Below are 57,671 nucleotides of genomic sequence, written 5' to 3'. Positions count from 1 at the left end.
TATAGATTTAGTGTATAAAAGTAGTAATAGTATATTTATTTACAATACAATCAGGTAAGTTTGATCATACTATTTATTTTTTTTTGTTAAATTATTTTCAAAATCGCTTTTAAACCTTTTGTAAAAAGACTTTAGACTGCAGTATCGATTTAATTTAGCAGCATTTTTTATCTTGTTGAATTGGAGGACACGGCACACTTCCAAAACTGCAATATACACAGCAATCACCTTGATTTGGTTTAAGAGTTTGTTTACAGTTTTCACATTCGTAGAAAAATTGGCATGCGTCAGTCGGCATTGTTTCTTCTTTGCTGTGGGAGCAAAGTGGGCAGGTTATTATTGATTGTAGAACGATTTTCATTTTAATTTTTTGTTAGTTACTGTATAGCCTGTTGAATTAATTGCTTTTTCAATTTCATTAATAGTAGTTTTAGAATTATCAAATTCTACAATTGCATTGCCATTAGTATAATTTACGGTTGAATTTATTATACCAATTAATTTATTCACTTCGTGATTCACGTGTTTTTCACAGCTGGCGCAAGTCATTCCGCTAATTGTAAACTCAACTTTTTGACTGCTGGATTTGTTAGAGACTAAGATTTTCTTTTCTGTATTTGGGTAAAAAATGTTTGAATAGTAAGGAAACGAAAGCATAAGGGCTGCAAATACGGTAATAATTCCTAAAAACATTTTTGAATTAACGAATTTTGATTTTTCTTGTGTATCGCAGTTACAGTCTATCTGCTTTTTAGTTTTTAGCTTTTGGTACCAAGAAAACCCAATAATTAAAACAGTAAGCCCGATGAAATAAGGTCTGATTGGTTCAAGCCATGAAAAAGTGGAAGCTAGCCCACTTGTTCCGGCAATGAGTGCTAATATGGGTGTAATGCAGCACAATGAAGCAGCTATTGCTGTGAAAAATCCAACGCCAATTATTTTATTCTCAGTTTTCATATTTTTTCTAAAATTTCATTTTCGACTAATATTTCGAAGAATGGTTTGAGCATTTTTTCATATTCCTCTGTCAATGAATAAAAAATGGTTTGCGCTTCTCGTTTAGTTTCGATAAGTTTTCTGTCTTTTAGTTTTCGTAAGTGTTGAGAGATTGCAGAAGTACCCATCCCAAGAATGTCACTTATATCGCAGACACACAGTCGTTTTTCTTCATAAAGTAAAAAGAGAATTCTTAATCTCACATTATTGCCTGCTAATTCGAGCCCATTTGATAAGTAGTCAAAGGATTCGTTGAGTTCCATTACTCTGTCTTTGCAGCGAATGATCTGTTTAATATCTGCCTGTTGTCGTATACAAGAATTATTTTCCATGGGGTAAAATAACTTATTTTATTATTTAAGCAATTGCTAAAATAAGGAATTTTTGAAAAATATTTTTTTACCTTTTTTTAGATTAGATAAGTTGTAATTTAAATTTAGATTCTGTAGAAAAGTTACGAATATTTTTTTTGATTTAATAATCAATTATTCAATCGAAATAAATCATTTTAAAATATCAAATCCGACTTTCTGTAAAATTTTGTTAATGTATTGAATTATAATATTTCTACCGGTTGAATTTAATGGGATTGTAAGTGGTTTGTATTTCGTTGTGTCAACCTTACTGGATTTACAAACCGCGTGTATTTATAAGTTAAAGTGGGTTAAATTTTGCAAAGAAGGCATAAAAAAAACGCTAAAACTGATGTTTTAACGTTTTTTTAAGAGTGACCGTTACTGAACAATTTACAAATCATTTTATTCAAGATTTAAAGAAATTGGCTTATTTTCAAGTGAATTTGTAAGATAATTATTTTGATTTTCGATTAGTTGGCGGTTTGCATGTATCGTAAGGTTTAACGTTAAAATATTTTAAACAAAGGTGATTTTAATTTATAAATAAGGATTAGTTCTGAATATACAACTCGGTATTTAAGTGAAGAATTTAGATCAGTTTTAGCAAAATTAAATAAATTCCGATTTCTATCTTTTGGCCTATCAATTTACAACCGCATCAGTTTGAATATTTATTTTGTTTGAAACCTTGTCTTTAACAATACTGGGTATCTCAATACTAAAATCACTCGCATTTACAGTAAAATTAGATAAAATATTAATTCCAGTTCCTGACTTGCGTATTCTTGCAGAAGTTTTTATATCCTTTGATTTTCCGTGAAGTTCCAATTCCCCTTTTATGATAAAAACTTTAAAATCTGTGGTTAAACCGTTAAGATCAAATCCTTCTATTTTTCCTTTAAATACTGCTTTTGGATATTGGTCACTTTCTATATAATTTTCATTAAAATGTTCTTCCATTAAAGCGACCTTAAACTGAAAACCTTTCATCAGGGCTAAACTTGCAATCTCTCCTGTTGCAGGATTTAAAACAAAAGTAACGTTCTTATTTACTGCCTTAACTTCTTCAAATGAAGGAACAGAAGCTTCAAAAGTAACTTTCCCTGATTTGCTAATCATTTTTTCTTGTGAAAAACTAATAGCGCAAACACATAACATTGCAATAAGTATGATTTTTTTCATTATTCTGTCTTTTATTTTTTTATAAAATCATTCTGTTTTGTTCGGCTTTTATTTTAAAACCGCAATTATTTGAATCTTGACTTTATTATCCAGTTTATATTTAATAAGCGACGGAATTGGAATACTAAAATCACTTGCATTTACTTCAAAATCAGAAATAAAAGTAATTCGGGAACCCGATCTTGTAATTTTTGCATCGGCATTTATATCCTTAGATTTTCCATGTACTTCTAATTTTCCTTTTATAGTGTAATCCCTATAATCTTCAGTTAGATTTTTAATGTCAAAATCTTCAATTTGTCCTCTAAAAATAGCTTTCGGATACTTATCGGTTTCCATGTAATTTTCATTAAAATGTTCTTCCATTAATGCCATTTCAAATTCGAATCCTTTCATTAAAGCCAAACTTGCTACTTCTCCTGTTACGGGATTTAAAACAAAAGTTACATTGCTGTTAGTTCCCGCAACCGGCTGAAAAGAAGGAACTGAAGCTTCCAGAGTTATTGTTGCAGATTTAGTTACTATTTTTTCTTGCGAAAAAACAATAAAAGAAGCCAATATCATTGGCATTATTATGATTTTCTTCATGTTGCTGTTATAGATTATTTTTCTAATAATCCATCTTGATTCCATTTATTTATAATGTCGATAGTAGCTTGAGGCAATCTTGGTCCACCTTGCGGCATTAAGGAGCTATCTCCATTTTCTAAAGAAATTCGTGTAAGCAATCCTCGGTTTAAAACTGCATTTTTCACCTGTTCATAAGTAACTAAAGACATTGGCGCGCCATTTTTAGGAACTGCCGCATGGCATACAACACAGTTATTATCAATAATAGATTTTACATTTTGGTTGTATGTTGCCAAACCATTAATTGGTGTAGAGTCAATTAAAGTACTTGGATCATCGTTGGCACAACTTACAAAAATTGATGCTAATGATGAGATGGCGAAAAGGGTTTTTAAATTCATAAGACTGGTTTTTAGTTATAAATAAATGCATGATTTTTTTAAGAATCATCAGGCATTTCAAAATCATATACGTTGAAAAGAATAATACAGATTTGGCAAGAGGCATATTTAATGTTTTAAATCCAATAGGTATTTTTTAACGTAGATAATTTGAAATACTAAAAACCAGTTATGAGAAAAAAAATACTAATTACAATTTCCATTTTTATAATAATCGGAATTTCGGCGCACCTCTACATCTACAAAGGGCATAGAGATATAGAATCAGAAACTGCCGATTATGTTGTAACCGTTAACGAACTAGAAAGAGAGTTTACTTCAAACGATAGTCTGGCTTACATCAAATATCAGGACAAAACAATTGAATTATCTGCACGAGTAACAAGTATTGATAAAGCCAGTAATGGGATTGTTATGAGCGAAAAAATATTTGTGACATTCAAAAACCGTTTGCCGCAAAATATTACATCCGGAAAATACCTCAAGATCAAAGGGCGTTTTTTAGGATATGACGAATTGCTCCAGGAATTTAAAATAGACCAATCTTCAGTTGTACACTAATAAAAATAACAATTTAAAACTAACCTCATGAAAAACTTTATTCTATTATTTTTTTTATTTCCACTGTTAACCTTCTCCCAAACTGATTTATTGTCTGGAGTAGAAACTCCTTCTGCAAAAGAAAAAGTGACTTCTGCATTCAAAGCCTTAAAAATCGTTAATCTTGAGTCTACAAAATTGGCCGCAAAAGGAGATTTGTATTTTGTTGTTGCACACCGATTTGGTTCTATTAAAGATGGTTTTGAAGGTTTCTACGGACTGGATAATGCCAATACACAAATAAAATTCATTTACGGTTTAACAAATGGACTCAACGTAAGTGCTGCCAGAAGCGAATTTGCTTATGACTTTGCAACAAAATATATGTTGTTCCCTCAAATAAAAGATGGTTTCCCAGTTACTATTGCCGGGTTTAATAGTTTGTCTATTAATAACACGTTAAAAGAAAGTCTGTATCCTAAACTTCAATTTAAAGACAGACTTACTTATGTAGCGCAGCTGCTGATTTCCAGAAAATTTTCTGAAAAGCTGTCTTTAGAAATTGTGCCGTCATTCTTTCATCAAAATTTTGTTGAAGATGTAGATCAAAGCAATACTCAATATGCTATAGGATTTGGAGGTAGATATAAATTCGCTAAGCGCTGGTCTTTAAATATGGATTATGCGGCGCATTTAAACAGAGCACCAAATTCACTTTATAAAAATCCGCTATCTATAGGTTTTGATTTAGAGACTGGCGGACACGTTTTCCAAATGCATTTTACCAGTTCACAAGCAATTGATGAAGCCGGATATCTTGGAAGAACTACTGGCGACTGGACAAAAGGAGATATATTTTTTGGATTTAATCTTGCCAGGGTTTTCTAGTATCTCCTTTATAATTAAATTATTAGGTAATTTCTGTATTTAAAACGATTCTAAATTAATCGATTTGCAATTATTTATAAAACCGCAACGATAAAGTAAACGTAGATAATTTTAAAACCATAAAAATTATGAAAACTAATAAAATAATCAAAAAAGGACTTTTTATACTGATCGGAATATTTGGGTTATTTATCGCCATTTTACTTTTTCACATTATAACAGCAAAACCACCCGTTTATGATACTCCAAATCTGCAAGTAAGCAGAATCGATTTTAAATCAGATATCGATTCTCTGCAAGCCAGACAAATCTGTGCCGACTTAAGAAGTATAAAAGGTCTGACATCTGACTCTATTATCGTTAAAAGAAATGTTGTGGTGTATTTCCACAATAATAAAATTACAAACTCTGAGAAAGTTTTCAATGAGTTGATGTCTAAAAGAAACTATGATGCTAAGCGTTATATTTTACCGGCAAATTTAGCAAACAAAGAAGTCTGCCCAATGGATCAAAACAGTTTGAGCTATAAATTATCTCAAAAAATAAACCGTTTTTTTAATTAACCCTTTAATACCTTAATTTATGAAAATTTATTCAAAACTTACACTTAGTGTATTACTTGCTGCATCTGCAGCTATGATTTCCTGCAGCAGTAATGATGACGAAACCCCGGAACCTCCTGTAAAGGCATCAATCTATGAACGCTTAGGTGGAACTAAAATGGTTTCTGATCCAGATAACTCCGGTCAAATGATTGAACAGGGACGTTTGAGTTTCCGTAAAGTGGTAAATTCAACTATTGGATTAATTGTTGCTGATATTCAATCTAATGCTTCGGGGAATTTACAAGCACATTTTGCTCCTTTATTAGCAGAAACTGGAACTACTCAGTCTACTAATATTGCTAAACTGTCCGATAATCTGACTGATTTCTTTTCTTATAATACTGGTGGTACAAATGCGGTAAATACATATTCCGGTTTGAACATGGTTGCTGCTCATGATCCTGCAAAAAATCCTCGTATGGGAACAAAATCCAGTAGTGCAGATTATACAAAATTTGAAGGATATGTTGGAGCTGCAGCCAATGCAAATGGTGTTGCTTCAAATACAGAACTTTACACAGATATTGTTGCTGTTTTAGAATCATTGAGAACTCCTATAGTTCAAAAATAATTTTCTTATCAAAACGCTGTCTGAAAAGGGCAGCGTTTTATATTTCAATATCATTTTAAAATATATAAATATTTTTGAAAAACTGTTATTGTTATAATATCAGGAAATTATATAAAATCGCCGGTTTGAATCAATTTGTTCCACAGCGATATAAAAAACACTTTTAGCGCTGTTGTATAAATTAGCAAGTAATAATTTTTGAACTTTTTAAGGAACCCCATAAATATGGAAAATTTTAATATGTCCAGATCCACCACTTTTTACGCATTAGGGTTAAGTTACAAGAAAGCAGATGCAGTTATAAGAGGAAAATTTAGTCTAGACACTAAAGCACAATCTGATTTATTATTACAAGCTAAAGCAGAAGGTATAGAATCTTTGATTGTTACTTCTACTTGTAATAGAACTGAAATTTATGGTTTTGCCCATCATCCTTATGAGTTAATCAAATTGCTTTGCGAAAACAGCAATGGTTCTGTAGAAGAATTTCAGGAAGTTGCTTATATATATAAAAATGAAGAAGCTGTTAACCACATGTTTCGGGTAGGAACAGGTTTAGACAGTCAGATTTTGGGAGATTTTGAAATTATCAGCCAAATTAAAATCGCTTTTAATAATAGTAAACAGGAAGGTTTGGTAAATACTTTTCTGGATCGTTTAGTAAATACTGTTATTCAAGCGAGTAAAAAAGTTAAAACGGAAACTAAAATTTCTTCTGGTGCAACATCCGTTTCTTTTGCATCAGTACAATATATAATCCGAAATGTAGCAGATATTGGAAATAAAAATATTTTGTTATTTGGAACAGGAAAAATAGGAAGAAATACTTGTGAAAACTTAGTAAAACATACTAAAAACAGTCATATTGCTCTTATAAACAGAACAAAAAATAAGGCCGAATTATTGGCTGGAAAACTGAATGTTATTGTAAAAGATTATGCCAATTTACAAGAAGAATTACAGCAGGCAGATGTGCTGGTTGTGGCGACTGGAGCGCAAAATCCAACTATTGACAAAACATCTCTAAATTTACAGAAACCTTTATTAATCTTAGACTTATCCATTCCAAGAAATGTAGATACGAATGTAGAAGAAATATCAGGAGTAACTTTAATACATCTGGATTATTTATCTCAAATTACTGATGATACGCTGGAAAGAAGAAAACAACATATTCCTGCTGCAGAAGCTATTATTGACGATATGAAATTAGAATTTAATACGTGGATAAATGGTCGTAAATGTGCACCAACTATTCATGCATTAAAATCCAAACTAAATGACATTGTATCGGCTGAATTTGCTTTTCAAAAAAAGAAAACAACCAATTTTGATGATGTTCAGATTGATTTAATCAGTTCCAGAATTATTCAAAAATTAACAAACCATTTTGCAAGTCATTTAAAAAATGAAAATACGTCAGTAGATCAAAGTATCGAATTTATTGAAAAAGTATTTCAAATAGGACATCTCGCAACTAAAAAGCCAGCATCACCAGTAGAAGAAAAATACAAAATCAATCTCTCATAAATACTTAATTAACTACAGTTTCGAACCTATACGATGTCTCTGAAACAAGCTATAAAAAAATAGAACCCGCCAGCGGCGCTGCATGCTTCGACGGGTCTGTCCATAAACATAATCTTCCAAAAAATGTTTACTTAATTTTGCATAGGAGTAATGAATTCCTTATTGGTTAAAGTTAGATTAATTAATTTAATGACAATTTACACGATTATTAATTAATTTTATAATTACCTTGTTTACTATAAATAATCTGAGATCATTAATCCATCTTATAAAAAAGAAGTAAACCATTTTTTTTGCTTCTGTGAATAAGGTTTTATGGATTATATTTTAAAATATGACGTAATGGCTGCTCTTTGAAGATAAAAAAGAGGCTCCCAAAAGCCTCTTTTAAATTAATGTTTACCATTTCCTTTTCCCTTGCCATTTCCATTATGGTTTCCATTATCATGGTGGCTTTTATCTTTATTGTTTCCTTTTCCTGGCTTTTGTCCTATTGTTTTTTGAGGTTTTCCTTTATACCCTTTTCCGTATTTTACTTTGTGAGATTTAAAGTTGTCGTAAGGTCTGTCTCCTCTGTAATCAGTCAGTACTACTTTGTATTCATTATAAAGATCATAGTTTCTATAGGCTGAAGGCAGTGATCTGGTTCTAACCCATTGTCCGTTATTTAAATAAACATAATTTGACGTGCTTACGTCATAATAAGTTTCAAGATCCGGCAGATAATAATAACGAACATCTGAATAACCGGCAGGTCCCCATGCAGGAGGTGTTCCTATATTCACATTTACTGATACCTGAGCCTGAGTGTAACTAAATGAAAGGAATAAAATTCCGATCAAAAAATATTTTAAAGTTTTCATGATTTTACTTTTTAAGTCATTAATTATATTTCGGTAAAAACAATAAACGTGCCGAAAAATTTATATGTTTTTAAGTATTTGATTATGTGTTATTTATATTTTATGTTAATGCTGATAATATCAGAAGTCATATTAGTAGTTCTGGTATAATGCCCATAACGAATCTCTAACGTATTCCAATGCTTGAGCCCGAAAATGCCATTAAGAGGCGTGAATTTCGTTCCCATCCCAAAGAAACTGCTGTCAAACTTAGATAAATCATAGTTGCTGGTATAATATTCATCAGCTGCAGTATGTTCGCCGTAAGGTTTAAAATATTTCGTTCCTGTCTGGGTATAATATCTGTAGAACGGACTCACTGAAAACGCCTGTGTTAACTTCATCGGAATTTCAAGATCAGCGGTATGAGCTTTTAAACTCCAGTCATCAGTATAATATCTGTAATATGCGCGAATAATTATATTATCCCCAAAAAAATAACTGGCCCTGATTCCAAGTGGAATTTTAAGTCTTGTATCCGGCATTTTTTCCTGATGAACAGATCCGTCTGCAAAATAAACCCTGTGAAAAGGAAGACTTAAATACCCATTTTGTCTGATAACATCACCTACAAGCATTACCTGCAGGTTTTTGTTTACAACCTGAGAATAACTTAAAGTTCCTGCAAAAGTATTTCTGTTAGCGCTGTCATAACCTTCACTTCCAGGTACACGAAGTTCCACGGGTTCAATTAATTTCAGCTGATCTATAAAGGTTTGAAATTTAGCGGTAAATTCTCCGTTTCTGTCCTTTGTTTTTTGTGAGAAGCTGATGTTTCCTCCAAAAGATTGATAATCAAACTCAGTTGATGATGAAACGCCAATCCCAAGTGTTCTTCCTTTTTCCTCATTTTCTCTCAGATAAGTTAATGAAGGGTAGAAGCGGTTGTCTGAAGATGAAGCAGATGAATTCGCACTCAAATCAATCATATCTGATGAAGCAGAAGTATAATGGTCAATGCCGGCTTCAATATCAAAGGTATGTTTGATCCCGTTTTCACCATATTTTACCAGTTTAACATCAATAGTGTTAGCGATATCAGTAAGATGCTCAGAACCAATTCCTCCTGTAACGGCAGAATTGTTTCCATCCTGTTTATAATAACTCGAAACCAGATTTACCTCTTCCAATTTTAATTTTTTGCTTTTATAACTGGTAGAATTAGTAGGAACATTTTGTGCTCTTAGCTGAAATAGTGCCAATAAAGCAAATCCTGTTATGAATATTCTTTTCATTTTTTGATCAAATCAAATTAGTTACAGCCGCAGCCGCCGCCGCTTTTTCCTGAATTTGCTCCGGAAGCTCCTTCACGGTAGGATTGAAAACTAAGTTCTGTCTTTTCGATTTTTCTATTAGAAAGTACCATTTCAGAATCGTTGATTTTCCCTTTCTGGTATTCCTTTACGGAAGTGCAGGAGGTGAGCATTATACCTGTAAAAGCAATACTGTAGAGGAGCACGAGATTTTTTTGCTTTGGCTTTTTCATTTCAGGTTAATGTTTTTAGAAGTGTAAATTTTATTGTTGTCGTCGATTATAATACAATACAGATCCGGTATCTGATCTATTAAAAACAAGCCGGCTTTAATACCCATAACTGCTATTGGGGTAGCCATTGCATCTGCAAATTCTGCATTTGATGCGATAATGGTCACGCTTTTTATTCCGGTTATTGGCAGTCCTGTTTTTGGGTCAATGGTATGCGAATATTTTTTCCCGTTAATGGTCACGAACTTTTCGTAGTTTCCAGAAGTTGCCACGGCTTTATTAGAGATTTCCATGTACGAAAATGCCGCATTTGGAGCATCGGGATCCGCCACGCCAATAGTCCATTTTTTACCATTAGGCTGTAATCCCCAGGCCGAAAGATCTCCGCTGGCATTAATAATGCCGCTCTGCACATTATGTTTTATAAGAATTTGTTTTGCCATTTCAGCAGCATATCCTTTTCCGATACCTCCAAAACCAATTCGCATTCCTTTTTCTTTTAAAAACACTGTTATATTTTCTCTGTCAAGGATTATGTTTCGGTAGTCAATAAGATGTACCATTTTGAGTGCCGTCTCAGGATCAGGAAGACTTGTCATTGCTTTGTCAAAATTCCATAGACTTTTATCGATACTTCCATAAGAAATATCAAAAGCGCCTTGTGTAATTTTCGAAATTCCGATAGATCTTTCGATAAGGTTAAAAACTTCCAGATCTACCTTAACAGGCTTAATACCTGCATTATCATTGATGAAATTGGTCTGACTATCTGCCTTGTAGGTCGTCAAAAGTTTCTCAATCCGTCTGATTTCTTCAATGGCAAGATCGATATTTTCATTACCCAGCTTTTCATTTTCAGCAACAACTGTTATAGTAAAGTTGTTCCCCATAAGTTTTAGGGATTGCGAATATTTTTGGGTCTTAATTATGTTATTTTCGGCTCTCACAGATCGCTTTTATTTCGGCAGTCCACTGTTCAGGAGTAATTTCTGGTTTTCCATGCCAGGTTTTAAGTACTTTTCCATCGGCATCCAAAAGAAGCGTTAGAGGAAAACTTCCTTCCTTGTTGTATATTTCGGCTAAATCTTCGTTTCGTTTGACCTGCTGGGGTGTTCCGATATTTTTCTTTTTCCTTGGAAAATCAGCATTCACCAATACTAAATTCTGGTTGGCCATGTCTGTGAATACCTGGCTTTCAAAATAGTCTTTGCGTGTCACAATACAAGGTCCGCACCAGTCTGAACCGGAGAAGTTCAATAGGATTAATTCATGTTTTTCCTTTGCCGTTTTTTTTGCATTATTAAAGTCAGGTTCCCAGTTGATGGGAAGTATGTTTAATAGAAGAAATAATGTAATTAGTTTCATTTTGCAGTCTGTTTTTAGGTATATACGAAATAACGCATTGTTGCGATTCTTATTTTTTTTAATTGCTTAAGATTCAATTAATTTTTACTCCGCTTCAGGACTGTTTCTTTTTAAAAATTGAATAGGAGAATTAAATTTAACAAAGGAACGTCTTCATGTATACCCATCAATACACAGCTGGCATATTTTAACTATAGTTTTAATTCTAAAAGGTTAATTCTAAATCTCAAATGGTTCAGACTTGACAAGGCCGATAGTTCCCGTTTGAAGGCACTTTCCTTTAATATTTTTGAGCTTGAGCAGTTTCAGGCCTTTATAGGGCAAAATCCACTTAACTTTTCAGGTCAGTCATTTGTGGAGCCCACTAAAATAGAAGAATTTTATTTTTTATAAACAGTAATGTTCCGAAGGGAATATTGTCATTTTATCCTGTTCTTTCAAAAATGCAGATACAGACACTCATCCCACAATTCATCAGGTTATGAAAATTGTCCTCACCGATGAAAATTATCAGCCTGCTCTCAATTACACATTGGATTTTGATGTGATTGGCAAGATTGAAATTTACAGGAATGCAAAATAAAAAAGATGTATTTATGAAGCTGTCTAATATTATTTTATCAGACAGATTGCTGTTATTGTAAAATTCCTCTAACGGGTGAAGTTGTAAATTTCAATTGCTACAGCGTATCGGTTTTTTGTTTTAAAGGAAGTGTCACCGTAAATTCGGCGCCGTTGTCCTTTTCTCCGGCTGCAGTTATTTTGCCATTATGCCTTTCGGCAATCTTTCTGCACAGGGCAAGGCCCAAGCCATTTCCCTCGTACTGATCTTTAGAATGCAGTCTTTCAAATGCCGTAAAAATCTTTTCTGCAAATTTAGGATCAATTTCAATACCATTATCCTTTATTTTTATCTGTACAAAATCCTGGCCGTCACTATTGATGATGTTGCTTGTTATGATAACTCTGGGAGGCTCGCCCGCTTTGGAAAATTTCAGGGCATTTTGGATCAGGTTATAGAAAAGCTGGTTAATTAAAATCGGCGCTCCCTGAATCTGCGGAAGATCAGAAGTAACTAAAATAGCACCTTTTTCTCTTATTATGAGCTCGAGGTCTATTTTTATGTCTTCAATAACCTCATTAAGAGTAATTGTTTCTATAAACTGTGAAGTTTTGTCAAGGGTGGAATAGGTCAAAATTCCCTCTATAATATTTTCCATTCTCTGGGCAGACTGGCTTACTTTATGAAGGTATTTTTTAGATTTCTCATTAACATTGTCTTCTATGTCATTTCGTAAAAGGGTATTGAAAAATTTAATTTTTCGCAGCGGCTCTCGAAGATCGTGGCTTACTACGCTGGCAAAATGCATCAGATCGCTATTAGAACGCGTGAGCTCATTTGTGCGGCTTGCGACCTGCTTTTTTAGTTCTTCCTGAAATTCCTTATGCTCATGTATATCCTGAACAATCCCAATGATGGTCTTTGCAGACCCGTCCTTGTCCTTGATAATCTTTCCATTGATTTTAGCCCAGCGGTAGGAGCCGTTATCATTTAAAATTCTTGCCTCATAACATATTTTTCCCGTTGCCTCAGCCTGCTGGTGTGCTTTTTCGCGCGCCGGGAGGTCCTCTTGATGAAGTTTTGAAATTAAATCGTCATTTGTTGTTTCGCTTCCAATGGAACAGATCGTATTGAAATTTGCTGAAGTCTTGATTTTTTTGGTCTCAAGGTCTATTTCATAACTTCCTATCCCGGAGCTTTCTATGGCTATGGTTAATTTTTCATTCGCTTTCAGGGTTTCTTCTTTTGCTTTGTGCAGATCCGTGATGTCAGCGCCGGTGTTAAGCACGCCATAGACTTTTCCATGCTCGTCAAAGAGCGGAATAAAACTATAATTAAAATAATGTTCGGTCATAATTCCCTGCATGACCAGATCTACTTTTCTGCCCACAGCATGAAAGGCTGTTCCGGTTTTGAGAACGCCAAGGGCCTCATCGAGAATCTGCTGGTTTTCAATTTCAGGAACAACACTGAGATAGGTTTTTCCAAGTACATCATTTCCTTTGCCCCATGTTTTGATCATGGCATCATTGGCCAGTGCAATTTCTAAATTATCTCCCACATACACTCCGACGGGAAGAGGGATGGCATCAATTATATTTTGTAGAAGCCCTGGATTACGGTACATAGCGTTAGATTTGATTGGTATAGTTTTAATGGCGAAGCTATTGGCTTTTAAATGTTTATGGTTACATGAATTCTGCATTTTGTATCATAATTCCAATAATACAGCTGATTGTTTCTATTGTTTCTGCTTCGATTTTTTGTTATTGGAAATGGCCCGCTGCTCGCTGCATCTAAAGCGTTTAATTGCGTCACTGCGTTTCCGCAGATGCTTTGTTTGACAGTTTTCTACCCTTTTGCGCCAAAGTTTATAGCTGCCGGGTTTGAGTTCCTTCTTCATTAAAATTTTTACATCAGCTTCCTGAAGCTCAAACTGATATGCAATGGCCTCAAAAGGGGTTCTGTCTTCCCATGCCATTTCAATGATTCGATCCAGGTCACGATCGGGAAATTGCCGTTTTACTTTTTTCATAATTGTATTTTTTTGAGGGATTCTCAATAGGGAATTAAGGAGAGCATAGCGAAGTTAAATAAAATAGTTTTTAATTTGTTTAATATTTATTAAAAATAGTTAAACAATTATTATCTTTAACATTAAGATTTCATCTTATATGAAATACCCCTTTGGTCTTTTTGATATTTAATAAATAATATCTTATTTTCTTGAAAATCATAGCAGAAACAATCAGAACGGTTCTTTAATTCTAAATCTTTAAAAAAATGAAAACTATTGTAATTGTTGGCGGCAGTAAAGGAATCGGTAATGGTGTTTTAGTGCAGCAGCTGGAAAATTATAAGGTAATCAATATCAGCAGGACAGCTCCCGATATTAACCATCCAAATTTAATTCATTTTTCAGTTGATGTGCTCCGTGATGCTTTGCCTGAATTTGAAAGTATAGATGCCCTGGTGTATTGTCCGGGGTCCATAAACCTCAAACCCATTCTGGGCTTAAGCCTGGATGATTTCAGAAAAGATTTTGAAATTAACGTGATGGGTGCCGTCAAAGTGATTCAGCATTATCTGCCTGCGTTAAAGAAAGGGGAAAACCCTTCTATTGTTTTATTCAGTACCGTTGCGGCAAAGCTCGGAATGCCTTTTCACTCCAGTATTGCGGCCTCTAAGGCAGCAGTAGAGGGTCTGGTTAAATCGCTCGGTGCCGAACTTGCCCCGTTAATTCGTATCAATGGTATTGCCCCGACTATTACAGAGACTTCTTTGTCGGGATCTATTTTAAGAAACGACCGTATGAAAGAAAATATGATCGAGCGCCACCCCTTGAAAAATTACCTCAAGCCCGCAGAGGTGGCCCGTATGGCAGGGTATCTTATTTCTGAAGATGCAGCATCAATTTCAGGCCAGATTTTCGCGATGGATTATGGTTTGGTAAGCTTTAAATTGTAAAACAGCTCAGAGATGAAAATTCTATTAACAGGTGCTACAGGTTATATCGGCAAGAGGCTGCTGCCCTTGCTGCTGGACCACGGAAATGAGGTGGTCTGCTGCGTCCGGGATAAAAACAGGTTTTATTTTCCTGAACAGTTTAAAAATAAAATACAGGTCATTGAAGCTGATTTTCTGGATCCGGAAAGTCTTAAAAATATCCCTGATGATATAGATGCAGCTTATTACCTGATCCATTCCATGTCCGGCGCTTCCAATTATGATGAATTGGAAAGCATTTCGGCACATTATTTCATTGAAAAAATAAACCAGACAAATGCAAAACAGATTATTTACCTCAGCGGAATTGTAAATGATAAATCACTATCCAAACATTTATCATCAAGAAAGGCGGTGGAAGATATTTTAAAGACCGCAGCAGTGCCGTTAACTGTACTTCGGGCGGGAATAATAGTAGGATCAGGAAGCGCATCTTTTGAAATAATACGCGATCTAGTGGATAAACTGCCCATTATGGTTACCCCTAAATGGCTCAATACAAAATGCCAGCCGATTGCCATCAGCGATGTTTTGGAATTTTTAATCCGCTCGCTGTTAAACCCGGCAGTTTATAATGAAAGTTTTGATATCGGGGGACCTGATATTTTGACCTACAAGGAAATGCTGCTGGAGTTTGCCAGAGTAAAAAATCTCCAAAGATACATTTACACCGTACCGGTGATGACCCCGAAATTATCGTCTTACTGGCTGTATTTTGTGACGTCAACTTCTTTTAAGCTGGCCTCGGCGCTGGTTAGCAGCATGAAAGTGGAAGTCATCTGCGGAGATAACAGAATTAATAATTTACTGGGAGTTACGCCGATCTCTTACCGGCAGGCTTTAGAAAGGGCTTTGAAAAAGATCAGTGATGATGATATTATTTCGAGCTGGAAAGATTCACAAGTAAGCGGGCAATTTAGAGGAAATGTTTCTCAATATTTAAAGGTTCCAAAAAGAGGCTGTTATATTGACAGAAGAAAAAGAACAATTATAAACAAGGAATATACCATCGCACGGATCTGGTCCATAGGTGGGGACACAGGATGGTATTATGCCGATTGGCTTTGGGATCTGCGCGGGTTCATCGATAAGATTTTTGGCGGTGTAGGCACAAGGAGGGGAAGGACACATAAAAAGGAAATACATGCAGGGGATGCGCTGGATTTCTGGAGGGTTGTATACGCGGATAAGAAGCAGGGCAAACTGGTTTTATATGCCGAGATGAAACTTCCCGGCGAAGCCTGGCTGGAATTTAAAATAATCAACAATACCTTATATCAGGCGGCCACTTTTAAGCCCCGCGGGCTTATGGGAAGACTATACTGGTATGCCGTGCTGCCGTTTCATGGATTTATATTTAACGGCATGCTTAAAAAACTAATTTAAGGGATTGTCGGATAACATGGGCTTAGCCTGTGGACTATTTTACAGCAGGGGGTATATTGTACCGGCATAATGCTGTTTTCAATATTCCGCAATTTAAAAGGGTTTGTAAAATGAGATCCTTTGACCATTAATTTTGTACGGCATAATTTCATTTGGGCATTTTTAGTACATTTGGAAATTATAAAACCGCTTCAATATGATAAGTGCTGAGAATCCGGATGCTGAAAGCCCAAAAGAAAAAGAGCCGATAAAAATTCTGCTGGCCGAGGATGATACCGAAGACCAGGAATTATTCATCGATGCCCTGGATGAAGCGCAGATTGCTTCTGAGGTAACGACCGTTGAAAATGGGCAGGAGCTCCTCGATACGCTCAGGGATGAATCCCAGAGCGATCCCGATATTATTTTTATAGATGTCAATATGCCCGTTAAAGGGGGCAAAAAGGCGCTGGAAGAAATAAAGAAAGACGATGATCTTCGTGGCATTCCCACCGTTATGCTCTCCACCTGGGATCATCCTGCCGATATTGAAGATGCCTTTGCTAAAGGGGCAGACCTTTATGTGCAGAAACCAAATTCTTTTAACGCTTTTGTGCTGCTGCTGAAAAAAGTCTTTCTTCTGCACTGGGCAAAAGCCTTATTGGGTCCGGTGAGAAATTTATTTTTTGTTTCAGAAAAGAATGTCGGAAAGGGGTAAAGGATTGCTTTTTAGTCTGCGTGTTTGATCTTGCGCGCTCATATAATTGATTTGGCTAATTTAGTTTCAGGCTGCGCAGGGAACTTTATAAAACTTCGGGCTGTCGAAAACCCGGTCTATAGTATCCAGGGTCAATTTTATATGATATTATTTTTTGGAGCTCTTTCCACTATACGTTCCACCCGAGCGCAGCGAACTGGCGAAGCAATCTTTTGCACCGAACACCAGCACAAAAGGATTTTCACTGCTATCGGGGCTAATAGGGAAAGGACGTATCTATTTTTTCGGAAATGATTTTAATACAAAACTTTGACTGTAAATAATATGCTGATGTAAGACCTTATACTTATAATTTCTAAAAGAGCATATGGCAGCATTATCTCTAACAACAAAGCAGTCCTAATTATTTATTAAACTTCCCTGATCTTGTCACGGTGGTTTTTACCCCACTCAATCATTTCGGAGATCATATTGTGCAGCGTATCGCAATACACAGAAGCTGTATACTCAACGGTCGGAGGGGAGTCATCATAGACCCTGCGCAAAATGAGCTTGTTTAGTTCCAGTTCTTTAAGTTCCTTTGACAGTACTTTGCTTGTGATGCCGTTCACACTCCTCTGTATGTCACGGAATCGGCTGTTACCCTGGTGCACAGCTGTCAATATGGGGAGTTTCCATTTCCCGCTTATCACGTATAGGGCATCCTGCAAATGCTTGATCTGCTGTGCATTTTCTGAATTATCTTTTTGTATATCTGGCATCCTTTAGGTAACTGGTATCTTTTGTAAACCAATTACGGCGTAAATTTACAAAAAAATTAAATTATAAAAATATGAAAGATAAATCATTAATACTGGTAGCTGGCGCGGCAGGTACTCAGGGAGGAGCAGTGATTGAAGCATTATTAGCTAAAAATATAGCGGTGAGGGCTATTGTACGAAATAAAAACAGTGAAGCTGCAAAAGCACTCGCTGCAAGGAATGTTGAATTAGCTGAAGCGACGTTCGATGATTTAGAAAGTCTGACTGAAGCCGCTAAAGGTGCAACAGGCGTATTCTCGATGCAGATGGGGTCCCATCCTGGAAATAAGGGAGAGGAAACTAGACATGCAAAAAATCTGGTTGCTGCAGCAAAAGCCGCTGGGATTCAGCAGATAGTTCACACCTCTGTTGCCCGCGCGGGAGATCATCAAAACTTTGCGGACTGGGATAAAAGCAGATGGGAGCCGCTTTACTGGGAAGAGAAAGCTGCAGCTATAAACGTTGTTAAAGATGCCGGATTTACCTTCTGGACAATCATAAAACCTCCGTTTATCATGGTAAACCTGCTTCCTCCTAAAAATGAGTGGATGTTTCCTACTATTTCTGAGGGTAAAATAATGAGTCCAACTGCGCCGGATACAAAAATAGACTGGGTGTCTCCTGAAGATATTGGTCGTTTTGCAGCTGAGGCATTTGCAGAGCCTGACAAATTCAACAAGAAAGAATTCGCTATAGTGGGAGATTCACTTACAATGGGAGAGGTTGCAGATGTGCTTTCAAGCGTTACCAGTAAGCAATTTGAGGCCATTAGTATAACAGATAAGCAAGCCGTCGAAAGCGGATTGTTTAAATGGGGAACCGAAGCTTTTATCTGGCAGAATGTGGAAGGGTATAAAGTTGACCCTCAAGAAGCAGCAGGTTTAGGAATTGAGCCTGAATCGCTAAAAACTTACTTGGAGAGGAATAAATCCCTTCTCCAGAGAGTATACAATAATCTAAAATAAATCCAATTATTAGGTGTAAAAATGTAGGTATAAAAGTTTTTTTGCATAGATTTTATTGCCCTGTGATTTGACAATTTTTAACTCATTTAGTTAAATTAAAAAATAATATTTTATTTTTTCAATGTATTGCAGTTTTATAACAGCATAGAAATATTTCTAAAAAGTATAAGTATGTGAGGGCAATTTCAATAAATCGTAAAATTTCAGTTAACTGATATTTAGCTTTCAAAAAACAGGCTCCTAATTGATTATTGTTATACTGAATTTTTAATTACCCTAATTAGAAATAATGATTTTCTGAGTGATATTTGCACCATCGGCCGCTTTGAATATTGCGATGTATATCCCGGCACTTAACCCTGAAGTTGAAAAGCTAAAGTTTTGTTGGGTGCCTAAATTATCTTCTGAAATAACAGTCCTTCCAAGAATATCATAAAGCTCAAATGATTTCATAATTTCATTATTTGGATTTGTGGCATTTAAAACATGGTTTTTATTGTCCTGATTAATAAAAAAATTACTTCTCACTGCATCATTTGTTCCTAGTGTTTCATTATTTATAAAACTTATTTTAAATCGTTCTGTATCTTTTCCGGGTGCAACTACAACTTGATATGGGGTGTTTCTAATATCATGGTAAGACCCATCAAGTGCATCGTATATATAAATTGGCTGTCTATCATCAAAACCGTCATTTTCAGAAATGTAAAATTTAAATTTTGTACTTACAGCTGCTTTTACAGAGAGTGGAATTTTTTTGAATAAATTGAAACTGAGTCCCTGAATTACGTAATCTCCGTCTTCAATCCAGAAAGAAATGTCCTGAGGATAATCTCCATCCATATTTTTTACATCGAAATTACTATCGACGCCGTCTGTTGCTTCATAAGCAAAAACTAATTTAAGCTCTCTTGTAAACTCATCGTTTATTATAGTATTGAGCTTAAAATAAGGAATTAGGGGAGGCGGGGGAGGCGGTCCATCATAATTGTCACCATTACCATTATAGATAGGTGTATTGGCACTAATATGTATTTGTGAAAAACATTGAAAAGAAAGCAAAACAGAGATTAATAGTAAAGTTTTTTTCATATTCTTTTGGTTTAAATTATAATACTATGGCGCGTTTTAAATTTAAAGTCTATTTCTTTTTAAAATGATAACTATCAAATCCGATACCTCCTGTAAATAGTAAAAAAAGCATTGAGTCAATAGGAGCTTTAACTGATTCATCAGGTAAACCTGGGGAAAGTAGATTTGTTGAATGAGGTATTATTGGAATAAGAAAAATGAAATAGAAAGTTAGTTTTTTCATTATTTTGATAACAGTTTATTACGCAAAAAAAAAAATTGACATTTTACAAAGCATTGATTTTAAAAGCTTTTATACAAATTAACTAGAATGCCTTTTAATCTAAAAGGGAGAAGTAATAACTGACAGCTATACGGTATAACCGTTTAATGAAGGAAAACTATAATGCTGAAAATTATAAAAGGAGGAACAAAAACCAGCATAGCTGAGTTTTAAAATTCTGCTAATTTGTTATGCTGAATTTCTGATTTAAATTTTAAGAATTAATATATCAATCTGTTATGGAAGTGGGGCACACTTAAAAACAACAGTTGTAGTAATTATTAAAATCACTGAGATAGTGCCAGCTTAGTGGTGAAGTATAAAATACTGATTTGGTTTGATTGAATTATTGGAAGTAATATTTAAAGTAATTATTCCTAAATAATTCGGTCAAGAAATTCTTTGGTAAGCGGTTTAACATGAAAAGAAACCACATTCTTATTATTGCTTGATCGTGCGATATCTTCATTATCTATTGTTGAGGATACGATGTAGGTTTTGCAATAATTTTTTAAAGTAGTTGATAATGTCTCATACGCTTCCATAAATTCAAATCCGGACATTAAAGGCATGTAGATGTCTACAAAAATGATTTGAGGTAATTTCGAAATATTATCCTGATTCTCCTGCAAATATTTCATTGCTTCTTGTGCCTCCGTATAATGCAGCACATTTTTTCCAAAATTATTCTTAGTGATCATACGCGAGATAATATATAAATCTACGAGATTATCATCAATAATCATTACTGTTTCAAATTTTGGGTCTAGTTCTTTTGACATGGTTTCAAATTTTTTAGTGTGATATTAAATTTGGTTCCAGTCCCTTTTTCTGACTGTACCTCTATAGAGCCCTGCACTATTTCTACGGCATCTTTTACGATATATAAACCAATACCAGAGCCATCTTTGCCCGAAAGACGAAAAAACATTTCAAATATTTTTTTATGAAACTCAGAATCAATTCCTATCCCGTTATCTTCTATTGAAAAATGGAGATTTTCATGATCTGAATATCCCAATATTTTTACAAATCTGTCAGCATTCTCTTTTTTATGGTATTTTATGGCATTGGAAATTAGATTTTTTAGAATGGTTGTAAATCGCAGCCTGTCTGTATAAAAAGGTTTTTGTTCTTGTATTTCAATTTCAAAACGAATTCCTTTTGCTTCTTTCATTCTTTGAAGCGAATCTACTATGTCAAGTATCATTTCTTTCAGCGAAATTTGTTCCACTTCAAGCCCTGTACGGTTATTTCGTGAATAACTTAAAATGTTTTTTATAAAGTCATCCAGACGATTGATACTGATCCGTATCAGTTCGGCATGTTTAAGCGTATCAATTTCCTTGCTTTCTGTTTCAATAAAAGAGATCAGACCAAGAATTGAAGTTAGGGGGGAACGCAGATCGTGTGATACACTGTATACAAATCGATCCAGTTCCGAATTGGTTTTGATGAGTTCCCGATTTCTTTTTTCCAGATTTGTTTCTGCTTTTTTACGATCAGAGATGTCATTAGAGAGAATCAATCTTGCTGCAGTTCCTTCATATACAATATTATGGGCAATAATTTCAACCGGAACAATAGTTCCATCTTTTTTTATATGATTCCATATTCCCCTGTTATAATTTGATTGATTAATATTTGAAGTATCACTCGATTTTATGAAATGGATTTTATCATCATTTGGACGTATGTCCAAAGCAATCATAGAAAGGAATTCTTCACGGCTGTATCCGTATTGCAGAATTGCCATTTTATTTACATCCAGAAATTTAAAAGACACTAAATCGATAATCCACATTGGCATGGGATTGTTGTCAAAAAGATACCGGTATTTTTTTTCACTTTTTCTCAGTTCTTTTTGTGCCAATTTCATTTCTGTAATATCAGAAAGTACAATAACGGCTCCTGTTATCTCACCATCAGTATTGTGAAACGGAACTGGATAAGGCAATACATTGCGTTTATCTCCATTAGGGCGTTCTATAATTATTTCCTTATTGTCCGTACAATTCCATGAATTATACCATACATCTTTTCCTAGTTCAGGCTCTTTGCCCCATAACGCAGCTGCAGCTTTATTATAAAGCACTATTCGTCCTTCAGCATCGCAAGAGTAGGTGGCAACTGGCAATTTATGGATTAGATCTTTATACATTTTTTCGCTTTCTTCAATTTTTTTTCGCGATAGAACCTGCTCTGTTACATCATTGCCAAAAATAAATATTCCGTCAATAGTATTATTAGCATCCCTTCGAGCCTGAAAAATAAAATTTAAGTAAACATCTTTTAGTTTTCCGTTGCTATAACGATCAAATGTTATGAGCATTTCATTAGCTGAAAAGCTTTCACCTGTTTGATATACATTATCTAGAATTTCAAAAATTCCCTGTGTTTCAAGTTCGGGTAAAACATCTTTGACGGCCTTCCCAATAATATCCTTCTTATCAATTAATTGCAGATAAAGTTCATTTGCTAATTCATAAACATGGTCGCGACCAGTTAAAATTCCCATATATGAAGGTGCCTGCGAATATATATTAAAGAATTGCAGTCTTTCTATTTCAATTGCTTTTTCTATATTTTTTTTCTCAGTAATATCTCTGCCTATGCAATAAGATAATTTTTTAACATCATCCCGTACAGCAGACCATTGCAAATAAATAATGCTTGTATTTTTGTGTATGAACTTTTTTTCAAACATAGGTAAGTGTGTCTCGCTTCTAAAATCAATATTTTCATTTATAGGAATATTAGCATCCTCATGAAATATAAAATCACGGCATTTTTTACCAATTAATTCTTCAGGCGTATAGCCTAAAATACGTTCTGAAGCTTTATTTACCCATACAAATCTTCCCTCTTCATCACAAGAGCAAATTAGATCCATGGAAAAATCTAAAATTTTAGCAAGTTCATGTAACGGTTCTTCAAAATAATAAGGAGTATTATTATTTTTCTTTTTTGCCGCATTGTTTTCTGGAATATTATGGGTATTCATTTGCTAATAATTATATTTAACTTATATTATTTTAATCTTTAAGTTTTATAAATTTATTAAAATCATCTTGTCGTCTTTTGGCAACTGGTAAAACTGATCCATTCGAAAGTTCGCAGAAATACCCATCTTTTTTTGAAATTTTAACAATATGACGTAGATTGATAATATAGGAATGATGTATTCTAAAAAAATAATTGTCATCTAAAATTGCACTGTATTCACCCAGATTTCTGCTTGACATTATACTGGTTCCGTTGGGTAGAATAAAAACGGTATACTTTCCATCTGCCTTACAAAAAATTTTTTTTACTTTTATTTATCAATTCAAAAATTTAGTTCTGAAAATCAGATATTAATGCTTTGATTATTAATTGTTTATTGATGTATAGAATATCATATTTTGAAAGATAAATTACAGGAACATTTAGTAATACTTTTATAATTTAGTTGTTAGATTTATCGAAAAGTAATAAATGAACCAATAAGAGTATAAGTGTTTTAAATTGGCGGTTATTTGTGGATCGTTGCTATTTTTAAACTATAATACAGTTAACAAAAACGCCAAAATCTAATGGAATTATTGTGATTCTCAATCCTTCAATAGCGAGGATCCCTGGCTCTTCTAAAGATATTGAGATGATAATTGAGATGTTTTTGTGTTGCCAATTTTGCGTTACTAATGATATGACTGAAAAGACGGACCCTTTATTTTTCTGACATTATTTAATCTCCGTTCTAGTTTAATTACTCTGTTTTATTTTTTATGAAATAGAAATGTTTAAAATAAAGCTGATGCTTTTTTTGGAGTTCTATTTCTTTTGCAAAATAAGATACAGTTAGTGAGATAGTTATAGGATAAAACACTTCATTTATAGGACTATTGTCTCTTTAACAAAAATTTGTAGGTGGTGAAAAAAATAGTGCTAATTGTGATCAACTGGCCATTTGGCTGTGTTGGCCGCGAGTTAATGTGAATATTATAGTTTCTGAAAATATTCTAAAGAAAACTATGGTCAACCGGTTTTTTCTAAAAGCAACAACATTTTATCTATTAGCATGTTTAATTCTCCTTTGATTAATTGTAGATGAATGATGTAACAGCTTGTATAGGTTTTTAAATCTTCGGGCAGTGAATTGTATTTATCTAATCTTTTTACCTAATCCCCAACTTTTGTACATGATCCTTATTTTTTAGTATTTTATGAATGGTTTGAATCCTGTCAAGTTGACCTTAGTGGATTTACAAGCCGATCATATTTATAAGTTAAAGTGGGTTAAATTTTAGAAATAAGACTATTAAAACATATGTATATTTAAATTTATTAAGATGTAATAGCTTTTTACAAAATTCTTGAAAATAAAATTTGGTACTATGTAAAGAGAACGGGTTAGTTTTTTGTAAAATTGTATAATAATTTTGAGATTATTCAAATCAAAATTTGGTCGGATATTAGACTTTTTAAACCGCTTTAATCTAATTAGAAGATAATTATTTATGCATTTTATTGCAATGAGGAGAGCAGGATTGGAACCTTACGCACGGAACCCTCGTATTTCCTGCGTTTGTTGTCTTTTTGACCTCTTTTACCACGATTTTACATTGAACTTTACTGAAATGTTGGCAAAGAAAATTTGTTGATTATAATAATGAGAAAATTATGAGGTGTCATTGTTAAAACTTAAAAGTTTAATTTTATCTTTACAATCATATACGCACTTCTTACTTGTCATAACAAAATAATCCTTCCTAATTATTTTGGCAAGTTACTAGTTTAAGGAGGTATTTTCGAAACTCACTTTCATTTACATAAACTTATAATTTCATGTTTCACACTGTAAAATATATTTTGCTGCTTTTTTTGGCATCATCAACTTTAATTTCCTGCAAACAAAAACTGGACGATAAAATAAAAGTTGGATTTTCTCAGGCTATGACTACAGATGATTGGCGTAAACAAATGAACAGCTCAATGAAGATTGAAGCTTCCTTACGACCAGAAGTAGACTTAACTATAAAAGATGCCAATAACAATATCGATAAACAGATAGAAGATATTGAAAGATTCATATCTAATAAAGTTGATGTTATTATTGTCTCTCCAATTCAATCTAAACCTTTGACTGCAGTTGTAGAAAAATCAATAAAGGCAGGAATTCCTGTTCTTGTTGTTGATCGAAAAATCGAGGGAGAAAGTTATACTGCTTACCTTGGAGCTGATAATATTGAAATTGGAAGAATTGCTGCCCGATATATTATTTCGCATAGTAAAGGGTCAGGTAAGATTATAGAAATTACAGGAGCAAACGGTTCTTCACCAGCATACGAGCGAAGTCTTGGTTTTGAACAGATTATCAATGAAAATAAACATTTCAGAGTCGATAATATTATTCATGGCAATTGGGAAGGAGAATCTGTTAGGGAGCCTTTAAAAACTATTCTTTTGCAAAACCCTGACATCGAATATATTTTTGCCCATAATGATCGTATGGCTTTAAGCGCCTGGGAAACTGCTAAAACTGTTGGATTAGAAAAGAAAATCAAATTTATTGGTGTTGATGGACTAAATTCAGTAAATGGGGGGATAGAATTGGTGAAGAGCGGAGTTTTAGACGGTACAATTCTATATCCGACAGGAGGAAATGAAGCGTTGAAATTGGCCTTAAAAATGTACAATAAAGAAGCAATTGCCAAAAATAATATTCTCAATACAATTGTAATAGACAAGAATAATGCTGAAATTATCGAAAATCAAATGGACAAAGTCGATCAGCAGCAAACAGTTATTGAGTCGCAGCAGGGAGCGATAAAAGTTCAGGAAAGAGAATATGCTTCACAGAACAATCTTGTTCGATTGCTAAGTTTTTTCTTAGTGATTATTTTGAGTTTGACGATTTACAGCATTTATTCAACGATTTCTATTTCAAGAAAGAAAAAACAGCTTGAAAGAATTAATCAAACTGTAATTGATCAGAATAATGAAATTCAGGAAATGGCTAAAATAGCGCAGAGAAGCAACGAAGCAAAATTGAATTTCTTTACAGGACTTTCACATGAATTCAAAACTCCAATAACCTTAATTATGAGTTATGTAGAGTCTTTGATTGAAAACGAAAAAATTAAAGGCACTGCTCTTATCGATGAAGTAAAACTAATCCATAAAAACTCAAATCGACTGCTCAGATTAATAAATCAATTGCTGGATTTTAGAAAAATTGAAGAACAAAAATTTACTTTAAGAGCTTCAAATACTAAAATCTCTGATTTTACCAACGAAGTGATGATTAATTTTAAAGGTGAAGCTGCCCGTAGAAATATCGATTTTCAACTTATATGTAAAAACAGAAATCTAGAGTTATTTATTGATAGGGAGCTCATGGATAAGGTGTATTTTAATTTGCTTTCAAACGCTTTTAAATTTACTCCAGACAATGGAAAAATTAGTATTTCGATTATCGAAAATCACGACAACACAGTTAAAATTAGTTTTAAAGATTCTGGAATTGGGATACCGGAAAATGAATTGTCTAACGTTTTTAATCCTTTTTTCAGGGCTTCAAATAATAATAAAAACAGCTCCGGAATTGGTTTGCATTTGTCTAAAGAGTTTGTGCTTTTGCATCAGGGAACTATCGAGCTAAAATCAAAGCAAGGCAGCGAATTTGTGATTACGTTATTAAAAGGAAACAGTCATTTGCAACCTGGTGAAATTATTCAGAAAGTCGAGGGCCTAATCAGTATTCCGAATTTAATTACCGATAATTTAAACATAGAACCTGATTTAAAAGAATCAAATACGAGTTCAGATGCTGAAAAACATTCGTTGCTAATTATTGAAGACAATGTAGATTTAGTTAATTTTTTAAAAGCTAAACTTTCGAATGAATATGTAGTTTACAATTCTGACGGAAGCGATGCAATTGAAAAAGCGTTGGAAATTATTCCGGATATTATTATCTGCGATATTAATTTGATAGACAAAGATGGTTACGAAATCAGCAAAGAACTAAAGAAAGATCTTCGTTCGTCACATATTCCAATTATAATTCTAACGGCGCAAAGTAATAAAGAATCTGTTTTAAAAGGACTTCAGAGTGGAGTAGACCAGTATTTGACAAAACCTTTTAGCCTTTCAATTCTAAAACAATCTCTATCGAGTTTGCTTTTCAACAGAGAAAAACTACGTTATTATTACACCAATAATATTTACAGAGTTGAACCTGAATCTAAATTTGGAAATCAGGAACAGTCATTTATTACCAAAATGAATGACATTATCAAAAAGAATGTTGAAAATCCAAAGTTTTCAGTTGAGGATTTGGCGGATAAACTTGGGGTTTCGAGAGTTCAGCTGTATAGAAAAGTGAAAGCAATTATCGGAATTAATATTAGCGATCATATTAATAATGTCAAATTAGAGAAAGCAGCAGAGCTTTTGAAGTCAAATGAAATGAATATTTCTGAAATTGCCTACTCGTTAGGTTTCTCTTCTCCAAACTATTTTTCTACAGCTTTTAAGAATAAATTTGGAATTTCTCCTAAAGAATACAAAACGTCAAGCTAATTTGTCTTTGAAATTGTTTCTTTTAAAGTATCAATTTTGAAGGTTATGTAACAAAATCGAAACTACAAGGTTTTCGTAAAAGTTTTTTAATTTGCGTAAAACCTTGTAAATAAAGGCTTTGAGTTTAAAATGCTAAACTATCAATATTTATAGAAATAAATTGTAACATCATTAAAAATAAGTTGTTTTTTTTGCAGATATCTTAGCAACAAGTTTTTAATACATGTACAATGAATAAGATATTGATTTGGTCTGTTACTGCTGCACTGGCAGGTTTTCTTTTCGGTTTTGATACCGTAGTTATTTCTGGAGCTGATAAACAATTACAGCTTCTGTGGCACTCGTCAGATGCCTTTCATGGTTCAATTGTTATGGCAATGGCATTATGGGGAACTGTAGTTGGTGCAATCTTTGGAGGAATCCCAACAAATAAAATAGGACGTAAAAAAACCTTGTTCTGGATTGGGATTTTATATTTCGCTTCAGCAATTGGTGCCGCTTTTGCTAATGATCCGTTTGTTTTTGCTGCTTTCAGATTTATTGGTGGTTTAGGGGTTGGCGCTTCTACTATTGCTGCTCCGGCCTATGTATCAGAAATTGCTCCGGCAGACAAAAGAGGAAGATTGGTAGCTTTGTATCAGTTCAATATTGTATTAGGTATTTTGATTGCTTTTATGTCTAATTACTTTTTAAAAGACATTGGAGAAAATGCATGGAGATGGATGATTGGTGTTCAGGCAATTCCTTCTCTTATCTATATTCTGTTTATTTTGACAATTCCGGAAAGTCCAAGATGGCTTTTGTCGAAAAATCGTGACGAAGATGCTCGTAAAGTTTTATATACCATTGATCCGTCTTCAAATATTTCAGACTTGATAGATGATTCCCGTGAAAACGGTGTTACCAAACACGAAAATATTTTCATGAAGAAATATCGTTTCCCATTGATTCTGGCTTTTTTAATTGCCTTTTTCAATCAGTTTTCAGGAATTAATGCATTTCTATATTATGCGCCAAGAATTTTTGAAGAAGCCGGCTTAGGACAAAATACAGCGTTGTTAAGCAGTATCGGAATTGGAGTTACAAATCTTATTTTCACCTTAATTGGTGTGGCATTAATCGACAAATTAGGAAGAAAGTTGTTAATGTACATTGGTTCTGTTGGGTATATTATTTCACTCGGATTAGTATCGGCTTCTTTCTATTACAATTGGGGAGGTTTATCGGTTCCTATTTTCCTTTTCCTTTTTATTGCTTCACATGCAATTGGTCAGGGTGCGGTCATTTGGGTTTTTATTTCAGAAATTTTCCCGAATCATATTCGTGCATCCGGACAGGCATTTGGAAGTTCAGTACATTGGGTTCTAGCGGCAATTATTCCGTCTTTAATTCCAATGTTATTTTCAGAAATCGGACCCGAAGTTGTATTCCTTATTTTTACATTGATGATGGTGTTGCAACTGTTGTTCGTAATTTTTCTGATGCCGGAAACAAAAGGAATCTCTTTAGAAGCTTTAAGCGAAACACTAACTAAAAAAAATAACCACAAAAATGAAATCAAAGAAACATCTGCCGTTAGCTCTTTATAGTGCTGCCTTACTGTCGATAGTAGGATTAAAACCATCTTCTGCAACTGCACAAACTGCTGCCGTAACTGTATCGAACACAGCGGAAGAACAAATGTATCGACCACATTTTCATTTTACGCCAAAAAAAGGCTGGATGAACGATCCTAACGGAATGTTCTTCGCCAATGGGTATTATCATTTGTTTTACCAGCATTATCCTGATGGAAATAAATGGGGACCAATGCATTGGGGACATGCCATTTCTAAAGATTTAATTAAATGGGAAGAACAGCCAATCGCGCTTTACCCAGATAAGGACAAATATATATTTTCAGGAAGTGCTGTTGTCGACACTCAGAATACATCTGGTTTAGGAACCGGAAAAGCAGCTCCGATTGTTGCAATTTACACGTTGCATGATATGACAAAGGAAAAAGCAGGCAAAATTGATGTGGAACAGCAGGATATTGCTTTTTCTAATGATAACGGTTTTACATGGCAGAAATTTGAGGAAGGAAATCCTGTCGTGAAAAACCCTGGAATTAGAGATTTTAGAGATCCAAAAGTATCTTGGGATGAAACGCACAAACAATGGATTATGGCTTTGGCAGCTCAGGATCGAATTCATTTTTACAAATCATCGAATTTGAAAAACTGGGAATTTGCATCTGAATTTGGAAAAAATATTGGTGCTCATGGCGGTGTTTGGGAATGTCCTGATTTCTTCGAAATAAAAGTTGAAGGTACCAAAGAAAAAAAATGGATTTTAATTGTAAACCTTAATCCGGGCGGACCAAACGGAGGTTCCGGAGTTCAATATTTTGTTGGAGATTTTGACGGAAAAACATTTACAATAGACACTACTTTTGCTGAAAGGGTAAATAACGAAAAAGCAGTCTGGGCAGATTATGGAAAAGATAATTATGCAGGAGTGACCTGGAATAATGTTCCAACTTCAGACGGAAGACGCTTATTTATCGGATGGATGTCAAACTGGGAATATGCACAACAGGTTCCAACAACGACATGGAGAAGCAGTACCACAATTCCGCGCGAATTGAAATTGGTTAAAAAAGAAAACCATTATAATTTGGTTAGCACGCCGGTAAAAGAAATCAATAATTATGTTTCTAAAACCATTAAAACAAAAAGTAAAACCGGAAAAGGAACTTTAAATTTAATTGAAAGCGGAAAAGTAGATTTAACTCAGACAGTTGTTAGTTTAGATTTAAAAAACTTAAAACAGGAAGATTACACTTTTACACTTTCTAATGCAAATGGAGAATCTTTAAGTTTTGGTTTAAACAATAAAGAAAATTACTTATTTATTGATCGTTCTAAAGCTGGTATAACTGATTTCTCAGATAAGTTTGCTTTACCAGTAAGCAAAGCATTTTTGGAAGGAAGCCAAAAAAGTGCCGCTTTTAAAATTATTCTGGATAAAACCTCAATCGAAATATTCTACAATAATGGCGAAAAAGTAATGACGGAAATCTTTTTCCTAAACAAACCATTTTCAGCCCTTACTATTTCTTCAAAGCAGAAAATAGAAATAAAAAATGGGATTATTCAAGTATTGGACATCAATAAAAAGCAATAAGAAAATTGAATAGAATTTTTCTAATTCAATCCAAAAACAAATCGTACAACCGTAAGAAGGATAATCTCTTTCAGGCTAGTTACATCTATTTGCAAAATAAAAAACTGCCAGGGAATGACAGTAAAACATAACTAACTATTAAAATAACCTTAATCAAACCAAAATTTATGAGAAATAAGATTTTATATTTTCTATTTTTCTTTTTTCCAATGCTCATGATGGCACAGGAAAACGGAATAAAAGGAACGGTAATTTCGTCTGATGACGGAATGCCGCTTCCTGGAGCGACAGTAATTATTTCAGGAACAAATACCAGTTCGGTCACCGATTTTGATGGGAATTTTTCCTTCCCAAATGTTGCTCCAGATGCTGTACTTGTAGTTTCCTTTATAGGATATGCTCCACAATCTATTCCTGTTAAAGGTCAAAAAATGATCAATGTAACTTTAAAAGTAGATAACAACCAGCTAAATGAAGTTGTCGTAACAGGATACTCTAAACAAAAGAAAACAGATATCACAGGCGCAGTTGCCGTTGTAAACATGAAGGAAGTCATGAAACAGCCAGAGCCAAACCCGATCAAAGCTTTACAAGGAAGAATTGCAGGAGTAAAAGTATCGTCGGATGGTTCGCCAAGCGGTGGAAATACAAAAGTGGTCATCCGTGGTGTTGGAACTTTAAACAACACAGATCCACTTTATGTAATTGACGGAATGCCGACAAAATCCGGAATGCATGAACTGAATCCTAATGATATCGAAACGATTCAGGTTCTGAAAGATGCTTCTTCAGCAAGTATTTACGGTTCCAGAGCTTCAAACGGTGTCATTATCATTACAACCAAAAAAGGAAAAGAGGGTAAAATGAGAATCAATTTCAGTACCTATGCTTCCTTTTCTGATTATTCAAGAAAGCTAGATGTACTAAATGCAAACCAATTTGGGCAGGCGCTTTGGCAGGCCAATATCAACGACGGATTAAATCCGAATAATAACAATTTGCGTTATCAATTTGACTGGTCGGTTAATAACAACAAACCGCAATTGAACAAAGTTTTGGTTCCGGAATATCTTGATGCGCAACAAACCATTAAAGCTTCAAATACAGATTGGTATGATGCAATTTCTCAAACTGGAGTTGCCAATTCTTATGATTTGTCTGTATCGAATGCTTCTGATAAAGGAAATTATGTTTTCTCGCTGGGTTATTATGGAAATGAAGGTGTTGTAAAAACAACAGATTTCGAAAGAATTTCTGCGAGAATGAACAGTTCTTATAAATATTTTGATGGCAAATTAGTTATCGGAGAAAACTTCAGTTTAAACCGTACGAACGAAGTAACAGATCCGGGCGTTTTAGATCCTGCTCTTAGAGCTTTACCAATTATTCCGGTGCACACAGTTGACGGAATTGGTTGGGGAGGACCGGTTGGAGGTATGAACGACAGACAAAATCCGGTTCGTCTTTTAGAATATAATAAAGACAACAAATACGATTATTTGCGCCTTTTTGGTAACGCTTACGCGGATTTGGAAATCATTAAAAATCTGCATATCAAAACCAGTTTCGGAATGGATTATGGTTTTTACAAAAAACGCACGTTACAAAGAAGCTATAAATCAGGTTATTTGCAAAATGATCAAACGTCTGTTACAATCGACCAATCGATCAGCGACAAATGGACTTGGACGAATACAGCAATTTATAGCTTAAACTTTGGAAAAAGCAATCTGAATTTGATGGCGGGAACGGAGATGTATAAAGATACTTATGATACAAACACGTTGCGTAAAAATGACTTTTTGATCGAAACGCCAGATTATATGTATCCTGATGCAGGAACAGGCGAATCGTTTACCAGCGGAACTTCTACTGTATATTCTTTGCTTTCTTATTTTGGAAAAGCAGATTACGAGTTTGACAATCGTTATCTGGTTTCGGCTACAATTCGTCGTGATGGTTCTTCTCGTTTTGGAAAAAACAATCAATTCGGGACATTTCCGGCAGTTTCTGCAGGATGGAGAATCAGCAATGAAAATTTCATTAAAAACAACGCCCCTGTTTTTTCTGACTTAAAATTAAGAGCAGGCTGGGGACAAACCGGTAATCAGGAAATAAGTAATACAGCAGTTTATTCGCTTTATCTGGCAAGTTACGCAGGCGGAAGCCCAACTTGGGCAACTTCTTTTGGAACAGCCTATGACATTGCAGGAAATGGAAACGGATTGCTTCCGTCTGGTTTTATCGCAACGCAATCAGGAAATGATGATTTGAAATGGGAAACGACCACACAGACCAACATTGGTTTGGACTTTGGTTTATTCAAACAAAAATTAAGCGGATCTATAGATTATTATATCAAAAAAACAGATGATATTTTGGTATTGCCGCCTTATTTAGGAGTTATTGGCGAAGGAGGAAACCGTTGGGTAAACGGTGCTTCTATGGAAAACAAAGGTTGGGAGTTTTCTTTAGGCTATCATGATGAAACTTCATTTGGATTGAAATATGATATTTCCGGAAACATTTCGGCAAACAAAAATAAGATTACACAATTGCCGGATGAAGTAAAAAACAACTACGGAGGCGACGGACTGGATGATAATATTTTAGGACGTCCAATTAATTCGATGTACGGATATGTTACTGACGGATTGTTTACAAGTCAGGATCAGATAGACAACTCTGCAATTCAGGAAGGAAAAGGACTTGGTAGAATTCGTTACAAAGACTTAAATGGCGACGGAACAATTACGGATAAAGACCGCACGTGGATCGGAAATCCAAATCCGGGATTGCTGTACGGAATCAATTTAAACTTGTCTTATAAAAACTTTGATTTTACCACTTTCTGGGAAGGCGCAAATGACGTCGATGTAATTAACAATACAAAATATCAGACTGATTTTTGGAGTGTTGATGATGTTGGATCAAATAAAGGAACACGTTTGCTGAATGCCTGGTCTTTGGATAATCCAAATTCAACTATTCCGGCACTGACAACGGTTGACAGAAATGCGGAGTCAAGATTTTCAACTTATTATGTAGAAAACGGAAGTTATCTAAAACTGAGAGTTTTACAGTTTGGCTACAGTCTGCCAAAAGATTTATTGAAAAAACTAAGCATGGAAAGTTTCAGGTTTTATATAAGCGGTCAAAATTTATTGATTCTTGATGCTAAAAGCTTTACGGGAGTTGATCCGGAAAATGCAGGTTTTGGATATCCTCAGCCGACAACTTTTACTGCTGGTCTTAATTTTACTTTATAATAAAAGATTAAAAAAAATGAAAAAAATACTATATATAGCAGGATTTGCAGTGATGGGTTTCTTCGCTTCCTGTTCCGATTTTTTAGAAAATGATCCGCGTGGTGTGTTGTCTGAAGAAGATATTGTAACACCGCAGTCGGTTGAAGGATTTATGAATGCGGCTTATGCACAGTTAGGCAATGATCATTACGATTCTCCTTACAGTTTATGGCCGTTTGGTAATGTTCGTTCAGATGATGCCTACAAAGGCGGAAGCGGTACAAATGACATTCAGGATTTTCACTTTTTTGAAGTTTCAAATAACATCCGACCGGATTTTGCAGAATTAGACAATTTCTGGTACATCAGTTATGTTGGGGTTTCAAGAGCTAATAAAGCCTTAAAGGCACTGGAACAGCTCTCAGAAGCTGATTATCCGCTGAAAAAAACACGAATGGCTGAAATGCGTTTCCTGAGAGGACATTTTTATTTTATGCTGAAAATTATGTTTAGGAATGTACCATATATCACAGAAGAGATTCCAGTAGAGGAGTACAAAACCATTTCGAACAAAGTGTTTTCAAACGAAGAACTTTGGAATAAAATTGCTGAAGATTTTCAGGCTGCAGCCGAAAATTTACCCGACGCACAACCACAAGTAGGACGTGCCACTAAAAAAGCGGCTTATGCGTATTTGGCAAAAACAAGATTGTACCAGGCGTATACACAGGATGAAACATTCAAAGTTACAGGTATAAACCAGCAGCATTTGCAGGAAGTAATTGCGGCAACAGATAACGTAATTGGAAAAGCTTCTTTAGAACCTGACTTTGCCAACAACTTCTTACCGGGAACATACGAAAACGGAGCAGAATCTATTTTCTCAATTCAGTTTTCTGATAATGATGGAACGCTTTACGGAAGATTGAATTTTTCAGATGTTCTTTCTACGCCACAAGGTTTAGGTTGTTGCGATTTTCATAAACCAAGTCAAAACTTGGTGAATGCTTTTAAAACAGGAGCAAATGGTTTGCCTGAGTTTGACACGTACAACAACGAAGATTTTGATTATAAAAATATAGATGCAAATACAGTTGATCCTAGATTGTATCATACCGTTGCAATGCCAGGTCTGCCTTACAAATATGATCCAGAATTTCTATATGTTGAAGCTTGGGTACGCTCTCCAGGAACGTATGGTTATTTTGCTTCATTAAAAGAAAACGTTGCTCCAAATTGCAGCTGTGTTGTAAATATTGATCCGTTTTACGGAAATTCAAAAAACAGAATTCAGATTCGTTATGCTGATGTGATTTTGATGCGTGCCGAAGCTTTGATTGAATTAGGAAGACAATCTGAAGCTTTACCGTTAATTAATGAAATCAGAGAAAGAGCAGCGCAAAGTACAGGACGATTACCTTATGTGAGTAACTTCAAAATCAATACTTATGTGGATGGAAGCAACTGCAACTGGACACAGGATTTTGCCCGTAAAGCTTTGCGTTGGGAACGTCGTTTAGAATTGGCAATGGAAGGAAGCCGATTCTTTGACCTTGTCCGTTGGGGAATTACAGATCAGGTGATGAATGATTTTTATGCTAAAGAAAAAACAAAACGTACTTATTATCAGGATGCTTTTTTTGATGCGCATAAAGAAGAATATTGCCCAATTCCGTTGAAGCAAATTAATTTCAGTCAGGGATTGTACAAACAGAATCCAGGTTATTAATCTTTAAAAATCAGCAATATGAAAAAAGCTTTAAATAAATATTGGACCAAAGTGTCTATAGTATTGGCAATGATTTTTATAATTACTGCCTGCGAAAATAGTTTTGAAACTGGCGGATTTGATGTGAGTTCGCCTTCAAATGTCCTTTCATTCAAATTAAACGGAGTTTCAGGAAACATTGATCAGACAACAGGAAAAATTACTGTGGTAATGCCTTACGGATCTGACATAACAGCTATAAAACCGGAAGTTGTTTTTGTCGATGGCGCAACATCAAATCCGGAATTAAATTCGACGATGAATTTTACAAATCCAGTAAAATTCAGAGTGGTTAATGGTAATTTATACAAAGATTATACGGTAACTACAACTGTTTTAAGTCCAATTAAGAGTTTTAAGATAAATGGTGTTGCAGCTACTGTAAACGATATTAGCAAAACCATTAATATGACGCTTCCAGAAAATACTGATTTGACAGCGCTAAAACCAGTAATTGAAACAACTGCTGGTGTTACGATTTCACCTGCTTCAGGAGCAACAGTTGATTTTACAAATGCAGTTACTTTTGTAATAACATCAAACGGGAAAAGCGTTAATTATACTGCAAATGTTGGAGTTCCAGTTACAGGATTAACAGTTGCATTTTTAGGAACTGCTGCTACAAGATCAGGAATTACAAATATGGATGAAGTTACAGCTTCAAACTGGTTGTTTGATAATTTCCCAGGAGCAAAATATATTTCCTTTGAAAGTATACAAAACGGTGCCGATTTAAGTGATATCGACGTCATTTGGTGGCACTTTGATTCGGCTGCAAATTTACCTTCTGTGGCTTATAATCCTGCGGTTACAAACGCATTGAAAAATTTCAGAACAAATGGCGGAAACTTGCTTTTGACTTCTTTTGCTTCGCAATATGTCGATGCTTTAGGAATTGTTCCGTCAGGAAAAGGACCGAATAATGTTTTTGGTGATTTTCCTCCAAATGGATTTGTAGACGGAAATTCATGGGGAATGTCATTCGTTGGTCATGAAGGTCATCCAATTTTCCAGGGGCTAACCACTTTTGAAGCCGGAAAAGCCAATTTACTGCAAAGCGGAACTTTCAGATTAAATCATACAGCGTGGTGGTTTTTACCAGAATGGGGTGGATACAGTAATGGGGAAGGTTGGAGAAACCAGACAGGAGGAACCAATCTGGCAAGTGAAGCCTGGGATAATGAACTGAACGGAAGAGTAACAATTGCAGAATTCCCGAACACGAGTACAAATAAAAATGTAATTGTTATTTCTATGGGAGCTTATGATTGGTACAATGAAACCAATAGCAGCGGTGTGCCAAGTCAGGCAAACGAGTTTATTACAAACATAAAACTGCTAACACAAAACAGTATCAATTATCTAGCGGCAAAATAATCCACCTTGAATTTAACTAAAATGAAATATAGAAATATAATCACAATCGCTTCGATTTTCTTTTCGCTGGTTTCGTGCAGTCAGGATGAAACGTATATTGGAGGTTCGATTTCAGGAGGAAATTCTGAAATAACTAGTGTTTTTCCTGTTCCGCCCGCGCAATGGATGGGCGCAAACGACCCATATTACAGTGCGGGTTATACCGGAGATATTATGCCTTTTTTCGATAACGGAAAATTCCATATTTACTTTCTACATGATGCACAGAATAAACCTGCAGGAAAAGGGTTTCATGATATTCATGAATATCAAAGTACAGATTTGGCGCATTTTACATATGAAGGTCAAACCATTCCATATGGTACAACGCTTGAACCTGATTTTGCTATTGGTACAGGATCAGTTGTCAAAGTGGGCAATCTTTATTATTTCTATTACACAGGGCACAATGAAACTCCGGCTTTTGTACAATCGAATGCCAGAGAAAGTGTGTTGTGCGCAACAAGCAGTGATTTGAAAAACTGGACAAAAGTTCCGTCTTTTAAAATTACAGCTCCGGCGGGCTACTACAATTATGATTTCAGAGATCCGCATGTGTTTTATAATGATGAATTGAAAAAATATTCCATGTTAGTAAGTACACAAACAGAACCTGGAAGAAAAGCCGTTTTGTTACATTTTACAAGCGCTGATCCTGCATCAGGAAAATGGGATGTTCAAGCTCCAATTTATACCACAACGCCTGAGGATAATTATCTGATGATGGAATGTGCGGATATTTTCAAAATGGGAAGCAATTGGTATTTAATTTTTTCTGAGAATTGGAGTGGCAATAAAGGAACGCATTACAGAATTTCATCATCAATAACTGGTCCATGGACAAAACCGGAAAATGACAGAATTGATGGAGAATACTTTTACGCAGGAAAAACGGCTTCTGACGGAAATAAAAGATATGTTTTTGGATGGAATGCCAGAAAAACGCCTGATAATGATTTAGGAAATAAAGATTGGGCAGGGAATATGGTTATCCATGAATTGATTCAGAATTCAGATGGAACTTTAGGAACTCAGTCGCCGAAATCGGTTAAGGATTTATTTTCGAAAAAGAATACTACTGCAGAAGTAGATGAGATTACTTCTAATGCAACAGCTAACAATGGAACTTATTCTTTGTCCGGAGAAACAGAAAAAGCAATGGTTACTTTTAAAAGCGTTGGAAAGAAAGTCAAAATAAAAGCCGAAGTTACTTTAGCGAAAGCTAGTGGAACAACTGGATTTGTTTTTCATACCAATGATACAGGAAGTTATTATAAAGTGGTTTTGGATATTGTTAATAGTAAAATAAGCGGTTATAATTCGGCTTCGCAGGAAGTAACCCGTTTACCATTTGCATTTCAGACGAATGTAAAATATGATGTTGAAATAATTGCTGAAGGAAGTGTTGTCGTAGTTTACATAAACGGAAAAGCAGCGCTCACAAATCGCATTTACGGAAGAGATAAAAATAAATGGGGTTTAATTGCTGAAGGACAAACGAGCACAATCTCGAATCTTCAGATAACCCAGCCTGAATAAGAACAATAATAAAATATTTTAGAATGAATAACGGAAAAAACCTTAAGGCGGTGGCATACGGAGAGGTACTTTGGGATGTTTTTGCCAATGAAAAAAAGATTGGCGGAGCACCATTGAATGTAGCCTTGCGAATGAAAACGCTGGGTTGCGAAGTAGCTATGATAAGCTGTGTAGGCAATGATGAAGACGGGAGAGCAATAAAAGAGCAAGTGAAACAACTGGGACTTGAAACGGATACAATTGTAGTTTCTGAAGATTTTCCAACTGGTTTGGTCAACGTAACCTTAAATGAGCGCGGATCGGCAAGTTATGAAATCAGTTACCCGTCTGCATGGGATAAAATTGAATTGAATGATTTGGCGAGGAATTCAGTTGCTAATGCGGATGTTTTAATTTATGGCAGTTTAGTTTGCCGTGATGACGTTTCAAGGCTGTCACTGGAAGAAATGCTGCAAAAAAAAGTCTACAAGGTTTTTGATGTGAATTTAAGAAAACCACATTATTCGTATGAAATGCTGGATCGCCTCATGCAGTCAGCGGATTTTATAAAGTTTAATGATGAGGAATTATTAGAAATTACTGCAGCTATGGCTTCGCCATTTACAAGTCTGGAAGACAATATGAATTTTATAGCTGAACGAAGTAAAGTAACGGGAATGTGTGTAACGAGAGGCAAACACGGAGCCTTGCTAATGTGGGAAGGCCGACTTTATGAAAATGAGGGATATCCTGTTGAAGTTGCTGACACCGTAGGTGCCGGAGATTCATTTCTCGCGGCTTTGATAGCTTCATTGTTAAGTGGAAAAGAACCTCAGTATTCAATTGATTTTGCCTGTGCAGTAGGTGCATTAGTAGCTGAATCTCCTGGAGCGAATCCCGAAATTTCACTTTCCAGAATTGAAAAGATGATGTTAAAAATGAAAATTTAACTTTTATGAAATTTAAATGAAATATGAGTTAGTTAAACCAAAATTCTTGCAGTTAGTGTTGTTAACAATAATAAGTTTAATATCGCTTATGAGGGGGCTTATGTTTTTTTAAAATCCGAATTTTATTAAATACTGTAAGTTTTTCGAATTTTGTTTAAGTTTTAATTACTTAATTTAAGTATTTGTTTTTTGAAGTAAAGCCTGATATCTTTTAGATATTAGGCTTTTATCGTAATATTATAAAATTTGGAAGCAAATACATACAGGATATGCACTGGATTTTGGAAGGTAATATACGCCGAGAAGAAGGAAGGTAAACTGATTTTGTATGCATAAATGAAACTTTCGGGCGAAGCGTGGCTGGAATTTAAAATAATCAACAATATATCAGGATGCTACTTTTAAACCACTGGGACTTATAGGTAAAATATACTGGTATTCTGTCTTGCCGTTTAACGGTTTTATATTTAATGGAATACTTAAAAAAATAATTTAGGGGTTCGGTGAGGATAATTTAATACAGTTTCGAACCTAACCTCGTTAACACTTGAATTTGTTTACTTTCTATTTCCGAAAACACTATACGCCATCATTCTGCCACAATAATAAAAGTGTTTCATTTAAAGCTTTTGTAAAAAGTAAAAATCACGCCCTCAAATTCATTTATTCTGTAGGGCGTAATTCAATTTTAAAAAAATAATCTCTAGAATTTTAATTTGAGAAAGAAGCATTTTTAACTAAATTGCTTCAGGGCTTGCAATAATTTTTAGGAATCCCAATCCAGTATAATTTTACCAATATGGCTTCCTTCTTCAATGCATTGATGAGCGTTTATAACATTCTGGTACGAAAATGTTTTGTAAATAACGGGCTTGAATTTTCCATTTTCGATTAATGGCCAGATGTTTTGGAATACTTCTTTTGTTAATCGTTTTTTGTAGTTATAATCTCTTGCGCGTAGTGTACTTCCGGAGATCGTGATTCTTTTTACCATTAACTGCCAAATATCAAGTTCTACGTCTTTTCCATTCTCCGCATTAATATGAATAAGTCTTCCGTCTTCGTTTAAGACGTTGAGATTTTTTTGAAAATAAGGTCCGGCTATCATATCAAGAATTACATCTGCGCCTTTGCCTTTTAAAATTTCTTCGAAATCCTCTGTTTTATAATTAATAGAAAGATCAGATCCCAATGCATCACAATACTTTGCTTTTTCCTCTGAACCAACTGTTGTAAAAACTTTTGACCCTAGAGCATGAGCAATTTGAATAGCTGTAATTCCGATACCGCTGCGACCTCCGTGAACTAATAGGGATTCACCAGCTTTGAGTTTGCCTCGATCAAAAATATTAGACCAAACTGTAAATACCGTTTCAGGCAGACTTGCCGCTTCTACAAAATTTAAACCCTTAAGAATAGGCAGGCACTGACCTTCTTTAACAGCAACATATTCAGCATAGCCACCCCCGGCAAGAAGGGCACAAACACGATCTCCTTTTTTCCATTGCGTAACTTCCGGACCGCATGCTGCAATTATACCAGACACTTCAAGACCCGGAATTTCATTAGAAGTGCTATCTGGAGCCGCATATTTTCCCTTACGCTGGAGAATGTCACTTCGGTTGATACCAGATGCTTTTACTTGAATTAACACTTCATTTTTAGAAGGAATTAAATCAGTAACTTCCGTTAGCTGCAAAACTTCAGGACCTCCAAATTTTGTGATTGTAATAGCTTTCATAGTCTAATTTGTTGAAAAGGTAGATTATATTTTCCAAATAAAGCTTTGTTCTCAATGCTTTTTGCAAACAGAGGTGTTTCTTCGTGGTTGTGGGTGTCAGAGGCTTCTTGTCTTGCTTTTGCAGCTTCCGCTAAAGAAATTCCGTTTTCTTTGATGAAATTTAAAAATTCTGGTGTAGCTGTTGCATGAATGGTGTTGGTGAATTTGGAAGTTTTGTCGTCGATTCTTTCTGCTTTTAATTCCCAAAGAACCTGTACTTTAGATCTTCCGCTCGCTGTAATAGTATCAGAAATAGATAACATGCGGCAATAATCGGCACGATATTCATCAAAAATATAGTGCTGTACAACAAGTGCAGTTCCGACGTATTCTACATTGATAGACATTGGTATCCCTTCAAAATTTGAAGTAATTCCCGCTGCAATATGGTTCACAGAACAGCGCTGGTATTCGGCATCTGGCAGATTTAGAAGCCAGTCTGCTATATTGATTTTTTCAATTGGGGCATTCATTATTGCTGAAACAATTGAAGCTGATAATGCATTTTCGGGTGTTTGTACGATTTCCATCTTTTCTATTTTTTAAATTAATTTATGTCAAAGTTCGACAATGTAAACCAATCGTGGAAATGGTATTTTTAGATGTAAACGATCGAAATTTTCGATTTATAATAGTATTTTTATAAAAAAATTAGAAAAGATGGAACTTCGTCAATTAAAATACTTTGTCCGCGCGGCAGAACTTTTAAATTTCACTCAGGCAGCCGATGAGCTATATATTACTCAAAGTACATTATCACATCAGATAAAAGAATTAGAAACGTCACTAAATGTTCTTCTTTTTGATAGAATAGGGAGGAGAGTTAAACTGACAGAGTCAGGAGAAATAATGCTTGAATATGCGCGAAGAACGATTCGACAGGCAGAAGAAGCAAAACAGGTTTTAATGGATTTGAATAACCTTAAGACAGGAAAAATAATTATTGGATCGACTTATGGTCTTGTAAATTTACTGTTGCAATCAGCGACGGAATTTAATGAGGAATTTCCCGATATTCAGATCCAGATTGTATTGGGTTCTACATCAGATTTAATGCAAAAAATACGCTCGTACGAAATTGACTGTATGCTTTCATTTATGCCTTCGTCTGAGGATAATCAGCTTGATGTGATGCGTCTTTTCTCTGCGAATCTTTCATTGATTCTTCATACATCACATCCGTGGAGTAAGCTTAAAAAAATCACATTTCAAAAAATTGCGGAATTACCTTTAGTGCTGCCTTCGCAAAGTTACAGCATCAGGAATTTTCTGGACGAAACACTTCTAAAAAATAATATGCAATTAAAAGCAAAAATAGAAATCAATGATATTCACAGTTTATTGGATCTGGTTAATTCAAAAAAGTGGTGTACCATATTAATGGATACTTCCTTGTTTCATTTTCCGGAACTTGTTGCGGTCCCAATTGAAAGTAAAAATATTACTCGTGAAGCAACTATTACATTTCCTTCTGGAATTTATCGCAAAGCGTCACTTGTATTTTTTCAAAATTTAATCATGAAAAAAATGGTAATGCATAATTTAGTTTAAAAAAACAAATCGCTCCGCCATTAGAGCCTTTTTTAGAAACCCTTTATATTGCTGAGGTACAGCTTTTCTCATTATGATGTGCCATGATTCTGCTACAAAATTTTGACGTATAATATCTTTTTAAAAAACCGGATTAACTTTTTATGGCAAAAAATGGAGGCAACTCCAATTTATAATTGCGTCAAAAACTGAGGCAACTCCATAACACTATTATTTTACTTTTGCCACAACCTTTCCTTTTGCATGTCCGCTTTCCATATAATCAAAAGCATCATTGGTCTGCTCAAAAGGAAAAATTTTATCTACAATTGGTTTAATAATTTCTGAGGCAAGTAAATCAGCAATTTGTTCTAATTGTCTTCCGTTCGCCTTCATGAATAAAAAGGAATAATTAACATTTAAATTTTTAGCCCTATTACGGATTTTCAGGCTGGTCAGCCAAATAATGAATCGTATTATTGCTGATGCGCCTATTGATTTTGCAAACTCTGGAGTTGGAGGTCCAGAAATTGAGATAATACTGCCTCCCGGTTTTAAAATTGTCAATGATTTTTCAAGTGTTTTAACATCCTGGCTGTTAAGTACCACATCATAATCTTTAAGAATATTTTCAAAGTTATCCTTTTTGTAATCTATTATAATATCAGCTCCAAGGGCTTTCAGCATGTCAAAATTCTTTTCGCTGGCTGTCGTGGCGACAAATGCCCCAAGATGTTTGGCAAACTGAATTGCTATTGTACCAACTCCGCCAGAACCTGCTTGAATAAAAACTTTTTGGCCTTTACGAAGTTTCGCTTTTTCGACGAATGCCTGCCATACAGTTAGTCCGACCAATGGAATTGATGCTGCCTGCTCCATTGATATATTTATAGGTTTTACTGCCAGATCATTTTCATTAACAGCAATATATTCCGCGAAGGAACCGATATGAAAATCGGCTGCTCGTCCAAAAATCTGGTCTCCAATTTTAAAGCGACTGACTTTAGAACCGGTTTCTACTACTATTCCTGCAATATCATGACCTAATATTAAAGGTAATTGGTAAGGAAGGATTAGCTTGAAATCCCCGTTTTTTATTTTTAAGTCCAGCTGGTTGATGCTGGCAGCATGAATTTCTACCAATACCTCATAATCTCCAATTTCAGGTATTTTTACTTCGCTGAGTAATAATTTTTCTGTTTTGCCGTATTTAGGTAAGATGTATGCTTTCATATTTTTTAGATGTTATCAGCAAGATTTAGTTCCAGATCACCATTCTGCTGAAGTCCTTTTTCAAATAAGCTTTTAATACGGCCACGCGCTTCAGGCTCCTCGAGTGAAGCAAAGAATTTAACCTGTGTGTCTAAAATTTCTTCGTTTGAAGGAAGTTTGGCTCTTTGGTTCATGATTTGCTTTATGGCAGCAATTGGTTTTTTGTCAAATGAATCTATGCGCTTTGCAAATTTTTCAACATATTCATCCAGTTCAGCGTCTGGAATTGATCGGTTTATCCAGCCGTAGAAAGCGGCCGTATCTGCGTCATAATCGTTACCGCTTAAAATAATTTCAAGAGCTCGGCTGCGTCCTGTAAGCAGATGCAGGCGTTCAAGTCCTCCGCCACCAGGAAATGAACCGATCCCTATTTCTACCTGAGCCAAGAATGCGTTTTCCCTGCTGGCGAAGCGTATATCAAATGCTTGTGCAAATTCACTTCCAAGTCCTCTGGCACGGCCACGGATGGAAGCTATGGTTACAAAAGGGGCAAGTTCCAGTCTGCGTGCAATATCTGGCCAAGCTATAGAAAGGCCTGTTTTTCCGGTTCCTTTTGGAAAGTCTCCAACATTTAGCAACTCGACATGAGCAACAAAAAAGTCTGGATTTTCACTCTCAAATACTACAACTTTTAGGTTTTCATTTGACTCCAGTTCGTCCATCACGGTCATTAACTGTTTAGAAAATTCGGTATCAAACATGTTAATAGGAGGATTGTTGAAACTGATTTTCCAGTATCCATTTGTAATTTTGTGTGTGGTAAAAATCATAATTTAGTTGTTTTGGTTAATTTTTTGTAATTTTACTTGCAAATTGAAAGCACAAATATAATTAAATTTACTTGCAAAATGCAAGTAGTTGAAATAATAATGAAAGAAATTAAAAAAAGGTCGGGCTGTCCAGTGAGCAGTTCACTTGATTTGTTAGGAGATAAATGGTCACTTTTAATTGTTCGAGATCTGATGTATTATAAGAAGTGCACTTATGGTGATTTTCTAAAATCGGATGAAAAAATTGCGACTAACATCCTTGCCACAAGATTATCAACTCTTGAAGACGCAGGGATCATTGTAAAGCTGGATCACCCCGAAAGCAAAGTGAAATTTTTATATCAACTCTCTGAGAAGGGCATTGATCTGCTTCCGGTATTAATCGAGATGTATATCTGGGGCGAAAAGTATTTTATGCTTTCTGAGCATCACATTGAATTTTTAAAAGAAATCAAGAAAGATAAACAGGCTTTTATAGATAAGCTGACTGACAAAATGAAAAAAGCGATTGTGTCAAAATAATGATAATCAGGCAGATGAAGATGGAAACTAAAATTATTTTGGAATTATTGTATTTAGTATCAAAAAATTACGATAAACCAAAAGAGAAAAAAATCCTATATCCTTAACGGGATTTCGAACCATCGTTCAGCTTCGATTAATTCTCTTATAGCACCACTTGAAGACTGTTTATTTCAAACAGACTAAGAATTTCTTGTGAAAAAATCGAACCACAATTATTAGGCTGTAAAGGCTTGAAAAATCTATATGTTAGCGTATAAAAAAAGAGACAATCATTTACAGATAATTGGAAGCAGAATAAAAATATTTGAATTATTGCCGCCGTTGGTAAAAACAAATATGTCTGAGGGAATGGAAGGTAAATCGATAACACCAGATGTGCTAATTGATGCTTTGATAAAAGGATTAAAAGACAATACGTACACTATTCGTGTTGGCGATACAAAAGCAATTTATCTGTTAAATAGTTTTTTACCAAAGTTAGCTTACAAGTTATTGAATCATATAGGTATTACGGCCAGATTGCAATCTTAATTGGTATAAAAATATTTAACTGAATAAAAAATGAACAATGTTCATTTTATTTTATATCTTTGTCTTCCGCAAGCCTTGAATAAAAATAAGTATGAGTACAATTGATAGAAAAGCAAAAGAAAAAGAAGCTTTAAAAGCCCTGATATTAAAAGGTGCTAAAAAGCTTTTTGTTGAAAAAGGAATTGAACATACTACCATAAGAAACATTGCTGAAGAAATTAATTACAGTGTAGGCACTGTTTATGTTTATTTTAAAGATAAAAATGATATTCTCCATGATCTTCATACAATAGGTTTTCAGGAATTAGATAATTATTTTATGGAGTTATATACTATAGAAGATCCGAAGGAAAGATTAAAGAAAATGGGATTTGCCTATATCAAATTTGCCATCGAAAATTCTGAAATGTACGATTTGATGTTTAATCTAAAAGCTCCAATAGAATTCCTGAAAGACTCCGAGAATGAAGATTGGGATGAAGGATGCACAGCATTTGGATTAGTTAAAAAAACTATTGAAGAATGTATTAACAAAGGTTATTTTAAAGGCCATAGTGTAGAGCCCCTGGCATTTATGGTTTGGAGTTTGGTACATGGTATGTGCTGTCTGGAAATTCACCAGAGAATTAAAAATGTAAATTTTACGAATCCGGATACCATTTTGTATGACGGATACAATGAATATTTAAAAATGATAGAAAAGCTTTAAAAATTTTTTTGCTCAAAAAAATGAACAGTGTTCAAATAATAAACAATGTACAATAAATGAAAATTAAACTAACTTTTGCAATACTCTGTCTAGGATATTTAGGGTATGCACAGAACAAGCTGGAAAGTTATATACAGACCGGCTTAAAAAATAACGAAGTAATCAGGCAGCATAATTTTGACATTAGTAAAAGCATGTATGCCTTAAAAGAAGCACGAGCTTTATTTTATCCAACAGTTTCCCTAAACGGAAGTTACACCAAAGCAGAAGGCGGAAGGACAATCGATATTCCAATTGGAGATATGCTGAATCCGGTGTATAGTACTTTAAATCAGATTACCAATTCTAACGCTTTTCCAATGTTAGAAAATCAGTCGGTCTTGATAAATCCGGATAATTTTTATGATGCTAAAATTCATACCACGATGCCATTGCTGAATTTTGAAATTATTTATAATAAAAGAATAAAAACCCAGCAGACGAAGCTTCAAAAAATAGAACTCGAAATCTATCAAAGAGAGTTAGTAAAGGAAATTAAAATTGCTTATTACAAATACCTGCAATCGGTTGAAGGAATTAAGATTTATGAAGATGCCCTGGCTTTGGTGAAAGAAAACCAAAGGGTAAATCAGGCTTTATTTAAAAATGAAAAAATAAACCGGACTGCCGTTTTACGAAGTGATAATGAGGTAATCCGCATTCAGGCCAATTTAGAAACCGCCCGTCAAACCAGTAATAATGCAAGATCATATTTTAATTTTTTATTGAATCAAAAACTTGATACCGCAATAGAAACTGATCAGAGTGAAGTACCGCCAATAGAAGTCCTTTCAGAAAATACCCAAAATAGAGAAGAATTGCAAAAGTTGACGCAGGCCAAAGAGATCAATGAAAATGTTATTAAGTTGACCAACTCATACTGGCTGCCCAAAGTAAATGGCTTTGCCGATTTCGGAATTCAGGATTTTGATTTTGAAGTTGATAAGCAATCACGCTATTATTTTGCCGGTGTGGGTTTAGAGTGGACTATTTTTTCGGGAAATAAAAACAAGTATAAACTAAAACAAGTCGAAGAGGATCAGAAAAAAATAAGTTCCCAGACAGATAATGTCAAACAACAATTACTGCTTCAGTTTCACGTTTCACAGAACAATCTAAAATCGGCTTTGGAACAGTTCTATGCAGATAAAAATCAAAAACAGTCGGCCAAAAAATACAACGATGATATTACCAAACTATACAAAGAAGGACAGGCGATTTACATAGAGCTTCTGGATGCGCAGAACCAATGGGTGAATGCGCAGCTTAACACTAATATTTCGCTTTATAACTCCTGGATTGCTTTTGCAGAATTAGAAAGAGCCAACGCCACTTTTACTTTTAACTAAAAATAAAAAACATGAAATTAACGATTCACAATTATCTAAAAAAACATATCGCAGCCTCCAAAAAAGGGTTGATTATATTGCTTGCTTTAACGCTTTTTTACGCCTGTAAAGAAGAAAAAAAGGAAAATTCGCCCTTTGAAAGCGCGGATGTCATCCCGATTAAAACAGCTCCGGTCGAATCTTTTGCTCTTAACAATACCATAAGCGCATCGGGTTTAGTAACAACAGAAAACCAGGCAAATTACGGATTTAAAATAGGAGGGATCATCAGTCGTATTTATGTTGAAGAAGGCCAGTTTTTTAAGAAAGGACAGCTTCTGGCATCATTAGACGAAACAGAAATTAATGCTGGATTGAACCAAACCGATTTAAATCTAAAAAAATACGAGCGTGATTATAAACGTGCGAGTAATTTATACAAAGACAGTGTGTATACATTAGAACAGCTTCAGAATACCAAAACGGGTCTTGACATTGCTAAAAAGCAGAAAGATGCGGTTGCTTTTAATGCTCGTTATTCTAAAATTTATGCTGCTGCAGATGGTTTTGTTTCGAAAAAAATAGCAAACGAAGGAGAAGTAGTTGGCGCAGGATCGCCAATTCTGGCTATAAATGAAACCAGCCAAAACAATAATTATCTGCTAAAAGTAGGATTGACAGACAAAGAATGGGCTGCAGTAAAAGTAGGGCAGAAAGCCACTGTGACGCTTGACGGTTATCCTGATGAAAAATTCGATGCCTTTATTTTTAGAAAATCTCAGGCGGCAGATGCGGCATTGGGCTCCTTTCAAGTCGAATTAAAACTGAGCCTTAAAAAAAGCAAACCAGCGGTGGGAATGTTTGGAAAAGCCGAAATAAAGGCAGAAAAATCAGAAGATTTCATCATCATTCCGTACAATTCGCTTATTGAAGCTGACGGAAATAAAGCGTTTGTTTTTATTGTGGAAAACAACAAAGTAAAACGCCAGTCCGTGACCATTAATAAATTTGAGAACAATAAAGTATTCATAAAAGAAGGTCTTCAGAAAACAGATCAGATTGTGATCTCCAACAGTGCTTATCTCAACGAACAATCAACTATCAAGATCATTAAATAATCAGTATTATGAAAATAACAAACTTTGCTGTTAAAAATTATCAGTTTACGCTGATTATATTTCTGCTGGTTGCTGTGGTAGGGTATCTTACTCTGTTTACCATGCCCAGGGCGGAAGATCCTTCAACACATCCTCCGCAATATTTAATTACAGTAATTTATCCCGGCACAAGTCCGAAGGATATGGAGGAGCAGGTTGTAAAACCAATCGAGAATAAAATTTACGGACTCGAAAACATCGAAAAAATATTAACCACAGTAGAAGACGGTGTTGCTGCTTTTCAGGTAAAATTTAAATATGGAGTAGATGTTGACAATAAATATCAGGAGATTTCTACGGAAATGAATGCGCTTAAAAACAGCGAGCTTCCAAAAGATATTTATCAGATAAAAACAGAAAAAATTGCTTCTTCTGATGTGAAAATCCTTCAGATAGCGTTGGTCTCAGAAAATGCATCAGACAAAAAACTTCGTGATGAAGCAGATAAACTTAAATCTAAAATTGAAAAAATCACCAATCTGAAAGATGTAAAGTATGCGGGAATTCCAGAGCAGGAAATTCGTATCGATTTACAGCTTGAAAAACTGGCACAATTAAAAATTCCGTTAAACGTGGTCATGGGAAGCCTGCAGAGCGAAGCAGCGGATATTCCGGGAGGAAGTATTGATTTAGGCAGCAAGGTATTTAATGTAAAAACCAGCGGTAAATTTAAAAATGCGGATGACGTATCCAATACAGTAATTTACAATGCTAACGGTAAAATAATCTATATGAAAGATGTAGCCGAAGTAGGCTATAAGTCGCAAGTTGTCGATCATATTACCCGCATCAACGGACACCGATGTGTACTGGTTACAGCTGGTATGAAAGACAATGTAAACATTACAGATGTGCAGAAAGAATTCCTGCCAATTGTAGATGAATTTTCTAAAGAATTGCCGTCAAACATCAAATTAGTAAAAAATTTCGATCAGGCGAATATGGTATCGCAGCGTTTGGGACATTTAGGTTTTGATTTTACGCTGGCAATTGTTTTGGTAATTGTGACATTACTTCCATTAGGTTTAAGAGCTTCGGGAATTGTGATGATTTCCATTCCGTTATCCCTCGCATTAGGATTAATTGCAATGAATGCTTTTGGCTTTTCTTTAAATCAGTTGAGTATTGTTGGTCTTGTGGTAGCTTTAGGATTGTTGGTGGATGACAGTATTGTGGTAGTCGAAAACATAGAGCGATGGCTGCGGGAAGGACATTCTAAAATGGATGCAGTCCTTAAAGGTACCAAACAAATCGGAATTGCCGTTGTAGGCTGTACTGCAACACTTGTAATTGCATTTTTACCGCTGGCTTTCCTGCCGGATGTTTCGGGAGAATTTATCAGAAGTCTTCCAATGGCAGTTATTACCAGTGTACTGGCATCGATGATTGTAGCTTTAACATTGGTGCCGTTTTTAGGAAGCCGATTTTTAAAAACGCACGATCATGCGGGAGGAAATATTTTTCTTCAGTATCTGCAAAAATTCCTGACCAGAGCGTATCGTGATATTATGCCCAAAGCATTAAAATATCCTAGAACAACTATTGCTATTTCTATAGTTTTAAGCATCACTGCTTTTGGATTGTTTAAAGTAACGGGTTTTAAATTATTTCCAACTTCAGAAAAACCGATGTTTCTTATCAATATAAAAATGCCCCTTCAGGCCAATATTTCAGAAAGTGACCGTGTGACCAAAATTGTAGAAGCAGAGCTTAAAAATCATAAGGAAATTGTGTATTACACTTCGAACGTTGGTAAAGGAAATCCGCAGATTTATTACAATGTGCATCCCCAGGACAGAAAACCCGATTTTGCGCAGATTTTTGTCCAGCTCGAAGATGAAGCTAAGCCATCAGAGAAAACAGCCTTGATTGAAGAACTTCGGAATAAATTTAAAACGATGCCTTACGCAAAAGTGGAGGTCAAAGATTTTGAACAGGGAACACCATTAGAAGCTAATATTGTCGTAAGATTATTTGGTGAAGATCAGGAAGTGTTACGCAAGCTTTCCTCACAGGTAGAAACTATTCTGAGAAAGCAGGAAGGAACTGTTTATATCAACAATGAACTGAATACGTATAAAACTGATGTTAAAGTTAAAATCAATAAAGAAAAAGCCAGAACATTGGGCGTATTGACCAGCGATGTAGATAAGGTAATCCGTCTTTCGGTAGCAGGATTAACAGTCGGTGATTATATAGATGATAGGGGAGATGCCAGAAATGTTACGCTGACATTGCCCCGAGATAAATTTTCGAACCTTGACGCTTTGAAAAACTTGTACGTAAATAATCTTCAGGGAACTCCGATTGCCCTAAACCAGATTGCTGAAATTTCGTTTGAAACTTCTCCAACGGCGATTAACCATTTTAATAAATCACGCTTTTCAAAAGTAACCGCTTTATCGGCAAAAGGGTATTATGCCAATGATTTATTGACGCACATTGTTCCAAAACTGGATCAATTGAAAATGCCAAAAGGATATTACTATAAATTATCAGGTGAAAAAGAATCCGAAGGCGATGCGCTGGGCGGTAACTTTCTGGCCGTAATCATTTTAAGCACTTTTTTATTTGTGGCGGTTTTACTGCTGCAGTTTAAGACTTTCAAAGGAATTATTATTGTATTATCTATTATTCCGCTGGGGATTTTAGGCGGCGTGCTATTATTGCTTCTCAATGGAAGCCCGATGTCTTTGGTTGCTATAATCGGTTTTATTGGTCTTTCGGGAATTCAGGTAAAGAACTCTTTGCTGCTGGTAGATTTTACCAATCAGCTAAGACAGGAAGGATATTCGATTGATGAAGCTATTGCAATTGCAGGAGAAACGCGTTTTCTGCCTGTAGTACTGACTTCAATTACTGCAATCTGCGGTTTGATTCCGATTGCATTAAACTCAAATCCTTTGATTGCACCATTGGCAATTGTGTTAATTGGCGGTTTAATCAGTTCTACAATATTATCACGAATTGTAACGCCTGTGATGTATAAATTGATTCCTCCTAGTATTGAAAAGATGTAAGAAGAGAGAAAAGATTTTTTTTGAAATTAAGATAATTTTTAAAGCCGGCAGCGTGTTTTAGACTGCTGGCTTTTTTTCTTGAAAAAGATTGATAAGGGAAGACAGGAAATTATCAAATTTTGAAAATGTAAAACTTAATTTCAGCTCTGTTCTTAGTGTTCGAATCCTGTTAAGTTATCGAACGCTAAAATTTAAATTTATCTTGTTTTTCATATAAATACTGTTTTTCTGAAGTTTGTTTCTTTATGAAGAAAATAAAGCAAAAACGAGTCAAACTCATTTATTGATAGGGTTAAATAAAAAAATGGCGCCAATTGTCTTCAATTGGCGCCATTTGGCTTTGTGACGTTTACTTCACAATTCACAAATCATTTTATGAATGATTTAAAGAAATTAGCCTATTTTTAAGTGAATTTATAAGATAATTATTTTATATTTTAATTTATGAGCGGTTTGTATGTATCGTAGGGGATAAATGTTTTGATGATAATTTTATTTTTTACCCCTTGTTACGGTTTTTTAACTTTTCTTGTAAATTTTGTATTTTGGTTTTTCGTAATCAGTTATGTCCAAAATAATATCATAAACGCCTGTTAAAATTTCTATACTATCTCCTTTTGGCATTATTCCGTCGCTCATATCTTTTCCATAATTTAAAGTCCAATCGTCATTAAAACGAAATTTAAGCTCTCCTGTTTTTAAAGTCACATTTTTAATTTCCCAAATTCCTTTTGTTTCCGTTTCAAAAAGTTTTGCATCAGGACCTTCCCAGCCTTTTTCTGTGGCACTTCCTACAATTCCCCAAGAAGGAAATATTTTTGTTGCTTTTTTTACTTGATTTCCTACATGAAAACTTAATGACTCTATTTGTGAAGTCTTGTCTCTTTCAAAAATTACATCACCCATTAATTCTTCAGCGAAAAATAAATTTTCTTTTACTGGATATAGAATAGTTGTGGGTCCGTTTCCACTTTGCAATTTTAATTTATTGTTTTCAGTTGTAAGGTAAATTACAAAATTGTCTTCTACTTGATAAGTTCCCTCATATTGTTTTAAAGTCTCTGAGCTCATGTTGGCTACAGTTGGAATTTTATAATCTTTATTGTATAAATTATATAAAGTTTTTATAATAGCATAAGTGGCAGTGTCTAAACCTCTTTCTGTATTTGTAAGCAGTATAATGCAGATATCATCTTCGGGAATTTGAACAAAATTGCTGCAAAAACCAGCTCCATAACCACTATGACCAACTGTCATTTTTCGAAACATTGGTCTTGTAATCCAACCATAGCCATAATTGTTTTTGAATGGGGTATATGCTTTTTCTAAACTTTGTTTGGAGATAATTTTGTAATTTTTTAGGCCATTATAATATTTGTTTAAATCTTCAACAGTTGAGTATATTCCACCAGCGGCAAAAGGCATAGGTGGATCATAGACAATCGATGGTTTTTGTTCTTTTTCAGAAAAAATCTCATAGCCAGTGACTTTATTTTCGCTTTTTAGATTTTTAAAAGCAAAACCACTTTGCTTCATTTTCAATGGTTTAAATATGTATTTTTCAACTGCTTTTTCGTAACTTATTCCAGTAACTTTTTGAATTACATAACCTAGAAAATAATATCCCGAGTTGGAATAGCTCCAATCTGTTCCAACTGGAAAATCCAAAGGTTTTGTTTTTTGAAATTCAATAAATGATTTTTCCGTTTGGTCTTTCATATCATTTCCTCTGGTATAGTCATAAACTCCAGAGGTATGGGTTAACAAACTTTCAATTGAAATAGTACTTGCATCGGGATAATCTGGATAGAACTTTGAAAGTTTATCCTGTAATGAAAGTTTTTTTTCTTCGACTAATTTTAAAATTACCGTTGCTGTAAAAGTTTTTGTAATAGAATATATTTGAAAAATGCTGTTAGCTTTATTTTCTTTTTTTAAATCTACATTTGATGATCCATAACCTTTATTTAGTAAAGTTTCTCCTTTTTCAGAAATAAAAACAGAACCGTTAAATAGATTTTGTTGATTGTAAAAATCAAAAAGTTGTTCTAATTTTTCTTTCTTACTTTGTGCAAAACCTAATTGTGTTATAAATAATAAAATAAAGGTGATTGATTGAATGGATTTCATTTTTTTTTGTTTTTTATTGAATTCTAACTAACGGTTTGCCCTTTGTGACAGTTGCGTAAATTTATAATAAAAGATGACAAATAAAAATTCCTAACTGAATTTTCAAGCAAAATTCGGAGTACAAGATAAGCTAACACATTCAATAATATCCTGCTTTATTTATGTAGAGTAAATAACTTTACTGAAGTAAGTTTTATGTTTGAAAATGTCTAACCTTTTCTTCTTCAGATTCCATAAACTATTGTTAATATAAAGACAAGGAATTACTGCAAGTATCATATTTACAGACTTTAGAAACGGTTTGAATTCAATAAGGTCAACACTATAGGACACCCAAAATATTTCTTTTTAGAGGTATTAACTGATTAAATAAGGAAAGACCAAAAAAAAGCTAAAACTTTCGTTTTAACTTTTTTCTTAAGAAGTGACTCTTACTACACAATTCACAAATCATTTTATGAACGATTTAAAGAAATTGGCTTATTCTGAGGTTGTTTTGTAAGATAATTAACCTGATATCTAAATAAGAGACGGTTTGTATGTATTGTAGGGGTTAAACGTTAAAAAATTTTAAAACATTTTAATACACATACATTTTTAAAGTTATTAAGTTGTAACATTCTTTTGTGAAATTCTTGAATTCGAAAAAGGCATTTAAAAAAGTTACGGATTTAAAAATATGCCCTTATCATTATCTGCAATTTTCGTTTGTATATCCAAATATTAATGTTCCTCATATTACGAGCAAATTACTTTCTGACTCGTTTTTTATAATTAAAATTTCAACAACAACAGAGATTATGTTATAATTTCAGTTGATTAGGTTACTTCTGCTTTGCATTTAAGACGGAACTTTGTATCATCAAAAAGAGATATTATGAACACATTGAAATTATTAATTATTGTTACCGGGATTAATATGTATGACGATGGCAAACTGCCAACTGGTCTATGGCTCAGTGAACTTACCCATATCTTTGATAAAGCTAAAGAGCAAGGGTTTGAAATTACCATAGCAAGTCCAAACGGTGGAGATACTCCGATTGATCCTGAAAGTTTAAGACCTTTAGTTTTGGATAAAGTATCTAAAGGATATTGGAATAATATTCAATTTAGAAAAGAATTAAAGCACACCAAAAGTTTAATAGAAGTATCAAAACAAGAATTTGATTGTGTTTATTTAGCAGGTGGACATGGGACTATGTATGATTTTCCAAATGATACTATTCTACAAAAAATCATTAAAGATCATTTTGAGAACAATAAAAAAGTGGCTGCGATTTGTCACGGTGTAGGCGGATTGTTGAATGTTAAACTTTCCAATGGCGACTATTTGATAAAAGGCAAAAAGATAACTGGAGTTAATTGGTTTGAAGAAAGTCTTGCCGGACGAAAAAAGAAAGTTCCATTTAATCTTGAAGCAGCATTAAAGGAAAGAAACTCCGATTATAGAAAAGCTTTCATTCCTATGACTTCAAAAGTAGTTGTTGACGGTAATTTAATTACTGGTCAAAATCCTTTTAGCTCTAAAGAAATGGCAAGAGTAGTAATGAAAGAACTTGAAAAAATTAAAACAAACTCAGATACTAAATAAAACTATAACACAGTGAAAAAAATAAAAATCATATTTTTTGTAGCAGCCCTTGGTGTAATTCTACTTTTTATACCAGGCTTCTTTCTAAGCAGTGCCATCATTAATACAGCATCTGCAAATTCAAATCTGAAAGCAATAAACAACGATTCAATAGCTAAAAACGATACCATTATTGAATTGGCAGGTCATCAACTACCTGTTTTAAAGGGCGGTATGTTTGACAGATTCCATTCCAACTCACCCCTTTCCGTAGTCGCAGAGGAAAGACCTGATATAGATTTAAGCTGGTTCAAAACCCTTCACAAAGAAAAAAAAGATGTTGGCTTTATCACATATTCACCGAACTTTTATTACAGCAATAGTAGTATTACTGCTATTTATACAGCAGATATGAGCAGAATAAAAGAGCTGCTTCCTGCGGAAGTAAACGAATTGGTCAAACCGATTTCTTATACACCCGGTAGAGGATTGATCGCTATTACTTCCTATGCTTACCATTTTTGTGATAATGATTCATACAATGAACTCTCTATCTCTATTGTAACCACTAAACCAAATAAAAGTAATTGGGGACTAATTTCTTTAATGGGTGAAGTGAATGATAAAAGTTTATGGGGCTATGTATTAAAATTACCTGTTAATACTGAATTAGCAAGAGTTCGTGGAAAAGTTGGATATAATTTACCAAAATGGTTAATCCCTATTGATTATAATACTGATGGAAACAATGTAACTTTCACTTATTACGATGAAAAAGGGAATTTAGATTTTTCAATGACAGGTAAAAAATTAGAGGTTACCAATTCAATACCTGAAATTAACCGTTCGAATTTTATCAATCTTAATACAAAAGGACAGTTAACACACGGTTACAGTGATGTAAGAGCAATAAAAAAAGCAGCAAGCAAAAAGGCTGAAGATATTCAATTTAATCTTTCAGATGGTCCGTTATCAGCCTTTATCAAATCATTGGAACTTAAAAAATTAGTTCGCTATGATTACCAACCGGAATTTCAAGCAGCTTTATACACACCTGAATTAGTGACTGAAAACAATAAATAATTCAACTCATTTTTAAAAATTAAGGAAATGGAATTCGCTAAAATATTTCAATCGCAGAAGGAGTTCTTCAACACTCATCAAACAAAAGATGTAGCGTTTAGAAAGGAAACTTTACTAAAGTTGAAAGATATTTTGAAAGGAAACGAACAACAACTATACGATGCGATTTACAAAGATTTTCGCAAAGGTACTTTCGATACTTTTTTAACTGAACTTAATTTAGTTCATAAAGAAATCAACTTTTTTTTGAAAAATTTAGATAAGCTTGCTAATGGAAAAAACGGTCAACTTGACCACGCTTTTTCAATATAAAGTGACCACCGATTTCGGGTCAAACTGACCACCCCTTTTCAATTTAAACTGACCACCTTGTTTCGGTTCAAATTGACCACCAAACACTACTTCTTTTCATGTTGTTAAACCATGGA

At 34.5% G+C, this 57,671-nt stretch carries 51 protein-coding genes; 28 read left to right on the top strand and 23 right to left on the bottom strand.

The genetic code is table 11. The features are described from left to right. Nucleotides 1–154: 154 nt before the first annotated feature. From J2Y38_RS19165 to J2Y38_RS19140, 6 genes are all read right to left on the bottom strand, one after another. Nucleotides 155–361 (bottom strand): GDCCVxC domain-containing (seleno)protein, encoded by a 207-nt coding sequence (locus J2Y38_RS19165; protein WP_309845688.1) that lies wholly within the window; start codon nucleotides 359–361, stop codon nucleotides 155–157. Then, nucleotides 358–957 carry a mercuric transport protein MerTP gene (gene merTP, locus J2Y38_RS19160; RefSeq protein ID WP_309845686.1) on the bottom strand — a complete coding sequence of 200 codons (600 nt, stop codon included), beginning with the start codon at nucleotides 955–957 and terminating at the stop codon, nucleotides 358–360. Before merTP ends, J2Y38_RS19165 begins: the two co-directional genes overlap by 4 nt. Further along, nucleotides 954–1,328: a metalloregulator ArsR/SmtB family transcription factor gene (locus J2Y38_RS19155; protein WP_309845683.1), complete on the bottom strand. Its 375-nt coding sequence runs from the start codon at nucleotides 1,326–1,328 to the stop codon at nucleotides 954–956. Before J2Y38_RS19155 ends, merTP begins: the two co-directional genes overlap by 4 nt. A 666-nt stretch (nucleotides 1,329–1,994) precedes the next feature. Further along, nucleotides 1,995–2,534, bottom strand: coding sequence for a YceI family protein (locus J2Y38_RS19150; protein ID WP_309845681.1), 540 nt, complete (start codon nucleotides 2,532–2,534; stop codon nucleotides 1,995–1,997). A 48-nt stretch (nucleotides 2,535–2,582) separates the two neighbouring features. Next, complete coding sequence (locus tag J2Y38_RS19145) at nucleotides 2,583–3,122, bottom strand: YceI family protein (protein WP_309845678.1); 540 nt, start codon at nucleotides 3,120–3,122, stop codon at nucleotides 2,583–2,585. A gap of 14 nt (nucleotides 3,123–3,136) precedes the next feature. After that, nucleotides 3,137–3,505 carry a hypothetical protein gene (locus J2Y38_RS19140; RefSeq protein WP_053471238.1) on the bottom strand — a complete coding sequence of 123 codons (369 nt, stop codon included), beginning with the start codon at nucleotides 3,503–3,505 and terminating at the stop codon, nucleotides 3,137–3,139. Between the two features lie 171 nt (nucleotides 3,506–3,676). On the opposite strand from J2Y38_RS19140, the gene J2Y38_RS19135 reads away from it, so the two are divergent. The 5 genes from J2Y38_RS19135 to hemA all read left to right on the top strand — a co-directional run bounded on the left by J2Y38_RS19135 (nucleotide 3,677) and on the right by hemA (nucleotide 7,639). Further along, on the top strand, nucleotides 3,677–4,066 hold the full coding sequence (locus J2Y38_RS19135; protein ID WP_309845672.1) for an OB-fold protein: 390 nt from the start codon (nucleotides 3,677–3,679) through the stop codon (nucleotides 4,064–4,066). A 27-nt stretch (nucleotides 4,067–4,093) separates the two neighbouring features. Further along, nucleotides 4,094–4,933 carry a DUF5777 family beta-barrel protein gene (locus tag J2Y38_RS19130; RefSeq protein ID WP_053471240.1) on the top strand — a complete coding sequence of 280 codons (840 nt, stop codon included), beginning with the start codon at nucleotides 4,094–4,096 and terminating at the stop codon, nucleotides 4,931–4,933. 128 nt (nucleotides 4,934–5,061) lie between these two features. Beyond that, a complete protein-coding gene (locus J2Y38_RS19125; protein WP_053471241.1) occupies nucleotides 5,062–5,496 on the top strand; it encodes a hypothetical protein in 435 nt (144 codons plus the stop codon). A 19-nt stretch (nucleotides 5,497–5,515) separates the two neighbouring features. Further along, nucleotides 5,516–6,109, top strand: coding sequence for a hypothetical protein (locus J2Y38_RS19120; RefSeq protein WP_053471242.1), 594 nt, complete (start codon nucleotides 5,516–5,518; stop codon nucleotides 6,107–6,109). 225 nt (nucleotides 6,110–6,334) lie between these two features. Continuing rightward, nucleotides 6,335–7,639 carry a glutamyl-tRNA reductase gene (hemA, locus tag J2Y38_RS19115; RefSeq protein ID WP_053471243.1) on the top strand — a complete coding sequence of 435 codons (1,305 nt, stop codon included), beginning with the start codon at nucleotides 6,335–6,337 and terminating at the stop codon, nucleotides 7,637–7,639. Nucleotides 7,640–8,031: 392 nt separating this feature from the next. On the opposite strand, the gene J2Y38_RS19110 is transcribed toward hemA, so the two are convergent. From J2Y38_RS19110 to J2Y38_RS19080, 7 genes are all read right to left on the bottom strand, one after another. Then, nucleotides 8,032–8,502 (bottom strand): hypothetical protein, encoded by a 471-nt coding sequence (locus J2Y38_RS19110; protein ID WP_053471244.1) that lies wholly within the window; start codon nucleotides 8,500–8,502, stop codon nucleotides 8,032–8,034. 89 nt (nucleotides 8,503–8,591) lie between these two features. After that, complete coding sequence (locus tag J2Y38_RS19105) at nucleotides 8,592–9,776, bottom strand: DUF3570 domain-containing protein (protein WP_309845666.1); 1,185 nt, start codon at nucleotides 9,774–9,776, stop codon at nucleotides 8,592–8,594. Nucleotides 9,777–9,793: 17 nt separating this feature from the next. Beyond that, complete coding sequence (locus J2Y38_RS19100; protein ID WP_309846045.1) at nucleotides 9,794–9,967, bottom strand: DUF4266 domain-containing protein; 174 nt, start codon at nucleotides 9,965–9,967, stop codon at nucleotides 9,794–9,796. 56 nt (nucleotides 9,968–10,023) lie between these two features. Next, nucleotides 10,024–10,917, bottom strand: coding sequence for an FAD:protein FMN transferase (locus J2Y38_RS19095; protein ID WP_053471247.1), 894 nt, complete (start codon nucleotides 10,915–10,917; stop codon nucleotides 10,024–10,026). A gap of 40 nt (nucleotides 10,918–10,957) precedes the next feature. Next, on the bottom strand, nucleotides 10,958–11,392 hold the full coding sequence (locus J2Y38_RS19090) for a thioredoxin family protein (RefSeq protein WP_053471248.1): 435 nt from the start codon (nucleotides 11,390–11,392) through the stop codon (nucleotides 10,958–10,960). A 680-nt stretch (nucleotides 11,393–12,072) separates the two neighbouring features. Next, on the bottom strand, nucleotides 12,073–13,581 hold the full coding sequence (locus tag J2Y38_RS19085) for an ATP-binding protein (RefSeq protein ID WP_309845662.1): 1,509 nt from the start codon (nucleotides 13,579–13,581) through the stop codon (nucleotides 12,073–12,075). Nucleotides 13,582–13,695: 114 nt separating this feature from the next. After that, on the bottom strand, nucleotides 13,696–13,989 hold the full coding sequence (locus tag J2Y38_RS19080; RefSeq protein WP_071638149.1) for a TIGR03643 family protein: 294 nt from the start codon (nucleotides 13,987–13,989) through the stop codon (nucleotides 13,696–13,698). 248 nt (nucleotides 13,990–14,237) lie between these two features. Between J2Y38_RS19080 and J2Y38_RS19075 the strand changes: the two genes are divergently transcribed. From J2Y38_RS19075 to J2Y38_RS19065, 3 genes are all read left to right on the top strand, one after another. Continuing rightward, nucleotides 14,238–14,921, top strand: coding sequence for an SDR family oxidoreductase (locus J2Y38_RS19075; RefSeq protein WP_309845658.1), 684 nt, complete (start codon nucleotides 14,238–14,240; stop codon nucleotides 14,919–14,921). Between the two features lie 12 nt (nucleotides 14,922–14,933). Beyond that, entirely contained in the window at nucleotides 14,934–16,346 is a 1,413-nt protein-coding gene (locus J2Y38_RS19070) for an SDR family oxidoreductase (RefSeq protein WP_309845655.1), read from the top strand. A 196-nt stretch (nucleotides 16,347–16,542) separates the two neighbouring features. Continuing rightward, nucleotides 16,543–17,043 carry a response regulator gene (locus tag J2Y38_RS19065; RefSeq protein WP_053471253.1) on the top strand — a complete coding sequence of 167 codons (501 nt, stop codon included), beginning with the start codon at nucleotides 16,543–16,545 and terminating at the stop codon, nucleotides 17,041–17,043. Nucleotides 17,044–17,453: 410 nt separating this feature from the next. Here J2Y38_RS19065 and J2Y38_RS19060 read toward each other — a convergent pair whose 3' ends face one another. Next, complete coding sequence (locus J2Y38_RS19060; RefSeq protein WP_035644047.1) at nucleotides 17,454–17,804, bottom strand: helix-turn-helix domain-containing protein; 351 nt, start codon at nucleotides 17,802–17,804, stop codon at nucleotides 17,454–17,456. A gap of 71 nt (nucleotides 17,805–17,875) precedes the next feature. On the opposite strand from J2Y38_RS19060, the gene J2Y38_RS19055 reads away from it, so the two are divergent. Then, complete coding sequence (locus tag J2Y38_RS19055; protein ID WP_309845650.1) at nucleotides 17,876–18,808, top strand: NmrA family NAD(P)-binding protein; 933 nt, start codon at nucleotides 17,876–17,878, stop codon at nucleotides 18,806–18,808. 276 nt (nucleotides 18,809–19,084) lie between these two features. On the opposite strand, the gene J2Y38_RS19050 is transcribed toward J2Y38_RS19055, so the two are convergent. The 4 genes from J2Y38_RS19050 to J2Y38_RS19035 all read right to left on the bottom strand — a co-directional run bounded on the left by J2Y38_RS19050 (nucleotide 19,085) and on the right by J2Y38_RS19035 (nucleotide 23,467). Continuing rightward, nucleotides 19,085–19,900, bottom strand: coding sequence for a T9SS type A sorting domain-containing protein (locus tag J2Y38_RS19050; protein ID WP_309845647.1), 816 nt, complete (start codon nucleotides 19,898–19,900; stop codon nucleotides 19,085–19,087). Between the two features lie 639 nt (nucleotides 19,901–20,539). Continuing rightward, nucleotides 20,540–20,944, bottom strand: a complete 405-nt coding sequence (locus J2Y38_RS19045) for a response regulator (RefSeq protein ID WP_309845645.1) — start codon at nucleotides 20,942–20,944, stop codon at nucleotides 20,540–20,542. Beyond that, a complete protein-coding gene (locus J2Y38_RS19040; RefSeq protein WP_309845643.1) occupies nucleotides 20,929–23,166 on the bottom strand; it encodes a PAS domain S-box protein in 2,238 nt (745 codons plus the stop codon). Before J2Y38_RS19040 ends, J2Y38_RS19045 begins: the two co-directional genes overlap by 16 nt. A 31-nt stretch (nucleotides 23,167–23,197) precedes the next feature. Then, the gene (locus tag J2Y38_RS19035) at nucleotides 23,198–23,467 is read right to left on the bottom strand and encodes a LytTR family DNA-binding domain-containing protein (protein WP_309846043.1); all 270 of its coding nucleotides are present in this window, start codon (nucleotides 23,465–23,467) and stop codon (nucleotides 23,198–23,200) included. A 1,522-nt stretch (nucleotides 23,468–24,989) separates the two neighbouring features. Between J2Y38_RS19035 and J2Y38_RS19030 the strand changes: the two genes are divergently transcribed. The 9 genes from J2Y38_RS19030 (at nucleotide 24,990) to J2Y38_RS24585 (ending at nucleotide 40,292) form a co-directional block, all read left to right on the top strand. Then, nucleotides 24,990–27,728, top strand: a complete 2,739-nt coding sequence (locus J2Y38_RS19030) for a substrate-binding domain-containing protein (protein WP_309845639.1) — start codon at nucleotides 24,990–24,992, stop codon at nucleotides 27,726–27,728. 230 nt (nucleotides 27,729–27,958) lie between these two features. Continuing rightward, nucleotides 27,959–29,317, top strand: a complete 1,359-nt coding sequence (locus tag J2Y38_RS19025; RefSeq protein WP_309845636.1) for a sugar porter family MFS transporter — start codon at nucleotides 27,959–27,961, stop codon at nucleotides 29,315–29,317. Next, the gene (locus J2Y38_RS19020) at nucleotides 29,280–30,896 is read left to right on the top strand and encodes a glycoside hydrolase family 32 protein (RefSeq protein WP_309845634.1); all 1,617 of its coding nucleotides are present in this window, start codon (nucleotides 29,280–29,282) and stop codon (nucleotides 30,894–30,896) included. The genes J2Y38_RS19025 and J2Y38_RS19020 overlap by 38 nt, the downstream gene beginning before the upstream one ends. 167 nt (nucleotides 30,897–31,063) lie before the next feature. After that, on the top strand, nucleotides 31,064–34,165 hold the full coding sequence (locus tag J2Y38_RS19015) for a TonB-dependent receptor (protein ID WP_309845631.1): 3,102 nt from the start codon (nucleotides 31,064–31,066) through the stop codon (nucleotides 34,163–34,165). A 16-nt stretch (nucleotides 34,166–34,181) separates the two neighbouring features. Further along, nucleotides 34,182–35,873, top strand: a complete 1,692-nt coding sequence (locus J2Y38_RS19010; RefSeq protein WP_309845629.1) for a RagB/SusD family nutrient uptake outer membrane protein — start codon at nucleotides 34,182–34,184, stop codon at nucleotides 35,871–35,873. Nucleotides 35,874–35,891: 18 nt separating this feature from the next. Then, on the top strand, nucleotides 35,892–37,289 hold the full coding sequence (locus tag J2Y38_RS19005) for a DUF4960 domain-containing protein (protein WP_309845627.1): 1,398 nt from the start codon (nucleotides 35,892–35,894) through the stop codon (nucleotides 37,287–37,289). Nucleotides 37,290–37,310: 21 nt separating this feature from the next. Continuing rightward, complete coding sequence (locus J2Y38_RS19000) at nucleotides 37,311–38,867, top strand: glycoside hydrolase family 32 protein (protein ID WP_309845624.1); 1,557 nt, start codon at nucleotides 37,311–37,313, stop codon at nucleotides 38,865–38,867. A 23-nt stretch (nucleotides 38,868–38,890) separates the two neighbouring features. Beyond that, a complete protein-coding gene (locus J2Y38_RS18995; protein ID WP_256634781.1) occupies nucleotides 38,891–39,796 on the top strand; it encodes a carbohydrate kinase family protein in 906 nt (301 codons plus the stop codon). Nucleotides 39,797–40,178: 382 nt separating this feature from the next. Then, nucleotides 40,179–40,292, top strand: a complete 114-nt coding sequence (locus J2Y38_RS24585; protein ID WP_409025149.1) for a DUF2867 domain-containing protein — start codon at nucleotides 40,179–40,181, stop codon at nucleotides 40,290–40,292. Nucleotides 40,293–40,562: 270 nt separating this feature from the next. Here the strand turns inward: J2Y38_RS24585 and J2Y38_RS18985 are convergent, their stop codons facing one another. Further along, the gene (locus J2Y38_RS18985; RefSeq protein WP_309845620.1) at nucleotides 40,563–41,537 is read right to left on the bottom strand and encodes an NAD(P)H-quinone oxidoreductase; all 975 of its coding nucleotides are present in this window, start codon (nucleotides 41,535–41,537) and stop codon (nucleotides 40,563–40,565) included. Next, nucleotides 41,534–42,106, bottom strand: a complete 573-nt coding sequence (locus J2Y38_RS18980; protein ID WP_053471268.1) for a hypothetical protein — start codon at nucleotides 42,104–42,106, stop codon at nucleotides 41,534–41,536. Before J2Y38_RS18980 ends, J2Y38_RS18985 begins: the two co-directional genes overlap by 4 nt. A gap of 130 nt (nucleotides 42,107–42,236) precedes the next feature. On the opposite strand from J2Y38_RS18980, the gene J2Y38_RS18975 reads away from it, so the two are divergent. Further along, the gene (locus J2Y38_RS18975; RefSeq protein WP_309845619.1) at nucleotides 42,237–43,127 is read left to right on the top strand and encodes a LysR substrate-binding domain-containing protein; all 891 of its coding nucleotides are present in this window, start codon (nucleotides 42,237–42,239) and stop codon (nucleotides 43,125–43,127) included. A 210-nt stretch (nucleotides 43,128–43,337) separates the two neighbouring features. On the opposite strand, the gene J2Y38_RS18970 is transcribed toward J2Y38_RS18975, so the two are convergent. Together J2Y38_RS18970 and J2Y38_RS18965 are read right to left on the bottom strand one after the other, a co-directional pair. Further along, nucleotides 43,338–44,339, bottom strand: a complete 1,002-nt coding sequence (locus J2Y38_RS18970) for an NADP-dependent oxidoreductase (RefSeq protein ID WP_309845616.1) — start codon at nucleotides 44,337–44,339, stop codon at nucleotides 43,338–43,340. A 5-nt stretch (nucleotides 44,340–44,344) separates the two neighbouring features. After that, nucleotides 44,345–45,148, bottom strand: coding sequence for an enoyl-CoA hydratase/isomerase family protein (locus J2Y38_RS18965; RefSeq protein WP_053471271.1), 804 nt, complete (start codon nucleotides 45,146–45,148; stop codon nucleotides 44,345–44,347). 78 nt (nucleotides 45,149–45,226) lie between these two features. Between J2Y38_RS18965 and J2Y38_RS18960 the strand changes: the two genes are divergently transcribed. The 6 genes from J2Y38_RS18960 to J2Y38_RS18935 all read left to right on the top strand — a co-directional run bounded on the left by J2Y38_RS18960 (nucleotide 45,227) and on the right by J2Y38_RS18935 (nucleotide 52,457). After that, nucleotides 45,227–45,670: a helix-turn-helix domain-containing protein gene (locus tag J2Y38_RS18960; RefSeq protein WP_205720322.1), complete on the top strand. Its 444-nt coding sequence runs from the start codon at nucleotides 45,227–45,229 to the stop codon at nucleotides 45,668–45,670. A 246-nt stretch (nucleotides 45,671–45,916) separates the two neighbouring features. Continuing rightward, the gene (locus J2Y38_RS18955) at nucleotides 45,917–46,204 is read left to right on the top strand and encodes a hypothetical protein (RefSeq protein WP_309845611.1); all 288 of its coding nucleotides are present in this window, start codon (nucleotides 45,917–45,919) and stop codon (nucleotides 46,202–46,204) included. A gap of 91 nt (nucleotides 46,205–46,295) precedes the next feature. Continuing rightward, entirely contained in the window at nucleotides 46,296–46,913 is a 618-nt protein-coding gene (locus J2Y38_RS18950) for a TetR/AcrR family transcriptional regulator (RefSeq protein WP_309845609.1), read from the top strand. 56 nt (nucleotides 46,914–46,969) lie between these two features. Next, nucleotides 46,970–48,301, top strand: a complete 1,332-nt coding sequence (locus J2Y38_RS18945; protein WP_309845606.1) for a TolC family protein — start codon at nucleotides 46,970–46,972, stop codon at nucleotides 48,299–48,301. A gap of 11 nt (nucleotides 48,302–48,312) precedes the next feature. Then, a complete protein-coding gene (locus J2Y38_RS18940; protein WP_309845604.1) occupies nucleotides 48,313–49,398 on the top strand; it encodes an efflux RND transporter periplasmic adaptor subunit in 1,086 nt (361 codons plus the stop codon). An 8-nt stretch (nucleotides 49,399–49,406) separates the two neighbouring features. After that, nucleotides 49,407–52,457, top strand: a complete 3,051-nt coding sequence (locus J2Y38_RS18935) for an efflux RND transporter permease subunit (RefSeq protein ID WP_309845603.1) — start codon at nucleotides 49,407–49,409, stop codon at nucleotides 52,455–52,457. A 519-nt stretch (nucleotides 52,458–52,976) separates the two neighbouring features. Here the strand turns inward: J2Y38_RS18935 and J2Y38_RS18930 are convergent. Continuing rightward, complete coding sequence (locus J2Y38_RS18930; protein ID WP_309845601.1) at nucleotides 52,977–54,587, bottom strand: serine hydrolase; 1,611 nt, start codon at nucleotides 54,585–54,587, stop codon at nucleotides 52,977–52,979. An 877-nt stretch (nucleotides 54,588–55,464) separates the two neighbouring features. On the opposite strand from J2Y38_RS18930, the gene J2Y38_RS18925 reads away from it, so the two are divergent. Genes J2Y38_RS18925 through J2Y38_RS18915 form a run of 3 tightly spaced genes read left to right on the top strand, consistent with a single transcriptional unit; the run spans nucleotide 55,465 to nucleotide 57,555 of the window. Then, a complete protein-coding gene (locus J2Y38_RS18925; RefSeq protein WP_309845599.1) occupies nucleotides 55,465–56,181 on the top strand; it encodes a type 1 glutamine amidotransferase domain-containing protein in 717 nt (238 codons plus the stop codon). Between the two features lie 12 nt (nucleotides 56,182–56,193). Further along, the gene (locus J2Y38_RS18920) at nucleotides 56,194–57,243 is read left to right on the top strand and encodes an acetoacetate decarboxylase (ADC) (RefSeq protein WP_309845597.1); all 1,050 of its coding nucleotides are present in this window, start codon (nucleotides 56,194–56,196) and stop codon (nucleotides 57,241–57,243) included. 27 nt (nucleotides 57,244–57,270) lie between these two features. Then, a complete protein-coding gene (locus J2Y38_RS18915) occupies nucleotides 57,271–57,555 on the top strand; it encodes a hypothetical protein (protein WP_309845595.1) in 285 nt (94 codons plus the stop codon). The last annotated feature ends 116 nt before the right edge of the window (nucleotides 57,556–57,671 follow it).

The sequence above is a fragment of the Flavobacterium sp. 2755 genome, assembly GCF_031455715.1.
In the GTDB taxonomy this organism is placed as follows: Bacteria; Bacteroidota; Bacteroidia; order Flavobacteriales; family Flavobacteriaceae; genus Flavobacterium.
The sequence above is the reverse complement of the archived record's forward strand: the minus strand, read 5'-3'. Positions and strand labels throughout refer to the sequence as shown.

Bases quoted from the DNA above. Each gene is read 5' to 3' on its own strand.
- J2Y38_RS19010 (WP_309845629.1), top strand. From the start codon at position 34,182: ATGAAAAAAATACTATATATAGCAGGATTTGCAGTGATGGGTTTCTTC.
- J2Y38_RS18955 (WP_309845611.1), top strand. From the start codon at position 45,917: ATGTTAGCGTATAAAAAAAGAGACAATCATTTACAGATAATTGGAAGC.
- J2Y38_RS19090 (WP_053471248.1), bottom strand. From the start codon at position 11,392: ATGAAACTAATTACATTATTTCTTCTATTAAACATACTTCCCATCAAC.
- J2Y38_RS19080 (WP_071638149.1), bottom strand. From the start codon at position 13,989: ATGAAAAAAGTAAAACGGCAATTTCCCGATCGTGACCTGGATCGAATC.
- J2Y38_RS19105 (WP_309845666.1), bottom strand. From the start codon at position 9,776: ATGAAAAGAATATTCATAACAGGATTTGCTTTATTGGCACTATTTCAG.
- J2Y38_RS19005 (WP_309845627.1), top strand. From the start codon at position 35,892: ATGAAAAAAGCTTTAAATAAATATTGGACCAAAGTGTCTATAGTATTG.
- J2Y38_RS18945 (WP_309845606.1), top strand. From the start codon at position 46,970: ATGAAAATTAAACTAACTTTTGCAATACTCTGTCTAGGATATTTAGGG.
- J2Y38_RS19060 (WP_035644047.1), bottom strand. From the start codon at position 17,804: ATGCCAGATATACAAAAAGATAATTCAGAAAATGCACAGCAGATCAAG.
- J2Y38_RS19065 (WP_053471253.1), top strand. From the start codon at position 16,543: ATGATAAGTGCTGAGAATCCGGATGCTGAAAGCCCAAAAGAAAAAGAG.
- J2Y38_RS18985 (WP_309845620.1), bottom strand. From the start codon at position 41,537: ATGAAAGCTATTACAATCACAAAATTTGGAGGTCCTGAAGTTTTGCAG.
- J2Y38_RS19130 (WP_053471240.1), top strand. From the start codon at position 4,094: ATGAAAAACTTTATTCTATTATTTTTTTTATTTCCACTGTTAACCTTC.
- J2Y38_RS19050 (WP_309845647.1), bottom strand. From the start codon at position 19,900: ATGAAAAAAACTTTACTATTAATCTCTGTTTTGCTTTCTTTTCAATGT.
- J2Y38_RS19070 (WP_309845655.1), top strand. From the start codon at position 14,934: ATGAAAATTCTATTAACAGGTGCTACAGGTTATATCGGCAAGAGGCTG.
- J2Y38_RS18970 (WP_309845616.1), bottom strand. From the start codon at position 44,339: ATGAAAGCATACATCTTACCTAAATACGGCAAAACAGAAAAATTATTA.
- J2Y38_RS18980 (WP_053471268.1), bottom strand. From the start codon at position 42,106: ATGGAAATCGTACAAACACCCGAAAATGCATTATCAGCTTCAATTGTT.
- J2Y38_RS18965 (WP_053471271.1), bottom strand. From the start codon at position 45,148: ATGATTTTTACCACACACAAAATTACAAATGGATACTGGAAAATCAGT.
- J2Y38_RS19025 (WP_309845636.1), top strand. From the start codon at position 27,959: ATGAATAAGATATTGATTTGGTCTGTTACTGCTGCACTGGCAGGTTTT.
- J2Y38_RS19095 (WP_053471247.1), bottom strand. From the start codon at position 10,917: ATGGGGAACAACTTTACTATAACAGTTGTTGCTGAAAATGAAAAGCTG.
- J2Y38_RS19135 (WP_309845672.1), top strand. From the start codon at position 3,677: ATGAGAAAAAAAATACTAATTACAATTTCCATTTTTATAATAATCGGA.
- J2Y38_RS19020 (WP_309845634.1), top strand. From the start codon at position 29,280: ATGAAATCAAAGAAACATCTGCCGTTAGCTCTTTATAGTGCTGCCTTA.
- J2Y38_RS19125 (WP_053471241.1), top strand. From the start codon at position 5,062: ATGAAAACTAATAAAATAATCAAAAAAGGACTTTTTATACTGATCGGA.
- J2Y38_RS19140 (WP_053471238.1), bottom strand. From the start codon at position 3,505: ATGAATTTAAAAACCCTTTTCGCCATCTCATCATTAGCATCAATTTTT.
- J2Y38_RS18995 (WP_256634781.1), top strand. From the start codon at position 38,891: ATGAATAACGGAAAAAACCTTAAGGCGGTGGCATACGGAGAGGTACTT.
- J2Y38_RS18960 (WP_205720322.1), top strand. From the start codon at position 45,227: ATGCAAGTAGTTGAAATAATAATGAAAGAAATTAAAAAAAGGTCGGGC.
- J2Y38_RS19075 (WP_309845658.1), top strand. From the start codon at position 14,238: ATGAAAACTATTGTAATTGTTGGCGGCAGTAAAGGAATCGGTAATGGT.
- J2Y38_RS19155 (WP_309845683.1), bottom strand. From the start codon at position 1,328: ATGGAAAATAATTCTTGTATACGACAACAGGCAGATATTAAACAGATC.
- J2Y38_RS19085 (WP_309845662.1), bottom strand. From the start codon at position 13,581: ATGTACCGTAATCCAGGGCTTCTACAAAATATAATTGATGCCATCCCT.
- J2Y38_RS19055 (WP_309845650.1), top strand. From the start codon at position 17,876: ATGAAAGATAAATCATTAATACTGGTAGCTGGCGCGGCAGGTACTCAG.
- J2Y38_RS18950 (WP_309845609.1), top strand. From the start codon at position 46,296: ATGAGTACAATTGATAGAAAAGCAAAAGAAAAAGAAGCTTTAAAAGCC.
- J2Y38_RS19120 (WP_053471242.1), top strand. From the start codon at position 5,516: ATGAAAATTTATTCAAAACTTACACTTAGTGTATTACTTGCTGCATCT.
- J2Y38_RS19040 (WP_309845643.1), bottom strand. From the start codon at position 23,166: ATGAATACCCATAATATTCCAGAAAACAATGCGGCAAAAAAGAAAAAT.
- hemA (WP_053471243.1), top strand. From the start codon at position 6,335: ATGGAAAATTTTAATATGTCCAGATCCACCACTTTTTACGCATTAGGG.
- J2Y38_RS19000 (WP_309845624.1), top strand. From the start codon at position 37,311: ATGAAATATAGAAATATAATCACAATCGCTTCGATTTTCTTTTCGCTG.
- J2Y38_RS18925 (WP_309845599.1), top strand. From the start codon at position 55,465: ATGAACACATTGAAATTATTAATTATTGTTACCGGGATTAATATGTAT.
- merTP (WP_309845686.1), bottom strand. From the start codon at position 957: ATGAAAACTGAGAATAAAATAATTGGCGTTGGATTTTTCACAGCAATA.
- J2Y38_RS19145 (WP_309845678.1), bottom strand. From the start codon at position 3,122: ATGAAGAAAATCATAATAATGCCAATGATATTGGCTTCTTTTATTGTT.
- J2Y38_RS19165 (WP_309845688.1), bottom strand. From the start codon at position 361: ATGAAAATCGTTCTACAATCAATAATAACCTGCCCACTTTGCTCCCAC.
- J2Y38_RS19150 (WP_309845681.1), bottom strand. From the start codon at position 2,534: ATGAAAAAAATCATACTTATTGCAATGTTATGTGTTTGCGCTATTAGT.
- J2Y38_RS18930 (WP_309845601.1), bottom strand. From the start codon at position 54,587: ATGAAATCCATTCAATCAATCACCTTTATTTTATTATTTATAACACAA.
- J2Y38_RS19110 (WP_053471244.1), bottom strand. From the start codon at position 8,502: ATGAAAACTTTAAAATATTTTTTGATCGGAATTTTATTCCTTTCATTT.
- J2Y38_RS18935 (WP_309845603.1), top strand. From the start codon at position 49,407: ATGAAAATAACAAACTTTGCTGTTAAAAATTATCAGTTTACGCTGATT.
- J2Y38_RS18940 (WP_309845604.1), top strand. From the start codon at position 48,313: ATGAAATTAACGATTCACAATTATCTAAAAAAACATATCGCAGCCTCC.
- J2Y38_RS19045 (WP_309845645.1), bottom strand. From the start codon at position 20,944: ATGTCAAAAGAACTAGACCCAAAATTTGAAACAGTAATGATTATTGAT.
- J2Y38_RS18975 (WP_309845619.1), top strand. From the start codon at position 42,237: ATGGAACTTCGTCAATTAAAATACTTTGTCCGCGCGGCAGAACTTTTA.
- J2Y38_RS19100 (WP_309846045.1), bottom strand. From the start codon at position 9,967: ATGCTCACCTCCTGCACTTCCGTAAAGGAATACCAGAAAGGGAAAATC.
- J2Y38_RS18915 (WP_309845595.1), top strand. From the start codon at position 57,271: ATGGAATTCGCTAAAATATTTCAATCGCAGAAGGAGTTCTTCAACACT.
- J2Y38_RS19015 (WP_309845631.1), top strand. From the start codon at position 31,064: ATGAGAAATAAGATTTTATATTTTCTATTTTTCTTTTTTCCAATGCTC.
- J2Y38_RS19030 (WP_309845639.1), top strand. From the start codon at position 24,990: ATGTTTCACACTGTAAAATATATTTTGCTGCTTTTTTTGGCATCATCA.